The following is a 45274-nucleotide window of genomic DNA, read 5'->3' as shown; positions in this document are numbered from 1 at the left end:
CGTGTCGGTGACCTGTGCGGTCGCCGGCGTCGTGTTAGGAACGAGGTTTTCGAAGCCGCCGCCCGTTGCGCTAAGAATCTGCGCCGTCAGGGATGACGGGTCCGTATAGACGTCGTCGCCATTGCCGGCGGCGAGCGTCAAAGTGCCGGTGGTGTGGCCGTCGGCGATGGTGATGTCGCCCTGATCGGTGTGGACAATCGTGACGCCGTGCGAGGCGCTCGACAGCGTCGCGGTGAACACGTAGCTGGCAGCTGAGCCTTCAGTCACGGACGAGCCGGAAAGGTTGACCGTGGTCGCATCGCTGTCGTCCGTGACACTGAACGACACGTTCGCCGTCGAGGTATCGCCGTCGTTATCCTTTACCGTAAAGGTGAAGCTTGCCGATCCGGCGTCCTTATAGACGTCGTCGGAATGCGCGGTGAACTGATAGTTTCCGTCAGCCGTAACCCGTAGTGTTCCCTCCGCCGTCGTAACGCCCTGCGACCAACCGTCATTTCCAAATGTTAGGTTGACGCCGTTGATCTGAGAGACAGTGGCTCCATCGGTGCCCTGGGCGAAATGGAGCGTGCCTTCGGCGACCGAGCCTTCGGCAACGGACTGCGCAACCATGTTGTGCGCCACCGGGCCGTCATCCTGGAACTGGACCGTCAGATCCACCTGCGATACGGCGCTCATCCTGTCGCCGTCTGCGTCGGTCAGGGTTGCCTGAATGTGGAGGCCACCGTCGACGACAACCTTTACGACGTCGTCATAGGCCGCCTGGCTGGAGCCGGCTTCGTTGTTGTGGATCGGCTGATACTGGGCGATCCAGACATGGCCGTTGGCATCGACATAGACCTTGAAGGCCTGGTTGGCGGCCGGATTGTTGCCCGTATAGCCGATCAGCGCTCCGTCCGAGGACGTCGTCAGCTGGATCGCAGTGCCGTCCAGCGTCGTCAGACCGGAATCCACGCCGCTGAAAGCGCTGCCGTCGGCCTTGGTGATGGCGAATGACCAGGTGCCGCTCTTGTCCGCGCCGACGCTGCCGGTGAACAGAGCGTTCGCGCCGGACAGCACACTCGTCGCGGACTCGGCATAGCCGATGGCGTTGGCCATGTAGATCGCCGCCGGCGGGGTGTTGGCGGTGTCGTCGGCGGCGTTGGGACCCGACGCCGTAACTCCGGCGCTCTCATCGACGCTGACCGCCAACGTCTCATGGTGCGTAACGGTGGCGTAGACCGGCACTTGCGTCGAGTGCTGGACCTCCACAGTCACAGATGTCTCGATATTGGAAATGCCAAACTTGTCGCCGTGGTATGTCTTGTTGAAGCCGTAGCTCACGTCATCGTAATTGCTCACCTTGAGCACGTCGAAGGTGCCGTTTGCATTTGCCGCCTTTACGGTGATGACCGCGTTATCGGGGGCGCTGGCCAGCACATAGCCAGTCAGCGTGTTGCCCTGGTAAACCGCGCTGGCCGTAACCGCGTTCCCGTTGACCAAGAAGGTCAGCGCGACAAAGTTGCCGTTGTTGGTGGCATTGATGAAGACCGCGGCGGTGTTGTTGTTACCAAGAACATCAACCTTGAACTGTGCCGACGAATGCGGATCCGCTGCCTGATTACTCTTCCCAGCATTGGTTACGAAGTTCATGGACAGAACCTCGCTCGGCCCGTCGATCCATGGGTTGTGGACGCCGATATTGTTGTTGTTGGTGTTGACCGTATCGCTGTTGCCGCTGCTCTTGGCCGCCAGCAGCAGGTCATGTCCGGCTGCGCTGCCGGTACCGACAAGCGTGCGCTCTGCCTGATTGCCGCCCATGAACGTGAACGTATCAGCGACCACTTCCATCGTGGTCCAGGTGTGGGTCGTCGTACCGGTCTGCACCTGCTCGGTCGTGTCGTTCGAGGCGCGAGCCGTGAGGACCGGAATGTCGTCCAGCACGCTGACCTGAAGGCTGCCGGGTCCAAGATCGGTGGTGTCGTTGTCGCCGTCGGTCGCGGTGACGTAGTTGGAAAGGTCGAAGGTCAGCGTGTTTTCGCCGTTTCCCGTCGCGTGGTCGAGCTGCGCGATCAGCGTGAAGGTGTAGGCGCCATTCGCCCCGAGAACCAGGGTGAAGACAGGCTTGTCGTACGCCGCATTATAGCCGACGCCACCACCGGCCTCGACATAACCGGTCAACGTCGAGCCGTTCGACGACAGGTAGACCTGTTGCCCCTGCGACGTAACGCCGGATAGTTCGGACGCGCTGACCGACTTCAGGGTGAAGCCGCCGTTGGCGCTCGGACCGTCCGCGCCGAAATTCACCAGCGCCGACAGGCTTCCCGTCGCGGTCAGGTGGTTGGTCGGCGTGCTGGTGTCGGTGTCGGCGGCTTCGCCTGACCGATTGTTATCGGCATTCGCCCCGCTGAGGCCGTCTTCGTCGACCGTAGCGGTTACTGTTGCATTGGCAACGAGCTTCGGACCATCGTCGGCGAAAGTGATATTGCGACCGAGCTCGATCGTGGCGCTGCTGCTCTTCGAGTCGCCGTCATTATCGGTGATCGTCGCCGTCGCCGTCAGCTTGACGAGATTGTCGGCAAGCGAGACCACCGTGCCGTCACCGCCATGATCGATAGCGTCGTACTGGGTCAGCGTGACCTTGCCAGCGCCGTCTACCGTGACCTTGAAGATGGTGTTGCTCTGCCCAACATCCTGGAACATGAAGGCGGTCGAGCCGTAGATCACCCCATTGCTATGATAGAGATAGATGGTCTGGTTATCGCTCTTGAGCCCGGATGAGCTGCCCTGGGTAACCGAAAGCGAATAGCTCGTGGCGACATTCCCCGCGCCATCCGCGCCGTAGCTGGAGACAGCGTTGAACACGCCGGCGAAGCTCTGGCTGGCCGTATCGTAATTGGTGCCGATGGTGTCGGCGTCCTGCGTGGCCAGCACAACATTCGCCTCACCACTAGCGGTCAGCGTGATCGACGGCGTGTGGTCATCGAATCTGATATTTCCGCCGAGATCGACCGTGGCGCTGCTGCTTCTCTTGTCGCCGTCATCGTCGGTGATTGTCGCCGTCGCCGTCAGCTTGACGAGATCGTTGGCGAGCGAGATGCTCGTATTATTGCCCTCGCCGAGATGATCGATGGCGCTGTACTGCGTCAGCGTCACTGTGCCGCCGCTGCTTACCTCGATCTTGAACACCGTGTTGCCAACGTTGATGTCGTTTGTCGAACCGGCGGTAGAACCGTAGACAACGCCGTTCTTCACAAACAGGTGGATCGCTTGGTCGTCATGCGACAGGCCGCTCAATCCGCCCTGACCGGTCACCGAAAGCGCGTAGCTGGTGACGGTGTTGCCAGCGCCGTCCGCGCCGTAGCTGGAAACGGCGGTGAACACGCCGGCGAAGCTCCGGCTGGCCGTATCGAAATTGTTTCCGATGGTGTCAGCGTCTTGCGTGGTCAGCGTGATCGCGGCGTCGCTGCCCGCTGTCAGCGTGATCGACGGCGTGTCGTCGTCGAATTTGATATTGCCGCCGAGATCGATCGAAGCGCTATCAGTCGCCTTGTCGCCATCATGGTCGGTGATCGTCACCGTCGCCGCCAGCTTGACGAGGCCTTCGTCGAGCGAGATGACCGAGCCATTGCCGTTGCCGACATGATCGATGGCGTCGTACTGGGTCAGCGTGACCTTGCCAGTGCCGTCCACGGCGATCGTGAAGATGGTGTTGCTCTGCCCGACACCATGGGACGACGAGGCTGTCGAACCAACAATCTCACCGTCGATCTCATAGAGATAGATCGTACGACCGTCGCTTTCGAGGTGCGAGTCCACGCGGTCGCCGAAGCGACCATGCTCAAGGCTGAGCGCATAGGTGGTCTTTGTAGTACCCGGGCCATCCGCACCATAGGAAGAGGCGATCGTGAAGGCCTTCGAGAAATCGGCGCTCGCCGTGTCGGTGCCTACGACCCCACTCCCGATCGTGTCGTGATCCTGCGTCTCAAGGGTCGGCGCCTTCGAATCGGAGGCGGAGATCGCCGCCACCGGCACGTCGTCGATGACGCTGACGAGGAAGCTCCTGGCGTCGAGCGTTACGCTGTCGTTGTCGAAATCGGTGTACTGGACCAGGCTTGACAGGTCGAGCTTCAGCACACCCTCGCCATTGTTGCCATAGCTGTGGTCGAGATTGTCCCTGAGTTCGAATTTCCAGCTGCCGTTGTCGTAGACGGTGAGAGTGAAGACGTCATGCGCGCCTTCGTCAGTGGTCCCGGCCGTGATGGTCTGATAGTGGCCGTTGCCGTCGGCGCCTTCCGCGACCGAGGTTACCGAAACGAGGCTGCCGCCCGACTTTACGCTCGCGCCGCCGTCGGTCTTGATGGCGTTGCCGACCAGCTCCGAGCTGAATGAGAAATGCCCGCCTTCGTCGGCGCCGGTGTTGACCAGCGTGGCGAGCGAATTCGCGCCGTTGCCGCTGACGACCGCGGTGGTATTGTCGTGGAAATGGCCATAGTGGCTGATGTCGTCGTCCGTGGCCGAGCCCGAGCCGCCACTGGTATCCTCATTGCCGTTGAGCTGCTCTTCCTCGACCGTACCCGAGACATGGGCTCGACCGGCCGTGGTCGGCGCGTCGTCGGTGATAGCGATTGTCAGGCCGCCGGTCAGCGGGATGCTGTCGCCATCGCCGTCGGTCGCCTGGAGCAGGCGGCCGAAGTCGATGGACAGGCTGGTAGCACCGGTGCCATGGTCGATCTGATCGAAAAGCCTGAAGGTGTAGTCGCCGTCATTCGACAGGGTCAGCGTGAAGACGACGCGCGCCCCATCACCCTCGCCCGCCGTCGCGGTGAGGACACCGTTCGCGACCGTGTAGCTCAACGCGTCGCCATGCGAGGACAGCGCATTGAGGCTGCTTACGTCGCCGGTGAAGGAAAAACCGCCGTTGCCGTCGTTGCCGAAGTTCACGACGCTCGCGATCGAGCCGCTGATTGTCGCGGGGCCTGGCAGATTGTTAGAGGCATTGCCGGTATAGGAGCCGTCCGCGTTGCCGTCGTTCGGGCTCGTACCCTGCGAAAGCGACGTCTTGATGTCGTCTTCAGCGACCTTGGCGCTCTGAAGCGCCTGCTGGTCGATGCTCGGGCTGTCGTCATCGACATTGACGCTGATCGTGCCGGACACGTGGTCGCCGTCGCCGTCATAGATGTCGAAGCCGAAGTTCAGGACCAGATTGTCCTCAGTGCCCGTTGCGGGGTGAGCGAGGGCGGCGTTGAGCGTAACCGAGTAGGTGCCGTCGGCATTGACCGTGACGACGATCGCGTTGTCGACGTGCAGGCTGCTCCAACTCATGAAGCCGCCCTGGCCATTCTGCGTCCAGACGCCTTCGCCCAGCGCCTCTGCTGTACCCTTGCCGGTGTCGTCAATGTACATGACCGAGAGCAAAGCGTTGCCGAGGCCGGTGATCTCGATATGGCCGAGCCCATCCGAGCCCGCATCGAAATCGATCGTACCGGTCACGGTGGCCCCGTGACCGTCGTCACCAGTGCCGCCCTGGTTGCCAGCTTCGCCGACATCCTCGTCGTCAAGGATGGCACTGTTGCCGGTCACCGACACGTTGGCGAGGAACGTGCCGTAGCTGTCGGCTTTCCCGGTTTCCTTGAATTCCAGCGTGTTCGATCCCGCGTCGGCGCCGCCGACAATGGTGAAGCTATACGTCTTCATCGGCCCGGTCGGGTCGATATCGAGTACGACCTCGCCGCCGAACGTGACGAAAAGGTGCTTGCTGCCCTCCTGTGCCGCGCCGGCCTCGAAGGTAAGGGTGTAGCTTTCGCCCTCTGCCAGTTTGAGCACCTGCGAGACCGCTACATCGCCCGGCGATGCGTCGAGGTCGATCATGTATCCGTTCGTCGAGGAATGCATGCCGAGATAGCCGTCGCCAACGCGCTCAAGCTGCGGGGCGCCCTCGGAACCGTCCGCCCAGGCGATGTGCCAGTCGCCCGAGACACCGATGTTGTTGACACCGCTATTCTCGTTCCAGGCATTACCGTTAGGGGTAAAGTTGTCGAAGAAGAATGAGCCCGAATAGTCGCCGGCTGGCGCCGGGACCGAGAGCAGAATCGGGCCGTCGTCGCTGAAGCCAATTTTGTCGCCAATATCAATGGTTGCGTCGACTTTGTCGCCGTCGAAATCGCCGACCGTAACCTTGGCGCTGACCTGGCCGGACTTGATGAAGTCGATCTCGTCCTGCGAGTTGCTATCGGTGTTGTAGATCGAGACATACTGGACCATAGACAGCTGGCCAGTGACTGGATCGATCGTAAGGGCGAATGCGGCGGGATCGGCACCGGTGACCTCGCCGTTCTCGGCGTCATAACGACCGACGATAAGGCCATTTTCCTCGAAGAGGTAGATTTCGTGGCCGCCCGTGGTCTTAAGGCCGGAATCGTGATTGTTGCCGGAGCCGAGTTCGAGCGACCACTGGACCGCGTTCGTGCCGCCAGGACCATTGATGCCGAACTGTATATCGGCCTGCAAGAGGCCGGTGGTCGCGTATTGCACCCCGTTCATATGCCCATCAGAGCCTTGATTGCTAACACCTTTGAACAGGTCCGCAACATCGGAGAAGGCCGTATCGTTGTCCGGGCTGGTCTGGATGCCTGCCGATTCATCGAGCACGAGCGTCGCGGCAAGGTTGCCGAGCTTGACGACGTGCACGCTGACTGTCGGCGAACCGTCCGGGACCGCTGGCGAGGTCGGTACGCTGACCGTCGGCGAACCGTCCAGGACCGCTGGCGAGGTTGGTGGGGTTGGATTTTGGCCGTGCCTGCCGGCTCCGCCGAAGATGCGCCCGGGCTGACCATCCGGCTGGTCCGTGTTCAGCAGGAGGTCCGCTATCAGTGGCGGCAGATGGGGAGGCTGCTGGATCGTGTCGAAGTTGCCGCCCGAGCTTGGCGCGGATGCGCTTGCCGAATAGGAGCCATCGGGACCGGCCGCGACGTTGATGTTGTTCTGTTCGAGGGCGGCGATCACCGCCTGCTGCGGCAGTTCGACTTCGCCGAGCAGGAAGGTCGGGACGTGGAGCGCGCCGTTGACGATGACGATCTCGGTGCCGTCGGCCTGGACGAGCACGAGGTTGTTGCCTTCCACGTGAATGTCGTCGATCGAGGTGCCCGCCGGCAGGTGGGCGACATTGTTCTGATCCGGGACAATTTCACCGGACAGCGCGGCCACCTGTACGGCCGGCGCCTCGGCGACGCGATCGGTCTTTTCCGTCTGCTGGCCCGTCTGCTGGCTGCTATCTGCCTGCGCGACCTCTACGCCCCTTGCGGCGGAAGTCTGATGGGCTGCGTCCTCATGAATATCCGAAATGAAGTCGTGCGAAACATGTTCGCAATCAACTGCAGACGTATGCGGATCTTCGATAGACATAACAAATACCCCAATGTGAAACTGGGGCCAAATAATTATGCCGCGAATACAAAAGCAATACTGCCCACGCCCCGCGGATATAGCCGGTTATGCATCCACCCAAAAAAGTTCACAAACAGTTAACCGCGACGGCCTTGATCTGCTAACATTCTAATAAAATTAATGGAATAAGGCGTTTCTCGTGCCTTAAAACCGCGCCCCCTCGAGACGTCGATTCGACGCCGCCCAAGGCACTCCGCTCGTCAAAGGCAGAGTGCAACATGGGTTAAGGAGATGGACTACGAGGGCTTCGACGACCCCATCTGAATTCGATGGAGACCTAACGTCCCGGCGCCACGAGGCAGAAGAAGGCGCCCTGCGGGTCCAGCGCCTGAATGATCCAGCTGCCGCCGGGGACTTCCATGGGACCGTGCAGAACCTTGCCGCCGCCCGCATTGACGCGCTCGATGGCCGAATCGATGGCCGGAACGTTGAAGTAGTAGCACCACGCCGGCATCGGTACGGCCGGTGGCTTCGTCATGATGCCGCCGACGGCGGTGCCATGCTCGGCGAAGATGTGGTAGACGCCCATGTCGCCCATCTCGAAATCGCGGTCCTTCGTCCAGCCAAACATCTTCGAATAGAAGGCGAAGGCCTCTCCGCCATTGCCGGCATAGAGTTCGTGCCAGCCGACCTGGCCTGGCGAGCCCATGGGCGCTTCCGGCGGCGCGTTGTCCATCGGCGCCGGCGTCATGATGCAGATGACCGCGCCATGCGGGTCCGCGACGACGGCAAACCGACCGATGGTCGGGATGTCTTCCGGCGGACGGCGTACCGAGCCGCCTGCGGCCGCGAAGTCCTTCGCTGACTTGTCTACATCGTCGACAGCGACGTAGCCGGTCCAGTTCGGGGGAATGCCCTTGCCTTCCAGCTCTGCCGGAAACTCCATGAGACCGCAGACGCCGACGCCGTTTGCCTCGAAGATCGTATAGGGCGGCTGGCCTTCGACCGTCATGCCAGTCGTCGTCCAGCCGACGACTTTTCCGTAGAACTCGATCGCGGCCCCGGTGTCCGGGGTCATCAATTCGCACCAAATGAACTTGCCGTGGGTATCGGACATCGTGATCTCCCTTCACGTTACATTTTCTGGCTCTGCTCGATGAATGGAACGAGCAGGCGATTGCGGCCTGATGTCCGCGATCTCTTCATACGGCACCATCCTTTCCGACGGATGACGGGGCCCTAGGTCAGTGGCATCGGGCCGGCGCCTGCTGCGCCTGTTCGTATTCGTCGTGACGCTTGACGAAGCCCATCGTCGAATCCTCGTTGCGGCCCCTGGGCGCGCGATCGAGAATCATCAGCGTTCCGACCATTTCCTCCAGACCGCGAGCGTAGCTCGAATAGGTATGGAACACATTCCCCTGCTCGCCCTTGTAAAACGCACTCATGCCGGGAAGCTCGTCGTTTGCGTTTTCGGATTCGATTGCAGTGAAATTGTAGACGACCTGCCCTTTGGCAAGGTCCTGCGGGGTAAAGGAGACGTGATAGTCGAAATTGAAATCGGTGCCCGACGACGAGACCCAGGGGAAGTTCCAGCCCATCCGCGTCTTGTAGGCCTCGATGTTCCCAAGAGATGCGCGCGAGACGGCGACCCAGGTGACGTCGTGGTTGTTCAGATGCGGCAGCGTGCCATCGACGTGATCGGAGAGAAAGGAGCAGCCGGGGCAGCCGGCATCCCAGTCCGGGCCGAGCATGAAGTGGTAGACCATCAGCTGGCTGCGGCCGTCGAAGAGATCGGACAGGGTCTTTCTCCCCTGCGGCGTGTCGAAGACATAGTCCTTGTCGACCTTCACCCAGGGCAGCGCCATGCGCTCGGCATTGAGCCGGTCACGCAGACGCGTTGCTTCCTTCTCCTTCAGAAGCAGTGCGCGACGGGCTTCCAGCCATTCTTCACGGGAAACGACTTGGTTCTGCATCGTGTGCGCCCCTCCTGCGGCGCGACCGAGACGGTCCATTCTCCTTTTCCTTGACTATATATATTGATATCAATATAAAATAGGCATGTCAAACTCGATAGAGATCCCCTTTTCAACGACGCTGCTGGTGCGCGACAATTGCCTGTGCCTGCACGCCCAGCGGGCGGCGCGTGCACTTGCCCGCCTTTTCGACGACGCACTGCGGCCCGTGGGCCTTACCAACGGGCAATTCTCGCTGATGATGTCGCTCAACCGGCCCGAACCGCCGCCGATGGGGCCGGTCGCCAAGCTGCTGGCGATGGACCAGACGACCTTGACGGCGGCGCTGAAGCCGCTGCAGCGCAGGGGCTGGGTGATCGTCGTTCCAAACCCGAGGGACAGGCGCGGTCGTCTCCTGTGCCTGACGGCCGAGGGCAAGTCCGTACTGGCAGCAGCACTGCCGGTGTGGGAAAGCACCCATTCCGCGCTCGAAGGCGCCTTGCCCGAGGGCAACGCGGACAGGCTGCGGCAGGATCTCCTCACGCTCGCCTAGTAGGGTCCGATACGGGGATCGCCCGCGAAATCCTCACGCGCAAACCCGATCCTGATCTTCGGAAAATCGCAAAGCGCCTGAACGCCCATGGCCGAAAGGCGAATGCGCCAGGTCTGGCGTTCGACGGGCAAGCGGGCGGCAAAGGCGGCGGCGCTCAGCAGCGCGATGTTTCGACCATGCCCGGGATCGCGGACGGACTCGTAGAGGATCGCCTGGCAATGTGCGTCACGCGCCGCATCGGCCAGCACCTGGCAGGGCTCGTAACGCAGCAGATCGGTCCACACCGCGCGATCGCGGTCGAGCGGCGGTTGCGTGAGGTCGACGGCGGCGGCGGCCTCGACCGCCGCCGCAAAGGCGGTGTATTCGGCGGCGTTGGACGGAAACGGCGTCTCGGGCGAGTCGGCAAAGAACAGCAGGCGGTAGAAGGACATTTCGGCCAGCGCCGTCTCGACCTTCTCCGAGGCGTAGAACACGCCGAGGGTGCGCCCTGCCCTGCGAAAGCGCGAGCCGTGCGGATAGATCGCGCCGTAGCGAAAGGGTGTGGCCAGGAGATAGTCGAGCCCGGCGCATTCCGGCGGCAGCGCGGGCTTGCTTTCGTCGAGCAGTTTTTCGAGCAGCGCCTGCTCCTCCAGCGTGTCGACGATCTTCAGCGTCGAGATCTGATGCTGCGCTTCGACCAACCGCCAGAACCGCCCCGAGACGGTATGCGTCTCAGACGACAGCGCGGCGGGCGTCCAGGTATGCAAGGACATCGGTCAATCCAGAAATGCTGACGATCTTTTCGAGCGGAGCGGCGCCAAGCGCCGTATTGGCATTGCGCAGCCATTGCCGGGCAACGGCTTCGTCACCGCCGACGATCGCATCGAGCGAACGAAAGACGCGAACGAGGAGAATGGCGAGTTCGAAGGACTTGGAGCCGCGGTCGAGCAGGTAATCCTGCCGCTTCATCCGCGAGATGGTGGCCTCGGAGAGCCCGAGGACGGCAGACAAGGTACGGGCGCTGATGCCCAACCGATCGGCAGCGTTGACGGCGGCCTTGGTGATGACTGCCGCTTCCGAAGATCGCACACCTGATATCGAGTTTGCTATTGCCATGACTGCATCCTTTCCTTGGAAATATTATAGTTACTTTATTTCAGATGAAAAGAGATGGCTTGCTCTATGAGGAGAAGAAGCGCTTTTTGCCCGAAGCGGACGTCCTGCCGATACGACACCCATGCTGGATGCTTGGGCGCAACCGTCCGGCCGGACGATCGCAGATCTGGACAGGCTGATACCGTTCAGGCGTATTAGAAGCCGGACGTACCATCGCTCGTTGCCTCCTGGCATCGAGCGAGGTGGAATTCATGTCCGGTTCCCTCGTCGAGATCACGGGGGCGCAAGCAGTCACATAGGGGGCGCCAATGAAGATCGATCCGAAGCGGATGACAATGGGGTTCGTCGGGACGGGAACGATTACGGAGGCCGTCGTCACCGGGCTGGGCAAGACGGGGTTTCGGGACACCCCGATCGTGCTGTCCCCTCGCAGCGAAAGCGTCGCCGCCCGCCTTGCCGCGGCAAACGAGAACGTGTCGATCGCTTTGAGCAACCAGGATGTCCTCGATCGATCCGATCTCGTATTCGTGGCGGTGAGGCCGCAGATCGCCGAGGAGGTCGTCCGCGCGCTCCGATTTCGGCCGAACCACCATGTCATCAGCTTTGTCGCGGCCACGCCACTCGATCGGCTGCTGGCGTGGATCGACCAGCCTGTTCGGCTGAGCCAGGCAATTCCGCTTCCGTTCGTCGCCGATCTCCAGGGCGCGACCGCGATCCACCCGCCTGACGAGGTTTCAAATTCCGTCTTCTCGACACTCGGAGCGGCGGTCCAGGTCGAAAGCAAACGTGAGTTCGATCTTCTCGCGGTGGCGAGCTCCATGATGGGCACCTATTTCGGCATCCTGGACGCGACGGCGGCCTGGCTGGAGAGCCAGGGTCTCCCGCGGGCCGCTGGCGACGCCTTCCTCCGTCAGTTGTTTTCCGGCCTCGACAATGCCGCCCGTTCAAGACCCGTCATGAGCTTTGACGAACTCGTGGGCGAGCATTCGACCAAGGGCGGGTTGAACGAACAGGTCCTCGAGGACTTCCGCGACTTCGGTGGGACCGAGGCGCTGCAAAAGGCTCTTGATCGAGTTCTTACTCGCATTCGTCCTTTAGAAAGCGAACTCTCTTGAAGTCCGCATTTGGCGAATTCCGGCCGAGGCATTCGTCCGCGGTCGGCCCACTGCTGACAATCGCCTAAAAATACCCCATATGGCGGCTTATTGGGCCGAAGCGGTCCCAGGTCGGGAGATCGCGAAGCAGTTTCGCACAACCACTTTTGCTCGATAGTCAATATCAACCGGGCGGCACCTGCTCCATGATGATCTGCGTGGGCAGCATCGGCGCCTCCGCTCCGAAATAGGTTTCGAGCAGCGGCAGAAAGTCGTCCGACCGATAGAAAAAACCCGTCAAGCACGATCGGCCAGCAGGCGGAAATCGGCGTCGTCGCGGCGCAGCGCTATCGCATAGGGTTCATCGGTAAACAGGCGATCGCCGATCTCCAGCAAGGACCGATCGCCCGCGCCTGGCCAGGCTGAGGAGCAGCACCTGGTCGGCGATATAGGCATCGATCCTGCGATCCTCCAGCGCCGCAAGCCCGTCCTCGTGGGTGTCGAAATCGGCAAGCCTCGTTTCTCCGCCATTCCTCTGGTAGAGGAGGTCTTCCCAGCCGTCGCGGCTAACACCGGCGTTCACAAGGAGACACCAAAGTACAGACGCGCAAACTCGCACAAGATCTTGAAGTCTCGGCACTGTCGCTTGGCGCCATGGGATATGGAGCAGTCCGCGGCCTTCCCGACAGGGTAGACATGATTTCGCTCATCCGGACAATGGTCGACCGCGGAATGGACTTCTTCGACACGGCCGGCCCGCTGCCATCGGGAGGCAGCGCCTGCTGCCCCCTCATCCGGACCTCCGGGCGACCTTCACCCGGTAGGAGAATGTCAATCAGGCTACCGTGACCGGAACCTCGGTCGAAGTGCGCATGGCATGGCTGTAGGGGCATACGATGTGGGCGGCAGCGGCAAGCTTTTCAGCGGTCGGCCGGTCGAGACCCGGAATATGCACGCTCAGCGCCACCTCGATGCCGAAGCCGGTTCCATCCTCGCGCGGGCCGATGCCGACCGTCGCGCTGACGGTCGTGTCTTCCGGAATCTTGACCTTTTCCTTGGCAGCGACAAATTTCAGGGCACCGAGGAAGCATGCCGAATAGCCGGCTGCGAAGAGCTGTTCGGGATTGGTGCCGGTGGCGCCGTCGCCACCGAGTTCCTTCGGAACAGTCAGCGTCACATCGAGAACGCCGTTTTCGGAAACAGCGCGGCCGGCGCGGCCACCGGTGGCTGAAGCTTTGGTGGTATACAGGATAGGCATGTCAGTCTCCTTTGCGGTTGGGTTGATTTTGTATAATGCACAATTAAATTGTACGCAAGTTAATTTTGCAAATTGCATTCCGAATCCGAAAGGAGGAGAATGCACCGCTCAGGAATAACGGCAATGAAAACGCAAACGACAAAGACGATGGAAATTCCGGAAGAGGAAAAGCGGCTGGAGAAACAGCTGTGCTTTGCAGTCTATTCGACAGCGCATGCGTTCACGCGGGCCTACAAGCCGATCCTCGACAAGGTCGGCCTCACCTACCCGCAGTATCTGGTCATGCTGGTGCTCTGGGAGAAATCGAAGCTGCCGGTGAAGACGATCGGCGAGCAGCTGGATCTCGATTCCGGCACGCTGTCGCCGTTGCTCAAGCGCCTGGAGCAGAACGGGCTGATCACGCGTACCCGCGACCCCCGCGACGAACGGCAGGTGATCGTGGCCCTGACGGCCAAGGGACATGGCATGCGCAGCGAGGTCGATACCATCATGGCTTCGATCGGCCAGGCAGCCGGCTGCACGCTCGAGGAGATGGTGACGATCCGCGAAATGCTGCAGGGGCTGCGCGCCAACCTGACCACGGCCGTTTGAGGCGCGCGCGGGCGCCATAGAGGCCGCATCCGGCTATGCCGGCGCTCTGTCGCCGCGTGAGCCGGCTTCGCGAAGCGATTTCATCATTTCTCTCAGCCCCCGGCTCAGATGCTTGTCCCGGCGTACGACCATGCCGAGCCCACGGACGAGCCTCGGATTGGCGGGCGACGTCTCAAGAAACCCTGCCCGATCGCGCCTCAAAGCCAACCCCGGCAGGATCGACCAGCCAAGCCCTGCCGCCACAAGCTCCTTGATAGCCTCGACACTTCCAAACTCCATGGCCGGCCGCGCCGTCACTCCTGCTGCGCTCATCCAACCGTCTATGCTTCGGCGCGTGTTTCCGCCCTCGTAAAGCAGAAGCGTCTTCCCCACCAGAAAGGCGGCATCCGGCCCTTCGGCCGGCATCGCCGAACCGTGGGGAGCAACCACGAGAAGCTCGTCATCATAGAACGCCTCAATCTCGAAGGATCGGCCGGAGGCCGGCAAGGTGACCACTGCCAGATCGAGGGCGTTTGATTCCAGGTCGCGCAGGATATCGTCAGTGTTTCCGATGCGCAGAGTAATTTCCAGTCCCGGCATTTTCGCCTTTGCCCTTGAGATGGCCAGCGGTAGAAGGTGGATGGAGGCGGTCGCGCCGCTTCCGATGCGCACTCGCCCGCCAAGCCCGCTTTTATGCGGCGCCATCGCCTCCCCGGCCTGCGCCAGTTCCTGCAGGATACGCCGCGCGTAAGCCAGGAGATCGAGGCCGGCGACCGTCGGCTGCGCGCGCCTTCCGACGCGTTCGATAAGGCGCACGCCGAACCATTGCTCCAGCAGCTTTACCTGCAGACTGACCGCCGGCTGCGTTATGCCGGCCTTGTCAGCCGCCGCCGTAAAGCTGCCGAGTTCAGCGACATGAACAAAAGTCTGCAATTGGTCGAAGCTAAATGCCATCGAAAGTTTCTCTTATGCTTTGCATAAGATACATAAGCTTCCTTAGGGAAGACATCCAGCGCATCGTGAGGGGAAGCAACATCGGAGACTGAACAGCATGACAACGGACACGTCCCGCAACGGGCACAACGCCTTGGAAAACCGCCTCTCTCGATCTCCCTGGCTGCTCTTCAAAGCTGCCGCTCTCACATTGGCGATCGCGGCGAACCGGATGAGCGGGAAACTGATCGGTATCAGCAAGAAGCGCTGCAGCCGCCAAGCACTTTCCGAACTGACAGATCAACAGCTGGACGATATCGGGCTTACCCGCTCCGAGGTCAAAGTCGAGACCGCAAAGTCGTCGTTCTGGTTCTGATGTCGCCTATCGGGGGTCGGCCGCAGCGCGAGGCGGGCCTCTCTCCCTCGGGGAGAAAGAGGCCAACGCTGTCTTACTGCAGGACCACGACCGGCGCCTTGTTCGGCACGCGGTCGTAGAGATCTATGATGTCCTGGTTCAGCAGCCGAACGCAGCCCGACGAGACGGCCTTGCCGATCGAGCGCCAGTCCGGATTACCGTGGAGGCGATAGAGCGTGTCTTCGCCATTCGAGAAGATGTAGAGCGCGCGGGCGCCGAGCGGGTTTTTCAGGCCCGGCTCCATGCCACCGTTCTCGATCGAGTATTTGGCAAGCTCCGGCTGACGGGCGACCATCTCGTTCGGCGGCTTCCAGCGTGGCCATCTCTGACGCCACTGGATCACGCCGGAGCCCTCCCAGGCGAAGCCTTCGCGGCCGATACCGACGCCGTAGCGCATCGCCGTGCCGCCGGGCTGGACCAGATAGAGGAAGCGTGACGGCGTATCAACGACGATCGTGCCGGCAGGCTGGCCGGTCGGATCGATCACCTGCTGGCGATAGAAGCGCGGATCGATCTGCTGGAAGGGAACGGCGGGGATAAGGAACCCGCCATCCTCGATCGGACCGTACATGACGGCCAGTTCCGCGTCGGTTGGCGCCGGAACCGTCTGGAAGGCGCGAACCGGATTGGGGAAGGACATCGGTTGGCCGACGGGTGTGGCAGTGCCCGATGTGGACGCGCAACCTGCCAGCGCCGAAGCCGCCGTCATCGCCGAAAGCGAAAGAAAGCTGCGGCGGGAAATAGATTTTTCAAAGCTCATGCGCGGGTCTGTTTTCCTTTAGCACGGGAACTGCGGACGCCTTTCCCTGGACGGTTTGTTCAACGCCGGTGACAACAGGAATGAAAATATCCCGTTGCGTTAAATAAACCATAACCTCACGAACTCGTGTCCTCACTTGGACAGACGTTCTCGCATGCCCTGTTGCGCGGCTACATCACCACGATCTCGGCCTTTGCCGGAACCCGATCGTAGAGATCGACGACATCCTGGTTCAGCATGCGCACGCAGCCCGACGAAGTCTGCTTTCCAATCGACTGCCAGTCGGGCGTCCCGTGGATACGATAGAGCGTATCCTCGCCGTTCTTGAAGATATACATCGCCCGCGCACCGAGCGGATTTCCGAGCCCGGGGTTCATGCCGCCATTCTCTGCGGAGAAGGCGCGGACATCCGGCTGGCGCGACACCATTTCGGCCGGCGGCGTCCAGCGCGGCCATTTTTGCTTCCACTGGATGACGCCGCGACCGGACCAGGCATAGCCCTCGCGCCCGATGCCGACGCCATAGCGCATGGCCTTGCCACCGGGCTCGATGAAATAGAGATGCTTGGTCTTGGTGTCGACGACGATGGTGCCTGGCTTCTCGTTGGAGGGATAGGCGACTTCCTGGCGCATGTACTGCGGATCGATGCGGCTGACGGGAATGGCCGGCAGCGTAAAATCATTGTCGCGCACCTGACCATACATGGCGCTGTTAACCGGGTTTGTAGCCGGCAGGCCGTAGGTCCGACTATAATTCGCGCCTGGCAGGCCATAAGTCTGATTGTACAGCGTCGGCGGCTCGATCTCGCGCCTCTGCGGCACCGGGGTATCCACCGCCCTGACACGCAGCGGATCGACGCCCGGCGGCTTATAGAACACCGGCGACGTCTCCTGAACGAAGCGGGCCGGGTCGGTTGCGCCGGTATCGGGAACGAGGATGTTGCAAGCGCTCAACGACAGAGCCGCAACAGCAAGCCCGGCAATGGACGACAGCCGGCTGAGACCATTCATAAAACCACCCTCATCGATGACAGCGACACGTATAATCGCTGGCAAGATGGCAGGCGCGGCTGGCGCGAAGCTGGTGACATCGCTCGCGAGGGTGCAGGGCACTAGGCCGTCAACCCCATGGCGGCTATGCCGTCACCCCATGAAAGAAGCGGATGCTCTGGGCGATCTCGTCGGGCAGAGCCGAGGTGTGATTGCCGGTTACCGTATCCGTCTCGATGTGCACTCCCGCCGAACGGGCGCGGCTTGCAAGGAGGCCGGCGCGGTCGTTGAAGTGCGCCTCGTCGGTGCCATGAACCACGCGGACGGGACATTTGAAGCTCTGCGCATAGCAAAGCGCACTGCGCACCTCGAACTCGTGGTTGTTCCGGTCGTCGAAGCGAATGTCCTGCGGATAGCGGTTGAAGAACCGGAAGGCGTCCGGATTGCCCGAGATCGGTGCGGCGGCCCGGAACTTGTGACTGCTCATCGCGGCAAGCATGGTCAGCGTTCCGCCGATGCTGTGGCCGGCGATGAAGAGACGGTTCGGATCGACGCCCGGAAGATGCGCGAGACGGTCGGCCGCAGCGAGAACGTCGTCCACCTCGTCATAGAAACCGGAGAAGTTCCCCATCTGGCCGTTTTCACCCCTCATCGACGGCATCATCACGATGTGGCCCGCATCGACATAGGGGGCCATCAAGTTCCAGTGCCCGATGCCCATGGCGTTGCCGCCGTGCAGGAATAGCACCGCTGGTTTCGGCTTGCGTTCACGCTTGTACTTCGACACCCAGGCGACCAGCTCGAGTTCGCCGCCATAGCCGGAGCGATAGAACATCTTCTCCGCACCCGACGGCGCGTCGAGCGGTTCATAGTTGTCGGGCGCCGGCCCCTTCTGCAACAGCTTGGTGCGGAAGTGATTGCGAACCTTGGCGTAGTCGCGAGTGATGAGGCGCGGCTCGGCTGGAACATCGAACGCGTTTGCTATGCGCGGAAGGATCATCGCTCCAGCCATGCCGGCGAGAAGCAGGCGGCGCTGGCGAAGAAACGCATTGTTCTTTTCTGTTGTCATGGCACTCTTCCGTCATTGCATCAATCTGGCCCGGCAACTTGGAAAATTGCACCCGACATCCGCCGCCGCCAACACACATTGTGTTGAGAAGCCGCCGGCTGCGTCATTTTGCATCAGGAAAAAGCCATCATGGCGCCTTTGCATCGATCATGGCGACCAGAGTCTGGAGACGATCGGCCTCGTAGGACGGCTTTTCCGGACGCAATCTGGCGATTCGGGGGAAGCGCATGGCGACGCCCGACTTGTGACGATTCGACCGGTTTATGCCTTCGAAGGCGACCTCGACGACGAAGCCGAAGTCCCTGTCGGCCCTGACGGCACGCACAGGCCCGAAACGCTCGGTCGTGTTGTTGCGGACAAACTTGTCGAGAACCTCGAGCTCGGCATCCGTAAAGCCGAAATAGGCCTTGCCGACCGGCACGAGCTGTTCCCCATCGGGGGTTTCCGTCCATACGCCGAAGGTGAAATCCGAATAGTAGCTGGAGCGCTTGCCATGACCGCGCTGGGCATACATCAGTACTGCGTCGACGTTGAATGGATTGCGCTTCCACTTGAACCACGGCCCCTTAAGGCGACCCGCCTGGTAGATGCTGTCGCGCCGCTTGATCATGACGCCTTCGATGACGGGATCAGGCGGTGACGACCGCAACCGATCGAGCTCCTCCCATGAAGTGAAATCCACCAGCGTCGAAAGATCGAAACGCTCGTGCGGAGCCAGCTCGATGATGTCGGAAAGGCGGTGGCGGCGATCGACATAGGCGCGCGCGCGCACATCCTCCTCCCCGTCGAAGAGCAGGTCGTAAGCACGAATGAAGGCCGGGTACTCCTCAAGCATCCGGGCAGTCACCGTCTTGCGGTTGAGGCGTTGCTGCAGGTCGGAGAAGGTGCGAGTCGGGCTGTTCGAGCGCGCAGTGCCTCCCACCAGCAGTTCACCGTCCAGCACGCCATTGAAGCTGATGGCGTCGACGATATCGGGAAAGGCAGCCGAGATATCGTCGCCCGAGCGCGAATAGATCTTTCTGGTCTCGCCCGAGCGCGACAGCTGCACGCGGATACCGTCCCATTTCCACTCGGCCGCGTAGTCGGCCGGGTCCAGGCCGTCCAGGTCGCCTTCGCCCACCGGATTGGCGAGCATGACGGAGTGGAATATTGCCGGCGTCGCCAGCACCGGCTTGCCGCCCCTGTCCTCCAGCCACGCGAACAGGGTTTCGTAGGGCGGCTGCAGACCATGCCAGAGCGTTTCGATCTCTGTCACGTCCTTGCGGCCGAGATCTGCGAGCGCCTGTTTGGCCAGGCGGGCGGAGACGCCGATGCGCAATGCGCCGGTCGCAAGCTTGATAAAGGCGAAGCGGCCCGAGGCGTCGAGGTGATTCAGCAACTCGCGGACGAAGCCGCGCACCTCCGTCCGCCCCAGCGAATTCATCCGCACGACGACGTCGCCGAGCCGCGGCTGGACAAGCGCTGACCGCTCGATATCCTTCTCGTTGTCCCAGACCAGCGCGATCGTCTCGGCCAGGTCGCCGACATAGTCGTAGGAATAGCGAAAGAGCACCTCGTCCATACGTTCGAGCACGAGTTCGCGCAGCATCGCCGGTTTGACGTTTCGTACCTCCAGCGTGCCGGCGATCGCGGCAAGCCCATAGCCGCGGTCGGGATCGGGCGTATCGCGGAAATAATCGGCAAGCAGCTTCAGCTTTCCGTTGCGGCTGGGGGTGAGCACCAGGCGATCGAGAAGGTCGGCGAAGGCTTTCATGCGGGCCCTCCGACGCGGGGTGATACCCCCTCCCCAACCAACATTCGTGGGGAAGACCCCTCACCGACCCCTTCCGACAAGCGGGAGGGACCAAGCTGCTGCAGCGTCTCACTCCCACGCAAAATAGCCTCGTGTTGCATCGTCGCGGGTGAAATGCCATGGGCACGTCGAGGAAGCCCTCCCCCCGTGTGGGGAGGGGTTGGGGAGGGGTCATTTCCCAAAACTGCCGGAGAGTGGCCTTCACAAACAATCGGCATCAATCCCCCTCGTCCTCATAGCCCACGAGATGGAGCGGCTTTGCCTTGATGCCATGCAATTCGCACCACCGAACCAGCGCCTCCTCGCGGCCGTGGGTGACCCACACCTCGCGGGGGTGCAACTCCGTGATGGTCTCGGTCAGCTCCGGCCAGTCGCAGTGATCGGAAATGACCAGCGGCAGCTCCACGCCCTGCTGCTTCGCGCGCTGGCGTACCATCATCCAGCCGGAGGCAAAGGCGGGCAGCGGCTCGTTGAAGCGCCGCGCCCAGCGATCGGCGAAAGCCGAGGACGGGCCGACGACGATCGCGCCTTTGAAAACGGCCTTGTCCGTGGTTTCGACTGTTGCCGGCCGCAGTTCGCCAAGCTCGATCCCCTGCCCGACATAATAGTCGCAGAGCTTTTCCATGGCACCGTGGATGTAGATCGGCTCATCATAGCCGGTGTCACGCAGCAAACGGATTACCCTCTGCGCCTTGCCAAGCGCATAGGCGCCAATCAGGTGCGTGCGATCGGGAAACTGGCGCAATGAGGCGTAGAGTTTCGCCATTTCGCCGGCCGGGTCAGGATGATGGAATACCGGCAGGCCGAAGGTTGCCTCGGTGATGAAAACATCGCAGGCAACCGGCACATAGGCCGCGCAGGTCGGATCGGGGCGGCGCTTGTAGTCGCCGGACACGACGATGCGCGTGCCGCTCTTTTCGATGGCGATCTGTGCAGAGCCGAGCACGTGACCGGCCGGATGAAAGCTGACCGTCACGCCGTTGACCGTCAGCTCCTCGCCGAAAGCTGCCGCCTGTTCGCTGACGCAGAAGCCGTCACCATAGCGAATACGCATGATGTCGAGCGTCTGGCGCGTTGCCAGCACATGGCGGTGACCCGAGCGGGCGTGATCCGAATGGCCGTGGGTGATCAGCGCGCGTTCCACCGGCCGCACCGGATCGACATAGAATCCTCCCTCCGGGCAATAAAGCCCTTCGGGTGCGGGATAGATCAATGCATCAGGTCTCATGGGCGGGAAGATAGCGGGAAATGGCGCAAGGGCCAGAGGCACCGGCCACACACCGCAGTTTTCCCGGGAGCGTCGCCTGGTCATCTCGTCCCTGGCGCGGGGATAGGCGGCACCGGACGAACAAGAGCCGTCGCGCGTTTGGCTGAACTACCGCCTCACCAGCTCGGGGATGCGGGCGGCAGGAACCGGTCTCGAAAAGCGATAGCCCTGAGCCTCGGCACCTTGCAAGGCGGAGAAAGTCGAACTGGGCGTGCGTCTCCACCCCCTCGGCGACCACCGCAAGCTTCATCGTCTGCGCCAGCCCGGCCTCGACCAGCAGCACCGGCGCCTCCAGAACTATTTCCAGCGGCTCGTTGCGGGCGATCATCTCCAGCAGCGCCTGACCGCGACGCAGCTCCTCCTGTCGCTTGCGCTCGGTCATTTCGCGCGACACGCCGATCAGGCCGACGACGACGCCGACGCCGAGGTCATTGCGCAGGGGAAGTTTCGAGGTGAGCCGGCATGTCGCTTTTCCACCGATCGTCGAGGGGACGACCACCTTGATATCGAGGCAGGCCTCGCCCCTCGCCATGATGTCCTGCTCGAATTCGAAATAGCGTCGCGCCGTCGCGAAATCGAAAAAGATCGCGTTTGCCGGCAATGCCGTCGGGATCCTCGATCCCGACGCTGGGGGCAATCATGGCGTTGGCGAATACGAAGCGGCTGACGGCCTTCAATCCAAGGTCTTCGATACCGTCGGCGAAGCAGCGGTTGCTTGCCGCGATGAGTGCTTCCGTGGCAGCAACGATCCGATTGGTTCGATATCCGTGTGGTCGACCTCGCGGCGTCCGGCACTCGCCTCATTCATGACCACTCGCCTTTGCGGCGATGACAGAAGGCGAATCCGCGTAGGCGCGACTGAACCAGCACAGGGCGTAGCGTTCATTTCCTTCGCCTGCTCAAACGGGAGAACAATGTTTCGACCTGAATTCTACGACAGATGTTGCGTAATAACGCTCCAGAACGACACAGAATTTCCGGCACGTTTCCTGCTTGTCGGAGGCAATGAACCGACCTTTAACGATATCGTCGCGCCGTGAATTTCTTCGGCTTGCAGCGGCCTCGGCAGCGGCTCTCTCGGCGCCGCGTTCTTTTGCTTCGGCACGGCAGCCCGACCTGCGCGGCTCGATCGACGCCGTCCAATACAAGACGGTTCCCGGCGCCGGCGACCGGAAGAGCACAAGCCTGCAGCGGATGATAGACGAGGCATCGCGGGCAAACGTGCCGGTGTTCCTGCCGCCCGGCGTCTACAAGGTTTCCAACCTCACCCTGCCGGACAATACGCGCATTACCGGTGTTCCGGGCGCTTCGAGGATTGTCTACACCGGCGACGGTCACCTCTTTTCAGCCGAAAACATCAAGCGGATCGAATTTTCCAACATCGCCATCGACGGCCAGAACCGCTGGCTCGGTGACTATGCCGGCGCGCTCGTGCAGTTTACCGGCGTGGACGAGGTGCTGATCGACAACTGCGAGATCGCTGGCAGCCGAAAGCACGGGCTGCAGCTCGAGCGTTGCGGCGGGCGGATCGAACGCAACCGCATATCGGGTGCCGCGCAGTCGGGCCTCTACGCCGTCGAGTCCACCGGGCTGTCGATCACCGGCAACGAGGTCTTCGACTGCGGCAACGGCGGAATTCTGGTCCACCGTTGGACGAAGGCTGCGGACAACAGTATCGTCAGTGGCAACCGCGTCTTCCGCATCGGGGCAAACGACGGCGGAACCGGGCAGAACGGCAACGGCATCAATATCTTCCGCGCGGACAACGTCATGGTGACGAACAATCACCTCTCCGACTGCGCGTTTACCGCCATCCGCGCCAACTCCTCTTCCAACATACAGATAAGCAGCAACCAGTGCCACCGATCGGGCGAGACGGCCGTTTTTGTCGAGTTCGAGTTCCAGGGGGCTGTCGTCTCAGGAAATACGATCGACGGCGCAGCCAACGGCATTTCGATCGCCAATTTCGACCACGGCGGCAGGCTGGCGAGCGTTACCGGGAATGTGGTTCGCAACCTCACCCTGAAAGGTCCCTACCTGCATGAACTCGGTTTCGGTGTAGGGATTGCTGCGGAGGCCGACACGCTCATCTCCGGCAATATCGTTGAGGGCGCGCCGCGCTGGGGCATGCAGCTCGGCTGGGGTCCCTATCTGCGCAATCTGGTGGTCACCGGCAACGTCATCTGCAAGGCGCCCGTCGGTTGCGCGATTTCAGTTGTGGACGGTGCAGGCTCGGTCGCCATCACCGACAATGTCTTTCAGGAGATCGCCGACGGCGCAGTCCTCGGTTTCGAATGGAACAAGAAGGTATCCGGCGAACTTGCGACCGCCGGACAGGCCCGATACCCGCAGCTGACCGTCGAGCGCAACCGGATCTCCTGAGCGGCAGGCTTGCCGGCGGCGTCTGCCACGCCTGGTGGCATCAAAAGCTTTCATTGATCCATAACCGCGAGCTGCTTCCGCATCGGCACCGCCGCCTCTAGGTTCGCCTCACTTCAATCAAGGGGACATTCGCAATGCTGACAATTTATGGCGTCTATCGTTCGCGTGCTTCACGCGTCTACTGGATGGCAAACGAGCTGGAGCTGGAGTTCGTATCGGTGCCGGTGCTGCAGGCAAACCGCCTCGACAATCCTCTGGCGCCCGATGCGCCGATCAACACGCTTTCACCCGCGTTCGCTGCGGTCAATCCGATGGGGCTCATCCCAAGCATCAAGGACGGCGATCTCGTCATGCACGAATCGCTGGCCATCACGCTCTACCTCGCGCGAAAGCACGGAGGCTCGCTTGCCGGCCAAACCGTCGAAGAAGACGGTTTGCTGACGATGTGGACATTGTGGGCCGCCGCCGAAGTCGAGCTGCAGACGATCAAGGTGGTGAAAACCTATGACAACGAGCAGGAGAACACCGACGAAGGCAAGGCGGCGATTGCCGTTGCCTGCCGATCGCTGAAGAAGCCGCTCGCGGTTCTGGAGCAGCACTTTGGCAACAAAGACTATCTGGTCGGCAACCGCTTCACCGCCGCCGACCTGAACCTCGCCGAAGTGCTGCGCTACGTGCAGTCGGAACAGGCATTGTTCGACGCCCATCCGAATGTTGACGCCTGGATCAAGCGCTGCCAGTCTCGACCGGCCTATCTCGCCATGCAGGCGACGCGCTTGCAGGAGCCGATCTGATCACGGAAAGAGCTTCAGGGTTTCAGCCATTTCTTCGCGAATCCAGGCCTTGAAATCCCTGACCTTTTTGGGTTCACGCACCCCTTCGGCCGTTACGAAGTAGTGGCCGAAGCCCGTTTTCGCCCGGATCCCGAACGGGGCCGCCAGTTGTCCCTGCTGCAGTGCGTAGCCGGCAAGCGTCTGCCAGGCCAGCATGACCCCCTGCCCGGCGATCGCGGCATCGAGGCAGAGCGACGCGTCGTTGAAGACGTGGCGGGTTTCGAGCGAGGCACCTTGAAGTCCGGCTTCGCGCATCCAGACCTCCCAGGTGAACATCGCATGTCCATCGATGATGGCCGGCAGCGTCAGGATGTCGACGGGCTGTCTCAGCCTCGCGGCCATTGCCGGAGCGCAGACCGGAAAGACTTCCTGCGCCAGAATCAGCTCGGCCTTTACGTCAACCCAATCGCCGCTGCCGACGCGGATGCCGATATCGACGTCGCAGAGCGCTGGGTTGACGAGCCTTGTCGTCGCGTCCATTCGCAGATTGATGTCCGGGTGGCGCTCGGCAAAGCGGTCGAGCCGGTAGACCAGCCAGCGCGCCGCAAAGACCGGGGCCACGGAGATCGTCAGGATGCTGTCGTCCCTGCGCTGCGTCGATGCTACGGCCTGCGACAGATGGCGAAAGCCCTCCGTCAGCATGGCAAGTAGGCGGGCGCCCGGCTCCGTCGCGACCATCCCCTTGGGCGTGCGTTCGAAAACGACGAGATCGAGCTGCGCTTCAGCCTTGATAACCTGCTGGCTGACGGCCCCGATCGAGACGCCGAGCTCTTCGGCAGCCGCCTGCAGGGAGCCAAGCCGTCCCACAGCATCCACAGCGCGCAGGCCGTTCAGATGAACCGAGTTTAGATTTTTCATATAGTTTTCCTATATCGACGTGCTGCTATTCTCAATTGAAATCTTACTCAGGAGGCAGGATATTCACCAAATCAAGTAAAGTATCTCCTGCGCAGGGTTAATCAAAACCTGCGTAAGCAAAACTCGGGAAAGCGAGGCATGCCATGCAACTGCTGAAGTTTTTCTTGAACCTTGAGACCATCGAGCCCCCCTATGTCAGCGACCCTGCCCAGGATCCTCTGAACCATCCGGACCTGGAGCGAATGTCGCAGACTGAACTGGCCGACCTGCCGCTCGAGCCACAGTGGCTTCCACCATCTCCCGACCAACCAACCCTTGCCCGATGCCCATAGCCCCCGACATCTGCTAGGCTTCCGTCAGAGGTCAGAGGCAAACGATCGGGGCGGAGCATGGCCAAGAGCGCAGAGACGGCATACGATCGCCTGCGGCGGCTTGTCGCCGAGGCAGATCTTCCCTGCGTCGAGGAAAGCACGTCCTATGGGAACCCGGCTCTGAAGGTGGGAGGCAAGACGTTCGTCACCGTCAGGAACAGTGAAACAGTCGTGCTTTCGATATCGATCGACGATAAGGAACGGCTAATAGAGATGGCACCCGAGATCTACTACCAGACCGATCACTACGTCGGATGGCCGCACCTGCCGCTTCGCGTCGCTGTCATCGCGGATGCGGAGTTGAAGGAACGGCTGATCGGCGCGTGGATTTACCGCGCGCCGAAGAGACTGGCGGCAGGCTTCCGGCGATAATCAGCGGGCCGACGCTGCCTGCCAAGGCTCCCGGTTCGTCGATCAGGCCTGTTCGCGGGCCAGGGCACGCTGCACGGCGGGGCGCTCCATCATGCGGGCATAATGCGCCGTTGCCTTGGAAAAGCGCATCGGATCCACACCGTCGCCGCGCAGCCAGCCGGTCATCACGAAAAGATAGGCATCGGCCACAGAATAGCGTTCGCCCATCACCCACGGTCCGGCCAGCATATCCTCCTCGATCAGCGTGAAGCTGTCCGCCATCGTCTGCGGCACCTTTGCCTTCATCGCCTCATGTGCCGACGGATCGTCGGCCCAGCGGCCGCCGCGCCGGCCATGCGCATGGTTCACATGCACAGTCGCGCACAGGTAGCTGTTGAAGGCCTGAAGGCGGGCGAATTCAAAGGGATCGTCCAGCGGAGCAAGCCCGGCTTGCGGCGCGATCGCGGCGATATAGGCAAGGATGGCGGGCGTTTCCGTGACGACGCCGCGCTCGGTAGCGAGCGCCGGAACGCGGCCCTTGGGATTGATCTTCAGATAATCCGGCGAGCGTTGCTCGGCCTCGGCGAAATCGACCCTCTTCGTCTCGAAGGGAAGACCGGATTCCTCCAGTGCGATGAAACTTGCAAGCGAGCAACTGCCCGGCGAAAAAAACAATGTCAGCATGATCGACTCCCGTTTCGGCATCCTTATAGCGCGCCGGCCCGCTGACGAACATGCGGAAATCGAGCCCGGATCGACCGGCCTCCTGTGACGCAGCCCTCGTCACGCTGACTTTATCACGCGGCCTTTGCGCAGCCAGGGACGTCCTCGAGCCTGTACCAGACGGGGATGCCGCGTTCGCGGGCGATGCGCACGTCATTATCCGCGCCCTTGGATTCGCCTTCGAGACGCAGTACGCCTTCGCAAAGCTGCAGCAGGCGCCCCGCGACCGGATGGAATATCTGCTCGTAGAGATCGTCGCCAACCGCCCTGCCGCCGGCGGCGTGCCAGATCGGCAACGCGACCCACTCGCCGATCATCGGCACGTGGCCTGCTCGAAACAACGCATGCGACGGCTTCTCTAGGTGCTTGAGGTTGGCCGCCATCTTCATTGGGTCATCGCCCGTCCCGGACCGATAGGGGCCGGCAATCAAAATCAACATGATCGAACTCCGCTACTCCCGGCCTCATGCACGGGATATCGCGAAAATGCACGAAATTTCTTGAAAGTCGAATCATTTCGTGCATACTCATGATAATTCGTTCAACTTCGTGGAACCCATGCTGACATCGCAACGCAAATCCCTGATCTTCGACATCCTTCGACGGGACGGACAGGTGATTGCCAAGCGCGTGGCTGAGAGCTTTTCGCTGTCCGAAGACACCATCCGGCGCGATCTTCGCGAAATGGCGGCGGAGGGCTTGCTCAAGCGGGTGCACGGCGGCGCCATGCCGATCTCGCCGGAGCTGCCGGACTTTTCGACACGCAAGGAGGTGTCGCCGGAAGCCAAGCAGCGTCTGGGCGCAAAGGCTGCGAGCCTTGTCAGGCCGGGTCAGATGATCTTTCTCGATGGTGGCACGACGACTGCGGAGATCGCCCGGCATCTGCCGCGCAGCTTCAATCTGACCGTCGTGACGCATAGCCCGACCATCGCCGCCGAGCTGGAGCATCACCCGACAGCGGAGGTCGTCCTGATCGGCGGACGGCTCTACAAGCATTCGATGGTGGCGACGGGAGCGGCGGCGATGGCAGCGGTCTCGCAGCTGCGGCCGGACATCTTCTTCCTCGGGGTGACGGCCGCGCATCCCGTGCATGGCCTGTCGACCGGCGATTTCGAGGAGGCGGCCATCAAGCGGCATATCGCCGGCTGCGCGGCGGAAACCTACGCACTGCTGACAGAGGAGAAACTGGACCGTGCATCTTCCTGCCAGGTCCTGCCGATTTCCGAAGTCTCCGGACTCATCGTACCTGTGGAGGCCGCAGAGATGCGGCTTCGACCCTATCGCAGCCTCAATGCCGCGATCCTCTCAGCATGAACGGCGCCAGTAACCGGGCGCGCCACTGGTCGATATTCTGCGGCAGCAGGCTCACAATCAGTGCCGAGGCGAAGACGCCACAGGCGAGATAGGCTAGCCCATCTACGTCCATGCTGAGGGTCAGCAGATCGCGCAGCCCGGGCTGCAATGCCGCGAGCCAAACTGAAAGTGACGGCTGTCCCAGCAATCGCCCCGGCAGCGCCGCGAAGGCCGGCGCCTCGCCCACGGCGATCAAAGCCCCATAAATGGCGCAAACCCGGATGGCCACGCGCAGCGGCCGCCGCGGGCCGAGCGGTTTGCCGCCACCGTCCTCGAACGACCAGCCGATATAGGCGCAGAATGCCACCAGAAACAGGAAGGCAAGGGGCAGGCTCTCCAGCACGGTTTCCGCCTTCAGCTGGCCCGTCCAGCCGCTTGCCACCAAAAGCGGGAACGGTGCGGAGGCGACGAACCAGATGAGGGCGGACAATGCCCATGCCCAGCCCAACCCGATATAGCGGGTTCGGGCAATGGTGACGGCGAGGATGATGCCGCCAGCCAGATAGACGCCCGCCGGCTTCACCGACCCGGTCATCGTCAGGATGATCGGGCCGCAAGAGCCGGCGATCCGCGCGCATCCGGACATGGCGACCGTCGCCCAGGTTACGTAATCGAAGCATATCGCAAAGAACAGGAAGATCGCCATTGCGATCAACATCCACCAGAGATAGCGGCCTGCAAACATATCCTGCCCTCATGGCGTTCGATGTACTCGGCCGAGGGTAGCTCAAAGCTGCAAAAACGCACCCGTTCTTGCAGGCTGTAGTTTCACATACATTAGCTTTTTCTGCTTGCGCACGTGCGAATGTGCCGTTCCGAAACGGCTTAGTCGATCAGCGCAGCCGTCGCGCGAATGTCGCCGACATGGATACCGTTCCAATTGTGCATCCGCACGCTGGCCATGTCTGTCAATGCCGAGCGAACCGCTGTGTCCCTTTCGAAAAAGCGGCCGAGCGCTGCTGCAATCATAGCCTCGGCAGCGCGCGTATGGCCGTCATCGCACTTCACCGCAATTGCGACGCCCTGCTCCGGGATCGCGGCACAGAAGACGCCCTCCGCGCCGGTTTTGGCAAAGATGCGGCCGGGGGCGATCTGCATCAGCGCCGTGCAGGCGCGGCCGGTGCCGGCGACATAGAATGGCTCGGCCATGCAGGCATCGAACAGCCTTTGCGAAGCCTTGGCGCGGAGCGGATCGAGGCCGTTGCCGGTCGCCATCTTGGCAAAGCCGTGCGCGAGTCCGCGCAGCGGAACTGCGTAGGTCGGGATGGAGCAGCCGTCGGTGCCGCAATTGTCATTGCCGAGCACGGCACCTGTCAGGCTTTCCATCGTGCCGCGGATTTCCTTCTGCAGCGGGTGGTCGTAGCCGATATAGCCCTTCGGATCAATGTCCTGATGGCAGCAGGCGCAGATGAAGCCGGTATGCTTGCCGGAGCAGTTGTTGTGGAGCGCGGTCGGCTTGTGCATGGTTCGCGCCTGATGAATCAACACCTTCTGGCTCGACGACCAGTGCGCACCGCATTCCAGCGTTTCGACGCCGCGGCCGGCACGCGCGAGCATGGATGCGGCAAGCGCCACATGCTCGTCTTCACCATTGTGGGAGGAGCAGGCGAGCGCCAGCTCCCTGTTGGCGAAGCCATAGGCGTCCGCAGCGCCGCTTTCAATCAAGGGCAGTGCCTGCATGGCCTTGCAGGCAGAGCGCGGGAAGACGCCGGCATCGATGTCTCCGACCGAGAACACGACCTTTCCATCCCCATCGACCGAAACGACTGCGCCGCGATGCCGGCTTTCGACGAGCGGGCCGCGGGTGACTTCGACGGTGACGGGGTTGGTCATGGCAGGAATCCTCATCGTTTGGGACGGATCACGCATAGCGAATAGCGTTGATAAAGCAATCGGCTTTCGGCCTGCGGGGCGGCTCAATTGCGCCATGTTGCTGAGGAAATCTCCGCACACCGCACGTCAGCGGATGTCATCGGCGTTTTCCATGCGTCATCTCAAACGGCTCGTTCTCGCAATCGTCGTCGTCTATCTCCTGCCTGCGCTGGCGTCAGCGGGATGGTGGGCGTTGGCGACCATCCAATTGCTTTAGCCAAAGTGGCGCGATCACGCCACCTGACCATTCATCACACGAATTGACGGCTGACATCACAAACTCTGGTTTTTCGAAAGCATTCTGCGGGTCTAAAGCTGGAGCATCGGGAATCATACCATGCCATCTGCCTTCTCCTCGATTCTGCGCGACCATCGGATCCGCATTCCTACGCTGACGCTCATTGCGCTCGCCTTCACCTATGCCTCGACGATCCCCTACCAGTCGATCATCGGCATCAACGAACTCGGCCTGTCGGATCGCGCCTATTCGGGGCTGATCTTCGTTGCCGCACTCGTCAACGTCGCCACCAGCCTGACGCTCGGCATATGGTCGGACAGGCTCAGCGACCGCCGGCCGCTGGTGCTGGCGCTCTCGGTGAGCGGCATGCTTGGCTTCGGGCTGATCTACGAGTTTCGCACCGCCACCGTCTTCATGCTTGGCGTATTGGTGCTGATTCCGATTAGCAACTCGACCTATTCGATCCTGTTTGCCAGTATTCGCGCGACCACGAACACGATGGATCGCGCAAGGGTGGCGGCAATCACCTCGACGGTTCGCGCACTCTATTCGGGATCCTGGGCGTTGGCGCCCGGCCTCATCGGCCTTTATCTCATCAACTCGCAATCGATGACGCCGGCCTATGGGATTGCCGGACTGGCAAGCTTCACCTGTTTCTGCCTCTATCTATTCCTTGCCAAGCCCACACCGAAACAGGAGGGGCCGCTTTCCCAGCAGTTCAGCTTTTTCTCCTCACTCGGCAGGATCTTTTCGCCGTATGTGCTGATGCGCATCGGCATCATGTCGCTGCTGCTCGGACTGCAGCGGCTGAGCGGCGTGATATCGCCATTGATCATCACGCATGCCGCGGGCGGCACCGTCGTCGACGTGGGCTTCATGGCCGGTCTCGTGGCGTTCCTCGAAATGCCCTTCATGATGATGTGGGGTACATTGCAACGGCGTTTCCGCGGCGTTCACATCCTCGCCGTCGGGACGCTCATCTACTGCGTCTATCTGGCACTGCTGAGCTTTGCCACGGCGCCGTGGCAGATCTACGCCCTGGTGCTCATCAACGCCTGCGGTGCTGCGGCGATCCTCAGCATTCCCATCACCTACCTGCAGGACCTGATTGCCGATCGTCCCGGGCTCGGCAGTTCCCTGATCTCGGTCAACGTGTTCGTCAGCAACGGCGTCAGCGCGTCCATCTTCGCGACCGGCACCGCCTTTACCGACTATTCCGGCACGGCAATGCTTGCCGCCGCCGTCGGTCTCGTCTCGGTCGGCCTGCTGCTCTGCCTCGAAAGCGACAGGAGGCGGGTTCAGCAGCCGGCCTAAACCCCGGAAATGCGGTAGGCGCAGCGACGGGCGCCGAGCAGGGTATGCTCCTCGCGCTCCACACAAGCGCCAAGAACGGCGCGAAACGTTTCCAGTTCGGAGCGGCAGAAGCCCGCGCAGACCGTCGCCGCAGCACAGATCGGGCAATGGTTTTCGACGAGAAGCAGCGATCCGTCGGCCTCTTCCCAGCTATCGGCCATATAGCCCTCTCCCGTGCGGATGGCGGCCAGCTGGCGCACGCGCGCAGGCAGGTCGGGCCCCGTGATCTCGCTCAGGTAGCGCTTCAGGGTTTCCTCCTCGCGCCCCGCGATGACGGCATCCAGCGCAGGCTTACCTAGCTGGGCGACCAGCGTCTTCAGTAGGTTTTCCGTGAGTTCTGCATGACGATCCGGAAACTGGCCGTTGCCGATAGCGGTGAGGTGCCAAAGCTGGCGCGGCCGTCCTCTGCCGGCTGCGACCTCGGTCACAGCTTCGACAAGCCGCTCCTCCGCCATCTTCGTCAATTGCTGGCGCACGGCCTCGGACGAGATGCCGAGCGCAGCCCCGAGGTCAGACGCGAGTTGGGGACCCTCGGTCTTGATCATCAACAGAATTCGGTTCGCAGGCGATTGGCGCACTTATTTTTCCAAGTTATTTCTTGTTTTAATAGCATGCCCGTGCAATTTTCCAATCCATAACTTGTAAAAAATAATGCAGGGAAGTAACCAAGGCATACGAAATGACCAGCATCCAACAGGTATCCGAGAAGCCCTCGGTCTTTGATCTTTTCTCGACCCCATTTCTGCCCGCGACGCTAATGCTCGGCGGCGGTGTCACACTCTACGCCGTCGAGACCTATATCACCGCGACCATCGCGCCTTCCATCGTGCGCGATATCGGGGGACTCGAGCTGTTTTCTTGGATGACGACGCTTTATGTGGCGGCGGCCGTGCTGGGTTCGATCTTCGTTGCGATGCGCCCGCGCGGTACCGGCCTCAGGACCGTCTACGTTGCAGGCGCCATCGTCTTTGCGGCCGGTAGCCTGGTCTGCGCGGTTGCCCCTGTTATGCCTGTGGTGATTGCCGGGCGCGCCGTCCAGGGCTTCGGCGCGGGTGTGCTTTCCGGTCTCGCCTATGCCTTCATCCGCTTTGCCTACCCGGAACCGCTCTGGCGCAAGGCATCGACGCTCTATGCAGCGATCTGGGGTATATCGACGCTGCTCGGCCCCAGCCTTGGCGGCATCTTCACCGAGGGCAACGCCTGGCGCCACGCGTTCATGTTGCTGGTGCCGCTCTGCCTACTGATGGCTGCACTGGCACCGCGATTGCTGCCGCGTGCCGACGACGACCGGGCAGCCGGTGGGACACCTATGCTGCAGATCGCGCTGCTGCTTTCAGCCGTGCTCTTCGTCAGCCTTGCCGGAACAGTCGAGGAAACCCGAACCAAGGCAATGCTGGTCGCCGCATCGATTGCGACAATCGCTGCAATGCTGGTGGTCGAACGGCGGAGCGAAAACCGGCTACTGCCAACCGGCGCGGTCACGCTCAGCAAGCCGGTTGCCCGCGTCTACCTGACGATGTTCGTGTTGATCATGGTCCTGACGAGTGACATCTACATCGCCTATTTCCTGCAGGTGCTGCATGGCGTGACGCCACTGATCTCGGGTTATCTGACGGCGCTGGTTGCGCTGGGCTGGACCCTTGCGGCCTTCTTCAGCGGAACTTTGTCCGGGAAGCGCGCCAGCGCCGCAATCGCTATCGGCTGCGTGATCGAGACTATCGCCGTCGCCTCGCTGACGATCTTCCTTGCCAGGGACAATCCGGCCAGCAGCCTCGCGCTGCTCGGGCCAGCAGTCGTCGGCATGTTCCTGATGGGATTCGGCGTCGGCCTCGGATGGGCGCATCTGGTGACCAAGATCCTGCGCCTCGTGGGCAATTCGGAGCAGGACAAGGCATCGGCCGCGATCTCGACGGTGCAATCCCTCGGCAGCGCGTTCGGTGCCTCGGTGGTGGGCGTGATCACCAACAGCACCGGCCTGGTCGACCCCGGCGGCATCGCTGGCACCGTTTCGGCCGCACATTGGCTCTACATCGTCATGGCGCTGCCGGGACTGATCGCCATCGCGGTATCGCTGACACTCAGAGACGCAGCATGATCTTGCCGATGTGGCTGCTGGTTTCCATCAGGCGATGGGCCGCGGCCACGTCCTCGAAGGAAAAGGTCTTGTGGATGACGGGTGCAACCTTGCCCTCGTCGAGCAACGGCCAGACCTGGGAGAAAAGGTCGTCGCGAATGGCACGCTTTTCCTCGGCCGTGCGCGGACGCAACGTGGAGCCGGTGACCGTCAACCGCTTGACCATTATCGGCGCCAGGTTGACCTTGTCCGCCACCGCTCCACCGAGGAAGGCAATGATGGAGAGGCAGCCGTCCCTGGCGAGCGAGGCGAGATTCTTTTCCAGATAGGCGGCGCCGATCATGTCGAGAATGATATCGACGCCGCGGCCGGTCTCGGCCTTAATCACCTCCGCAAAATCCTCGGTCTTGTAGTTGATCGCGCGCTTGGCGCCGAGCCTCACGCAGGCATCACATTTTTCTCCGGAACCCGCTGTCGCATAGACCTCCGCGCCGAAAGCCCGCGCGAGCTGGATCGCCGTCGTGCCAATGCCGCTGGAGCCGCCGTGGATCAGGACCGTCTCGCCGTCGGTCAGGCCGGCCATCTGAAACATGTTTGCCCAGACTGTGAAATAGTTCTCCGGAAGTGCAGCAGCCTTCACTGGATCGTAGCCTTTTGGAAAAGGCAATGCCTGACCGGCCGGCAGCACGCAATATTCGGCATAGGCGCCCCCGTTCGCAAGTCCGCAGACCTTGTCGCCGATAGCATAGCCGCTGACACCGGGTCCGATCGCGACAACTTCGCCGGCAAGCTCCAGGCCGAGGATCGGACTTGCATCCTTCGGCGGCGGATAGGCGCCCTGCCGCTGGGCGACGTCGGGACGGTTGACGCCGACAGCCTCGGTGCGAACGAGAAGCTGGCCCTCGCCAAGGACAGGCAGAGGCCGTGTCGCGATCGTCATCACCTCCGGTGCGCCGAAGCTCGGCAGATCAACGAAACGCATGTGGACAGGCAAGGACATGACCCGGTCTCCAATTTCCGAAAGCAACTGAAATAGTTCAGCCGTTCAGGCTTGAGAAGAGCGGAAGCAAGAAAGGCGTCAATTCGTCTCGTCCAGCAGGTGGAAGACGAGACCTTCTTCGCTTTCCTTCGCTTTCGCCTTGATGTGGGCGATAGCGGCACTCACGCGGTTGGTATCGTCGATGACGAGCCCTTCCGGCAGCTCAAGCACGCCGATCGAGCAGCGCATAAGCGGGAAGAAGGCGTCGGCACCGGCGCGGTCATGGCCACGAATGCGGCCGGCCGCACGGTCGGCAGCAGAATAGAAATCGAGCACATCGTCATGGAAATCGCTGATCAGGCGGTCGAGGATTTCGGTCAGTTCCTCCTGCGTCCAGCCGCAGACGCCGATGAAAAAGTCGTCGCCGCCGACGTGACCGAGGAAGTGGCGCTCGGCGAAGAAATAGCGCCGCATCAGGGCTGCAAATAGCGAAATGGCATGGTCGCCGAGATGAAAGCCGTAGGCGTCGTTGAACGGCTTGAAGTTATCGAAATCGCAATAGCAGAAGTGGCGGGTCTCGTCGTCGTCGCGGGTGGCTTCACGCATGAAGTCGCGGATCGCATGGTTGCCGGGCAGCCCGGTCAACGGGTTCTGGTCCTGCGCCGTCTTGAGCTTCTTCTCGTTCATGACCTTGATGAGCGATGCTGCGGAAACGACGCCCGCATACCGCATGTTCTCTGTCAGCAGCAGGCAGTTGCTGGCTTCCATGTTGGCGAAGATCGCCATCAGCTGCTCAGCGTCCGAATCAAGGCCGACGATGGGCGCCATCTCGACGAAATGGGAAATGGTGCGCTCATAAACCTTGTTCTTGAGCAGGTCGCGGCCGAACGGCTGGTAGATGTATTCCTTGAGGTGGCGCTCATGAAGAATGCCGCGCGGCTCGCCGTTGGCGTTCAGCACCGGGAAATAGGCCTGATGCGGGTTCCGGCGGAAAAGCTCGAAGACGCTGTCGATCGCGTCGTTCTCATAGACGGTCGGCAAACGCTCGATCTGCTTGCGGATCAGGATTTCGTCGAGAGACTGGGTGTTGCGCTTGGTCTTGCCGAGATCCTGCAGATGCGGGAAGGACGGCTGCAGCTCGCTTAGATGCGTCGTCGGGCGTGAAATGAACCAGCCCTGGACGAGATCGACGCCGTATTCGCGGCAGGCCACGAATTCCGCCTCCGTCTCGATGCCCTCCGCGATCACGCGTGTTCCGAGCACGTGGGCAATATGGACGATGTTCTTCAGCAGATGGCGCTTGCGCGGATTGCTGTCGATATCGGCAATGAAGAAGCGGTCGATCTTCAGGTAGTCCACCGGATGGTCGCAGAGCAGCTTCATCTCGCCATGGCCGACGCCGAAATCGTCGATCGCCAGCTTGAAGCCGCGCTTGCGTAACAGCGAGACGAGCGACGCGAACTCGGGAACGCTGGTGTTATCGAAGCGCTCGGAAAATTCGAAGCAGATCGAGGATGGGGGGATGTTGGCAAGCTTCAGATGCTGAAGCAGGCTCTCGACCAGCCGCTCTCCGTGCGGAATGAGGCGGACGTCGAGATTGAGAAACAGCGTCGCATTGGCGAAATTCGGAAGCGTCGCGAACTTCGCAAGCGCCCGGCTCGCCACCATCTGCTCGAGCTGCAGCAAATGGTCGTTCTTGTGGGCCTCGTCCAGAATTTCCACCGGCGAATTGAAGCCGAGCCGCTCCTGGCCGCGCATTAGCGATTCATAGCCGAAAGCAACCCCCGTCCCGGCCTCGACAATGGGCTGGAAGGCATTTTCGATAACGAGCTTGGCGAGCGCTACGATCTGATCGCTGGCATAGCGACGGACGAGCGCCGGTTCAACGGTGGCTGCCAAAGACATGCCGATCTCCACTGCGACTTGTTTGTTTTGCGCAGGGAAGATGGTGGAGAAGGGTCAATGAAGCCTTTCCCCAATGTGAAAGTTATGAAAGCAGCATCGCCGGCCATTCGCACAATCCGGAGAGGTTCCGCGACCGGCCGGTTGTCTCGCTCAGGCAGAGCGCCGATGTTCGGCTTCGTGATCAGCGAACATCTCTGCCACGCATTTGCTGTCACAAGTGTCGCTATCGCGTCCACGCGCGGATCCGTCGATCTTGCGGGCAGCATCCCACATGCGCAGGGCCTCGCGCACAACTTCGCTGCTTGAAACATAGCTGCCATTCTCAATCGCAGCTCGGATATCTGCCGCCTGCAACGGAGAGATGGAAACGGTTACCATGGGCATAACATTCCTCCCTTTACCTCGCGGGACAGAAATCTGCCCAGTCGGGGGACGGATGAGCGTTTCAGGCAAAAGCCGTCGGTTACCGCCGTTTCCGCGGCTGCCCTTATGTGAGGAATTTTAGCCCTTGCTCACAAGCTTGTCAAAAAAGAAACAATCCGTGATGACCGACCTGTGGATTGCGGGCAAAACTAGCGACGGATCGCAAAGGCGAAGGCAAGCATCGACCAGCCCTGGATGAGCAGGTCGCACGCCAGGAAAAGACCGAGGATCCACAGGCTGTTGACGGGCCAGCCGAGGACGATGACGAAACCCGCCAGCGCCGTGATGACGCCGCTTGCGACAACCCAGCCCCAGCCCTTCAGCGGCCGCATTCGCCAGCCGACCCAGACGCGGAAAACGCCTGCGATCAACAGCGCGATCGAGAGAAACAGGGTGAGCGCCGCCGAAGCGAGGATCGGGTTCATGAAGGCAAAGACCCCGGCGAGCACGTAGAGGACGCCGCTCAGCGCCCAGAACAGCAGCTGATCCCACCCGCGCACCTGGAACGCGTGGATGAGATAGACGACGCCGCCGACCAGCATCAGCATGCCGACATAGTAGACCGACACCACCGTCGCCATGATCACATTGCCGGCTGCGATGACCCCACAGGCGATCAGCAATGCGCCGAGGATCGCAAACCAGACCCATTTCGACCGAAGGGACGAAAAAGACATGCCATTGGAAATATCAGCCATGATGCACCTCCCGGTTGGTAGGAAGAATATGTCGCGACAACGAAGGATGCAAAGAGAGACGCTTCGGAAAAACCGAAAGAGTTTTTATTGATTGATCAGTCAATCAATAATAGAATGCGGTCTTTGCTGGAGCAGTGCGATGCCGAAAGTTGGAATGGAGCCTGTGCGCCGCAAGGCGCTGGTCGATGCAGCGCTGCGCGTGATCGGGGACCACGGCTCACTCAGCGTCACCATGTCCGAGATCGCGCGGCAGGCCGGCGTCTCCCCTGCGCTTGCGCACCACTATTTCGGCAGCAAGGAACAACTGCTGATCGAGACCGTTCGCTCGCTTCTACGCCACTTGCGCGGCGACGCAGTGGCGGCGCTGCGGATGGCCGCGACGCCACGCCAAAAGCTCTCCGCGATCATCCGCACCAGTTTCCACGCCGACCAGTTCGCGGCCGAGACCATCGCCGCTTGGCTCGCATTTTATGCGGAGGCGCAGCGCTCGGAAGAAACGCGTCGCTTCCTCGTTATCTACGCCCGGCGGCTGCGCTCGAACCTGCTTGCCAATCTGAAAGCGCTTTGCCCGCCCGATGCCGCAGAACGCATCGCTGAGGGCGCGGCTGCGATGATCGACGGTCTCTATATCCGGCAAAGTCTGAAATCGGCGCCAATCGGCATTGAAGCCTCGATCGCGCTGACGGAGGATTACGTGAATGCCTTGTTGAGGGAAGTCGCGCGATGATGGCACATATGCTCCCTCGTTCCTGTGCTTGTCACAGGAATCCAGTGCGCCCAAGGACTTGGGCGCGAAAGATCAGTTTCATAGCAGGTCAGTCTCTTACGGCGCAGACGCACCGTGGCTGGATTCCTGTGACAAGCACAGGAATGAGGACATCTCGTTTCTGCCGCACCGAACCACACGAAGGACAGACCCTATGACCCTCAGAGCCCAACCCAACGCGTCGCACTTCATCGACGGCGAATATGTGGAAGACGACGGCGGCAGTGTCATCGAAAGCCTCTATCCGGCCACCGGCGAGGTCATTGCCCGGCTGCATGCGGCAACGCCTGCCATCGTCGAAAAGGCGATCGCTGCTGCTAAGCGCGCGCAGCCGGAATGGGCGGCAATGAGCCCGACGGCGCGCGGCCGCATCCTGAAGCGCGCCGCCGACATCATGCGCGAGCGCAACCGCGCGCTTTCCGAGCTCGAGACGCTCGACACCGGCAAGCCGATCCAGGAAACGCTCGTCGCCGACGCGACCTCGGGCGCCGACAGTTTCGAGTTCTTCGGCGGGGTCGTGGCCGCCGGTCTCAACGGCTCCTACATCCCGCTCGGCGGCGATTTCGCCTATACCAAGCGCGTCCCGCTCGGCGTCTGCGTCGGTATTGGCGCGTGGAACTACCCTCAGCAGATCGCCTGCTGGAAAGGAGCACCTGCGCTCGCCGCCGGCAATGCCATGATCTTCAAGCCTTCGGAAAACACACCGCTCGGCGCGCTTGCCATCGCCGAAATCCTGCACGAGGCCGGCCTGCCGAAGGGCCTCTACAACGTCATCCAGGGCGACCGCACCACCGGCCCGCTGCTCGTCAATCACCCCGATGTCGCGAAGGTATCGCTGACCGGCTCGGTGCCGACCGGGCGCAAGGTGGCGGCAGCGGCCGCCGGAAACCTCAAGCATGTCACCATGGAGCTCGGCGGCAAGTCGCCGTTGATAGTCTTCGACGATGCCGATATCGACAGCGCCATCGGCGGCGCCATGCTCGGCAATTTCTATTCGACCGGCCAGGTCTGCTCGAACGGAACGCGCGTCTTCGTGCAGAAGAAGATCAAGAGCGAATTCCTGAAGCGCCTGAAGGCTCGCACAGAGGCGATCGTTATCGACGATCCGATGGACGAGGCGACGCAGCTCGGGCCGATGGTCTCCTGGGCGCAGCGCGACAAGGTTCTCGATTATATCGAAAAGGGCAAGGTCGAAGGCGCGACGCTCGTCACCGGCGGTGGCATTCCCAACAACGTCTCCGGCGAAGGCTACTACGTGCAACCGACGGTCTTTGCCGACGTGACGGATGGCATGACGATCGCCCGCGAAGAGATCTTCGGCCCGGTCATGTGCGTGCTCGACTTCGATGACGAGGCAGACGTGATCGGCCGCGCGAATGCCACCGAATTCGGCCTCTCCGGCGGCGTCTTCACCTCCGACATCACCCGCGCCCACCGCGTCGTCGATCAGCTGGAAGCCGGCACGCTTTGGATCAATACCTATAATCTCTGCCCGGTGGAAATTCCGTTCGGCGGATCGAAGCAATCCGGCTTCGGGCGGGAGAACTCGCTTGCGGCACTGGAGCACTATTCGGAGCTTAAGACTGTTTATGTCGGCATGGGGCCGGTGCAGTCGCCTTATTGAGCGTTGATGTGAAGGCCCCTCCCCAACCTCCCCCGTCTAGGGAGGGGTTGGGCACGGCGTCTTAACCACCATACTGAGAGCTTTACAGGATCGATCATGCAGGCAGATTTCGTCATCATCGGCTCCGGTTCCGCCGGCTCGGCCCTCGCCTACCGCCTCTCGGAAGACGGCAGGAACAGCGTGATCGTCATCGAGGCCGGCGGCAGCGATTTCGGGCCGTTCATCCAGATGCCGGCGGCCCTTGCCTGGCCGATGAGCATGAAGCGCTACAACTGGGGCTATCTCTCCGAGCCCGAGCCGAACCTGAACAACCGGCGCATCACCGCGCCGCGCGGCAAGGTGATCGGCGGCTCCTCGTCGATCAACGGCATGGTCTATGTGCGTGGCCACGCGGAAGACTACGACCGCTGGGAGGGTCTCGGCGCCAACGGCTGGGCCTATGCCGACGTGCTGCCCTATTTCAAGCGGATGGAGCACAGCCATGGTGGTGAAGAGGGGTGGCGCGGCACGAACGGGCCGCTCCACGTGCAACGCGGCGGCGTGACGAACCCCCTCTTCCACGCCTTCATCGAGGCCGGAAAGCAGGCTGGGTTCGAGGCGACGGACGACTATAATGGCTCGAAGCAGGAAGGCTTCGGGCTGATGGAACAGACAATCTTCCAGGGGCGTCGCTGGTCCGCTGCGAACGCCTACCTGAAGCCGGCGCTGAAACGGCCGAATGTCGAACTCGTCTACGGCTTTGCCCGCAAGGTCGTGATCGAAAACGGGCGGGCGACCGGCGTCGAGATCGAGCGCGGCGGCAAGGTGGAGGTGGTGAAGGCGAACCGCGAGGTGATCGTTTCAGCCTCCTCGTTCAACTCGCCGAAGCTGCTGATGCTGTCGGGCATCGGCCCGGGCGGGCACCTGCAGGACATGGGCATCGAGGTGAAGGCCGACCGGCCGGGTGTCGGCGCCAATCTTCAGGACCACATGGAATTCTATTTCCAGCAGGTAAGCACCAAACCGGTGTCGCTCTACTCATGGCTCCCCTGGTTCTGGCAGGGCGTGGCGGGCGCGCAGTGGCTCCTGACACGCTCTGGTCTTGGCACTTCCAACCAGTTCGAGGCCTGCGCCTTCCTGCGCTCGGCGCCCGGCGTCAAGCAACCCGACATCCAGTATCACTTCCTCCCGGTCGCCATCAGCTACGACGGCAAGGCGGCGGCCAAGAGCCACGGCTTCCAGGTGCATGTCGGCTACAATCTGTCAAAGTCGCGCGGCAACGTCACTCTGCGATCGTCGGACCCCAAGGCCGATCCCGTCATCCGCTTCAACTACATGAGCCATGCCGAAGACTGGGAAAAATTCCGCCACTGCGTGCGGCTGACCCGCGAGATCTTTGGGCAGCAAGCGTTCGACCAGTATCGCGGGCCGGAAATCCAGCCGGGCGAAGGCGTGCACACGGACGATCAGATCGATGCTTTCCTGCGCGAACATCTGGAAAGCGCCTATCACCCCTGCGGCACTTGCAAGATGGGCGCCAAGGATGATCCGATGGCGGTTGTCGATCCCGAAACCCGGGTGATCGGCGTCGACGGATTGCGCGTGGCCGATAGCTCCATCTTCCCGCACGTCACCTACGGCAACCTCAATGGGCCGTCGATCATGACCGGAGAGAGGGCCGCAGATCATATCCTCGGCAAGCAGCCGCTGCCGCGCTCAAACCAGGAGCCGTGGATTAATCCGCGCTGGGCGGTGAGCGATCGCTGAAACGTAGTGCTTAGTGGTAATCTTCTTCACGGTGGTGCCGGACGGCAACGACCGTCACTGAACGACTGTCTTCTGTTCCGAACAGAGCCACACGACCGGCAAAACCGGAGGACACGACCATTTCGCGACGAAACGAACTCTGCCCACGGGCTTTGCGGCAGCTGGAGGGGAAGTCTTCAAGAAACTTGATGGCTTTCTGCAGTGCCCCACAGGAACGCTCGGCGGCATCGACATCCCATTCGATCAGATAATCGTAGAGCCGGTCGAAATTCGCCAAGGCCTCATCCGTACAACGGACCTGATATTTCATTCGTCTCTTGCGGCCCGCGCGGCATCGAGCTTGGACTTCAGCATTTTGAGAACGTCTTCACAACGATGGTAGTTGCCAGTGCGCTTGGCTTCCTCAAGCGACGCAAGACCGCGGGCCACGAATTCGTCCTGCGTGCGACGGTATTCGATTTGGGCGCGCACCGAATTCTCGAGGAAGACGGACAGCGTTTCTCCGTCTTCAGAACGCTCTCGGCAGAGGCGCGCAACTCGGGATCGACGCGGAGGGAAGGAAGCGTTGCCGACTTTATGGCGAACCTCATGCGTTGCAATTGCGATGCAGCTTTCAGGACAATTGCAGAACTGTCGCGCTACTGTGATCCCCTGCATGGCAGGCTTAGTTTGCTGGTGTCGTGCAAGCGAGGAACTGCCCGTCACGCCAGCAGGCGCGCGACCTGCGCAACCTTGGCGGGCGCGATGGCATCGGCGATAGTCGTGGAGAAAAGCACCTTGCGAGTGGCATCCGCAACTTTTGCGAAGACGTGGCGGATTTCGCAGTTCTGTTCGCCGTCGCAGTCATCGCATTTGCGATAGGCCGTAATCGACAAGCACGGCAGCGGAGCGATCGGGCCATCGATGATGCGTAGCACCTCGCCGAAGGTGATCATATCGGCCGGCTTCAGCAACAGATAGCCGCCCTGCTTGCCGCGGCGGCTGGAGACGATACCCTGATGCTTCAGGTCGAGCAGGATCTGTTCCAAGAACTTCTTCGGTATCTTCTGCTGCGCCGCAATATCGGAGATCATCACAGGTTCGCCGTTATCGGCCTCGGCCAGAACTGCGAGCGCCCTCAGCGCATATTTGGCTTTCTGCGTAATCATATTGCCCGTCGACACACACATGGCAGAGCGATTCTCAGCCCACCGAAATCATCATCGTATCTCTATCGCACTTCCCGCATGAACGGAATTTGAACGAAGAAGCGAAACCCCTGCGACATAAGGTTTTTAGCCTTGTTTTTTGCCCTCGGCCAATGAACATGAATCTACGCTAAAATTCAGCCTCGGCGCTATCAATTCAGATTTCCGATTGACAGGCAACGTGTAACTCTACTATTTCAATAGAGATTAGGGCTCGCGGGCGATTTTCGTCACTCGCGCGGCGGCTTTTCTGCATTGCAGTGGCCGGGGAGAGATATTTGCTCCTTTCAAGCCTGCTTTCGAAATGCCTTTTTCTGTCCGATCCATTCCTGACCTGCGATACTCCGGCCAGCATCTAGGACAGGACTCCCATGACTGTTGCCCATACAATCGAAGAGGCGGAAACGCTGAACGCGAAACTTGCTAGCCTCAACTTGGCCGAACGCCTGTCGTTTGTGGCCGGACTTGGCGGACGCGTCGTCTTCACGACCTCGCTCGGTGTCGAGGATCAGGTGATCACGGCGGAAATCGGCAATCACCGCCTGCCGATCGACGTCGTGACGCTGCAGACCGGCAGGCTCTTTGCCGAAACGCTAGCACTGATCGACGAGACCGAAAAACAGTACGATATCCACATCAGCCGCTACGAGCCGGAGCAGGCCGATATCGACGCCTATGCCGCCCAATACGGCATGAACGGCTTTTACGAGAGCGTCGAAGCCCGGCATGCCTGTTGTGGCGTGCGCAAGCTAAAGCCCCTTGCGCGCGCGCTTGCAGGAGCAACGATCTGGATCACCGGCCTTCGCCGCGGCCAGTCCGCCAACCGCGCCGAGACGCCCTTTGCCGAGTATGACGCCGAGCGGCATCTCTTGAAGGTCAATCCGCTAGCCGACTGGGATATCGACGTCATCAAGGCCTATGTCGCCGACAACGGCGTGCCGGTCAATCCGATGCATGCGCGCGGTTACCCGTCGATCGGCTGTGAGCCATGCACGCGTGCCATCAAGCCCGGCGAGCCCGAGCGCGCCGGCCGCTGGTGGTGGGAGCAGGATCAGACGCGCGAATGCGGCCTGCATGTTGCCGAAGAAACCTCGGCGATCGCCGCCCAACAGTAGCCCGTCGATCTCGGGACCGGGGCATGGCAACTGCATGCGCTCCCCGAAGTCTGAAATGTACTCCATTCCGGATGCCTCCCGCCCGCGAATGATCGAAGTCTGGAGTTAGTAATGCCTGATAGCCGTCCGGATACGGAACTCAACAATCCGCAAAGCAGCAAGTCGCCGCTCGACCCGCATCTGAAAGCCCTAGAAAACGAATCCATCCACATCTTCCGTGAAGTGGCTGCCGAATTCGAACGTCCCGTAATGCTCTATTCGATCGGCAAGGACTCGTCGGTGCTGCTGCATCTGGCGCGCAAGGCCTTCTACCCCGGTCGCGTCCCCTTCCCGCTGCTGCATGTCAACACCGGCTGGAAGTTCCGCGAGATGATCGCGTTTCGCGACGAGACCGCGAAGAAGTACGACCTCGATCTGATCGAGCACATCAATCCACGCGGCGCGGCTGAGAACGTAACGCCGTTCACCCACGGCTCGGCAACCTTTACCGACATCATGAAGACGGAAGGGCTGCGTCAGGCGCTCGACGCCGGCCAGTTCGATGCTGCCTTCGGCGGTGCACGACGCGACGAGGAGGCAAGCCGCGCCAAGGAGCGCATCTATTCGTTCCGCACACCCGATCATCGCTGGGACCCGCGCAACCAGCGCCCAGAGCTCTGGAACGTGTACAACGGCCAGATCCGCAAGGGCGAAAGCGTGCGCGCCTTCCCGCTGTCGAACTGGACCGAGGTCGACATCTGGCGCTACATCCAGGCCGAAGATATTCCGCTGGTGCCGCTCTACTATGCAAAGAAGCGGCCATACGTCGAGCGCGACGGCATGTTGATCCTTGCCGAAGATCCGCGCCTGAAACTGCTACCGGGCGAAGTTCGCCAGGAGGGCATGATCCGGTTCCGCACGCTCGGCGACTTCCCGCTGACCGGCGCCATTCCCTCCCAGGCAACCACTCTCGAAGAGGTGATTGCCGAACTTGAGATCGCAACGGTCTCCGAACGCCAGGGCCGCGCGATCGATCGCGACCAATCCGGCTCCATGGAAAAAAAGAAGCGTGAAGGATATTTCTGAGATGACTGCAGCTCAAACAGCAGCCTCGGCCGCAACCGTCGTCCCTCTGCCCGCTGCCGAGCCTGTCAAGGCCGTGCGCGACACGCGACCGCTCCGCCTCATCACCTGCGGCAGCGTCGATGACGGGAAGTCGACGCTGATCGGCCGCCTGCTCTGGGACACCAAGGCGGTGAAGGAAGATCAGGCCGCGACGCTTCAGCGCGATTCCACCGGCAAGCAGAACGATCTCGGCCTGCCCGACTTCGCGCT

At 61.5% G+C, this 45274-nt stretch carries 41 protein-coding genes and 3 pseudogenes (1 of these 44 running past the window's edge); 17 read left to right on the top strand and 27 right to left on the bottom strand.

Annotation, left to right across the window (positions count from 1 at the left end; translation table 11 throughout):
* The 3 genes from AC1D2R_RS08710 to AC1D2R_RS08700 all read right to left on the bottom strand — a co-directional run.
* Positions 1–7380 (bottom strand): DUF5801 repeats-in-toxin domain-containing protein (locus AC1D2R_RS08710; RefSeq protein ID WP_477966751.1); only part of this gene is annotated, 7380 nt, incomplete at its 3' end.
* A 319-nt stretch (positions 7381–7699) separates the two neighbouring features.
* A complete protein-coding gene (locus AC1D2R_RS08705; RefSeq protein WP_477966749.1) occupies positions 7700–8479 on the bottom strand; it encodes a VOC family protein in 780 nt (259 codons plus the stop codon).
* 127 nt (positions 8480–8606) lie between these two features.
* A complete protein-coding gene (locus AC1D2R_RS08700; RefSeq protein ID WP_477966787.1) occupies positions 8607–9335 on the bottom strand; it encodes a DUF899 domain-containing protein in 729 nt (242 codons plus the stop codon).
* A gap of 85 nt (positions 9336–9420) precedes the next feature.
* On the opposite strand from AC1D2R_RS08700, the gene AC1D2R_RS08695 reads away from it, so the two are divergent.
* The gene (locus AC1D2R_RS08695) at positions 9421–9867 is read left to right on the top strand and encodes a MarR family winged helix-turn-helix transcriptional regulator (RefSeq protein WP_477966747.1); all 447 of its coding nucleotides are present in this window, start codon (positions 9421–9423) and stop codon (positions 9865–9867) included.
* Here AC1D2R_RS08695 and AC1D2R_RS08690 read toward each other — a convergent pair.
* Both AC1D2R_RS08690 and AC1D2R_RS08685 read right to left on the bottom strand, forming a co-directional pair.
* On the bottom strand, positions 9864–10619 hold the full coding sequence (locus AC1D2R_RS08690) for an RES family NAD+ phosphorylase (RefSeq protein ID WP_477966745.1): 756 nt from the start codon (positions 10617–10619) through the stop codon (positions 9864–9866). The two genes, AC1D2R_RS08695 and AC1D2R_RS08690, sit on opposite strands and share 4 nt — an antisense overlap.
* Positions 10579–10962 carry an antitoxin Xre/MbcA/ParS toxin-binding domain-containing protein gene (locus tag AC1D2R_RS08685; RefSeq protein ID WP_477966743.1) on the bottom strand — a complete coding sequence of 128 codons (384 nt, stop codon included), beginning with the start codon at positions 10960–10962 and terminating at the stop codon, positions 10579–10581. Before AC1D2R_RS08685 ends, AC1D2R_RS08690 begins: the two co-directional genes overlap by 41 nt.
* Before the next feature lie 308 nt (positions 10963–11270).
* On the opposite strand from AC1D2R_RS08685, the gene AC1D2R_RS08680 reads away from it, so the two are divergent.
* Positions 11271–12077, top strand: coding sequence for a pyrroline-5-carboxylate reductase (locus tag AC1D2R_RS08680; RefSeq protein WP_477966741.1), 807 nt, complete (start codon positions 11271–11273; stop codon positions 12075–12077).
* A gap of 340 nt (positions 12078–12417) precedes the next feature.
* Here the strand turns inward: AC1D2R_RS08680 and AC1D2R_RS08675 are convergent, their stop codons facing one another.
* Positions 12418–12639 (bottom strand): hypothetical protein, encoded by a 222-nt coding sequence (locus AC1D2R_RS08675; RefSeq protein ID WP_477966739.1) that lies wholly within the window; start codon positions 12637–12639, stop codon positions 12418–12420.
* A 56-nt stretch (positions 12640–12695) separates the two neighbouring features.
* Between AC1D2R_RS08675 and AC1D2R_RS08670 the strand changes: the two are divergent.
* A pseudogene (locus AC1D2R_RS08670) lies at positions 12696–12809 on the top strand (aldo/keto reductase); the annotation flags it as partial.
* An 82-nt stretch (positions 12810–12891) separates the two neighbouring features.
* Here AC1D2R_RS08670 and AC1D2R_RS08665 read toward each other — a convergent pair.
* Complete coding sequence (locus AC1D2R_RS08665; protein WP_477966737.1) at positions 12892–13314, bottom strand: organic hydroperoxide resistance protein; 423 nt, start codon at positions 13312–13314, stop codon at positions 12892–12894.
* Between the two features lie 123 nt (positions 13315–13437).
* Between AC1D2R_RS08665 and AC1D2R_RS08660 the strand changes: the two genes are divergently transcribed.
* A complete protein-coding gene (locus tag AC1D2R_RS08660; RefSeq protein ID WP_477966735.1) occupies positions 13438–13905 on the top strand; it encodes a MarR family winged helix-turn-helix transcriptional regulator in 468 nt (155 codons plus the stop codon).
* Between the two features lie 33 nt (positions 13906–13938).
* On the opposite strand, the gene AC1D2R_RS08655 is transcribed toward AC1D2R_RS08660, so the two are convergent.
* Positions 13939–14838: a LysR family transcriptional regulator gene (locus AC1D2R_RS08655; RefSeq protein WP_477966733.1), complete on the bottom strand. Its 900-nt coding sequence runs from the start codon at positions 14836–14838 to the stop codon at positions 13939–13941.
* 97 nt (positions 14839–14935) lie between these two features.
* Between AC1D2R_RS08655 and AC1D2R_RS08650 the strand changes: the two genes are divergently transcribed.
* Positions 14936–15193: a DUF1127 domain-containing protein gene (locus AC1D2R_RS08650; protein ID WP_477966731.1), complete on the top strand. Its 258-nt coding sequence runs from the start codon at positions 14936–14938 to the stop codon at positions 15191–15193.
* Between the two features lie 73 nt (positions 15194–15266).
* Here AC1D2R_RS08650 and AC1D2R_RS08645 read toward each other — a convergent pair whose 3' ends face one another.
* The 6 genes and pseudogenes from AC1D2R_RS08645 to AC1D2R_RS08620 all read right to left on the bottom strand — a co-directional run.
* The gene (locus AC1D2R_RS08645; RefSeq protein WP_477966729.1) at positions 15267–15992 is read right to left on the bottom strand and encodes a L,D-transpeptidase family protein; all 726 of its coding nucleotides are present in this window, start codon (positions 15990–15992) and stop codon (positions 15267–15269) included.
* A gap of 170 nt (positions 15993–16162) precedes the next feature.
* Positions 16163–17002, bottom strand: a complete 840-nt coding sequence (locus AC1D2R_RS08640; RefSeq protein ID WP_477966727.1) for a L,D-transpeptidase — start codon at positions 17000–17002, stop codon at positions 16163–16165.
* 124 nt (positions 17003–17126) lie between these two features.
* The gene (locus AC1D2R_RS08635; protein ID WP_477966725.1) at positions 17127–18050 is read right to left on the bottom strand and encodes an alpha/beta hydrolase family protein; all 924 of its coding nucleotides are present in this window, start codon (positions 18048–18050) and stop codon (positions 17127–17129) included.
* A gap of 127 nt (positions 18051–18177) precedes the next feature.
* A complete protein-coding gene (locus tag AC1D2R_RS08630) occupies positions 18178–19803 on the bottom strand; it encodes a cisplatin damage response ATP-dependent DNA ligase (RefSeq protein WP_477966723.1) in 1626 nt (541 codons plus the stop codon).
* 256 nt (positions 19804–20059) lie between these two features.
* Positions 20060–21070, bottom strand: coding sequence for a ligase-associated DNA damage response exonuclease (locus AC1D2R_RS08625; protein ID WP_477966721.1), 1011 nt, complete (start codon positions 21068–21070; stop codon positions 20060–20062).
* Between the two features lie 298 nt (positions 21071–21368).
* A pseudogene (locus tag AC1D2R_RS08620) lies at positions 21369–21834 on the bottom strand (histidine kinase); the annotation flags it as partial.
* 298 nt (positions 21835–22132) lie between these two features.
* On the opposite strand from AC1D2R_RS08620, the gene AC1D2R_RS08615 reads away from it, so the two are divergent.
* A complete protein-coding gene (locus tag AC1D2R_RS08615; RefSeq protein ID WP_477966785.1) occupies positions 22133–23491 on the top strand; it encodes a TIGR03808 family TAT-translocated repetitive protein in 1359 nt (452 codons plus the stop codon).
* Between the two features lie 134 nt (positions 23492–23625).
* Complete coding sequence (locus AC1D2R_RS08610) at positions 23626–24285, top strand: glutathione S-transferase family protein (RefSeq protein WP_477966719.1); 660 nt, start codon at positions 23626–23628, stop codon at positions 24283–24285.
* Here the strand turns inward: AC1D2R_RS08610 and AC1D2R_RS08605 are convergent, their stop codons facing one another.
* On the bottom strand, positions 24286–25182 hold the full coding sequence (locus AC1D2R_RS08605) for a LysR substrate-binding domain-containing protein (protein ID WP_477966717.1): 897 nt from the start codon (positions 25180–25182) through the stop codon (positions 24286–24288). It abuts the gene before it with no gap.
* Positions 25183–25571: 389 nt separating this feature from the next.
* Here AC1D2R_RS08605 and AC1D2R_RS08600 point away from each other — a divergent pair, with 389 nt between their 5' ends.
* Complete coding sequence (locus tag AC1D2R_RS08600) at positions 25572–25925, top strand: MmcQ/YjbR family DNA-binding protein (RefSeq protein ID WP_477966715.1); 354 nt, start codon at positions 25572–25574, stop codon at positions 25923–25925.
* Positions 25926–25967: 42 nt separating this feature from the next.
* On the opposite strand, the gene AC1D2R_RS08595 is transcribed toward AC1D2R_RS08600, so the two are convergent.
* Together AC1D2R_RS08595 and AC1D2R_RS08590 are read right to left on the bottom strand one after the other, a co-directional pair.
* Positions 25968–26588, bottom strand: coding sequence for a glutathione S-transferase family protein (locus AC1D2R_RS08595; RefSeq protein WP_477966713.1), 621 nt, complete (start codon positions 26586–26588; stop codon positions 25968–25970).
* A 113-nt stretch (positions 26589–26701) separates the two neighbouring features.
* Positions 26702–27067 (bottom strand): DUF4406 domain-containing protein, encoded by a 366-nt coding sequence (locus AC1D2R_RS08590; RefSeq protein WP_477966711.1) that lies wholly within the window; start codon positions 27065–27067, stop codon positions 26702–26704.
* A 118-nt stretch (positions 27068–27185) separates the two neighbouring features.
* Here AC1D2R_RS08590 and AC1D2R_RS08585 point away from each other — a divergent pair, with 118 nt between their 5' ends.
* Complete coding sequence (locus AC1D2R_RS08585) at positions 27186–27941, top strand: DeoR/GlpR family DNA-binding transcription regulator (protein ID WP_477966709.1); 756 nt, start codon at positions 27186–27188, stop codon at positions 27939–27941.
* Here the strand turns inward: AC1D2R_RS08585 and AC1D2R_RS08580 are convergent.
* Both AC1D2R_RS08580 and AC1D2R_RS08575 read right to left on the bottom strand, forming a co-directional pair.
* Positions 27916–28626 (bottom strand): hypothetical protein, encoded by a 711-nt coding sequence (locus tag AC1D2R_RS08580; RefSeq protein ID WP_477966707.1) that lies wholly within the window; start codon positions 28624–28626, stop codon positions 27916–27918. The two genes, AC1D2R_RS08585 and AC1D2R_RS08580, sit on opposite strands and share 26 nt — an antisense overlap.
* A gap of 179 nt (positions 28627–28805) precedes the next feature.
* Positions 28806–29813, bottom strand: a complete 1008-nt coding sequence (locus AC1D2R_RS08575; protein ID WP_477966705.1) for an asparaginase — start codon at positions 29811–29813, stop codon at positions 28806–28808.
* Positions 29814–30189: 376 nt separating this feature from the next.
* Between AC1D2R_RS08575 and AC1D2R_RS08570 the strand changes: the two genes are divergently transcribed.
* Positions 30190–31404, top strand: coding sequence for an MFS transporter (locus tag AC1D2R_RS08570; protein ID WP_477966703.1), 1215 nt, complete (start codon positions 30190–30192; stop codon positions 31402–31404).
* Here AC1D2R_RS08570 and AC1D2R_RS08565 read toward each other — a convergent pair.
* Positions 31401–31988: a helix-turn-helix transcriptional regulator gene (locus AC1D2R_RS08565; protein WP_477966701.1), complete on the bottom strand. Its 588-nt coding sequence runs from the start codon at positions 31986–31988 to the stop codon at positions 31401–31403. The genes AC1D2R_RS08570 and AC1D2R_RS08565 overlap by 4 nt on opposite strands.
* Before the next feature lie 134 nt (positions 31989–32122).
* Here AC1D2R_RS08565 and AC1D2R_RS08560 point away from each other — a divergent pair, with 134 nt between their 5' ends.
* Positions 32123–33538: an MFS transporter gene (locus AC1D2R_RS08560; protein ID WP_477966699.1), complete on the top strand. Its 1416-nt coding sequence runs from the start codon at positions 32123–32125 to the stop codon at positions 33536–33538.
* Here the strand turns inward: AC1D2R_RS08560 and AC1D2R_RS08555 are convergent.
* From AC1D2R_RS08555 to AC1D2R_RS08540, 4 genes are all read right to left on the bottom strand, one after another.
* On the bottom strand, positions 33522–34517 hold the full coding sequence (locus AC1D2R_RS08555) for an NAD(P)H-quinone oxidoreductase (protein ID WP_477966697.1): 996 nt from the start codon (positions 34515–34517) through the stop codon (positions 33522–33524). The two genes, AC1D2R_RS08560 and AC1D2R_RS08555, sit on opposite strands and share 17 nt — an antisense overlap.
* Before the next feature lie 78 nt (positions 34518–34595).
* Entirely contained in the window at positions 34596–36401 is a 1806-nt protein-coding gene (locus AC1D2R_RS08550; RefSeq protein ID WP_477966695.1) for a GGDEF domain-containing protein, read from the bottom strand.
* A gap of 150 nt (positions 36402–36551) precedes the next feature.
* Positions 36552–36785: a ribbon-helix-helix domain-containing protein gene (locus AC1D2R_RS08545; protein WP_477966693.1), complete on the bottom strand. Its 234-nt coding sequence runs from the start codon at positions 36783–36785 to the stop codon at positions 36552–36554.
* 188 nt (positions 36786–36973) lie between these two features.
* Positions 36974–37522, bottom strand: coding sequence for an HdeD family acid-resistance protein (locus tag AC1D2R_RS08540; protein WP_477966691.1), 549 nt, complete (start codon positions 37520–37522; stop codon positions 36974–36976).
* Between the two features lie 139 nt (positions 37523–37661).
* Between AC1D2R_RS08540 and betI the strand changes: the two genes are divergently transcribed.
* The 3 genes from betI (at position 37662) to betA (ending at position 41658) form a co-directional block, all read left to right on the top strand.
* Positions 37662–38249 carry a transcriptional regulator BetI gene (gene betI / locus AC1D2R_RS08535; protein WP_477966689.1) on the top strand — a complete coding sequence of 196 codons (588 nt, stop codon included), beginning with the start codon at positions 37662–37664 and terminating at the stop codon, positions 38247–38249.
* 193 nt (positions 38250–38442) lie between these two features.
* Positions 38443–39912, top strand: a complete 1470-nt coding sequence (gene betB / locus AC1D2R_RS08530; RefSeq protein ID WP_477966687.1) for a betaine-aldehyde dehydrogenase — start codon at positions 38443–38445, stop codon at positions 39910–39912.
* Positions 39913–40008: 96 nt separating this feature from the next.
* Positions 40009–41658: a choline dehydrogenase gene (gene betA, locus AC1D2R_RS08525; protein ID WP_477966685.1), complete on the top strand. Its 1650-nt coding sequence runs from the start codon at positions 40009–40011 to the stop codon at positions 41656–41658.
* A gap of 10 nt (positions 41659–41668) precedes the next feature.
* Here betA and AC1D2R_RS08520 read toward each other — a convergent pair whose 3' ends face one another.
* From AC1D2R_RS08520 to AC1D2R_RS08510, 3 genes and pseudogenes are all read right to left on the bottom strand, one after another.
* Complete coding sequence (locus tag AC1D2R_RS08520) at positions 41669–41968, bottom strand: type II toxin-antitoxin system RelE/ParE family toxin (RefSeq protein WP_477966683.1); 300 nt, start codon at positions 41966–41968, stop codon at positions 41669–41671.
* Positions 41965–42236 (bottom strand): annotated as a pseudogene (locus tag AC1D2R_RS08515) (YlcI/YnfO family protein). The gene AC1D2R_RS08520 and the pseudogene AC1D2R_RS08515 overlap by 4 nt, the downstream one beginning before the upstream one ends.
* Positions 42237–42359: 123 nt before the next feature.
* Complete coding sequence (locus AC1D2R_RS08510) at positions 42360–42806, bottom strand: RrF2 family transcriptional regulator (RefSeq protein WP_477966681.1); 447 nt, start codon at positions 42804–42806, stop codon at positions 42360–42362.
* 410 nt (positions 42807–43216) lie between these two features.
* On the opposite strand from AC1D2R_RS08510, the gene AC1D2R_RS08505 reads away from it, so the two are divergent.
* From AC1D2R_RS08505 to cysN, 3 genes are all read left to right on the top strand, one after another.
* On the top strand, positions 43217–43960 hold the full coding sequence (locus AC1D2R_RS08505; RefSeq protein ID WP_477966679.1) for a phosphoadenylyl-sulfate reductase: 744 nt from the start codon (positions 43217–43219) through the stop codon (positions 43958–43960).
* A gap of 111 nt (positions 43961–44071) precedes the next feature.
* Positions 44072–45025 (top strand): sulfate adenylyltransferase subunit CysD, encoded by a 954-nt coding sequence (gene cysD / locus AC1D2R_RS08500; RefSeq protein WP_477966677.1) that lies wholly within the window; start codon positions 44072–44074, stop codon positions 45023–45025.
* Between the two features lies 1 nt (position 45026).
* Positions 45027–45274: the start of a sulfate adenylyltransferase subunit CysN gene (gene cysN, locus AC1D2R_RS08495; protein WP_477966675.1), read on the top strand. The gene runs 1249 nt beyond the window's last position; 248 of the gene's 1497 nt are visible here — the first part of the coding sequence; it begins with the start codon at positions 45027–45029; its stop codon lies beyond the right edge, outside the window.

It is taken from the genome of Rhizobium sp. P1_C7, from assembly GCF_056406295.1.
This window is presented reverse-complemented; position numbering and strand designations above follow the sequence as displayed.

What these genes read in the sequence shown, in the direction of transcription:
- AC1D2R_RS08555 (WP_477966697.1), bottom strand. Translation starts at nt 34,517, where the DNA reads ATGTCCTTGCCTGTCCACATGCGTTTCGTTGATCTGCCGAGCTTCGGC.
- AC1D2R_RS08685 (WP_477966743.1), bottom strand. Translation starts at nt 10,962, where the DNA reads ATGGCAATAGCAAACTCGATATCAGGTGTGCGATCTTCGGAAGCGGCA.
- AC1D2R_RS08610 (WP_477966719.1), top strand. Translation starts at nt 23,626, where the DNA reads ATGCTGACAATTTATGGCGTCTATCGTTCGCGTGCTTCACGCGTCTAC.
- AC1D2R_RS08565 (WP_477966701.1), bottom strand. Translation starts at nt 31,988, where the DNA reads ATGATCAAGACCGAGGGTCCCCAACTCGCGTCTGACCTCGGGGCTGCG.
- AC1D2R_RS08660 (WP_477966735.1), top strand. Translation starts at nt 13,438, where the DNA reads ATGAAAACGCAAACGACAAAGACGATGGAAATTCCGGAAGAGGAAAAG.
- AC1D2R_RS08625 (WP_477966721.1), bottom strand. Translation starts at nt 21,070, where the DNA reads ATGAGACCTGATGCATTGATCTATCCCGCACCCGAAGGGCTTTATTGC.
- AC1D2R_RS08665 (WP_477966737.1), bottom strand. Translation starts at nt 13,314, where the DNA reads ATGCCTATCCTGTATACCACCAAAGCTTCAGCCACCGGTGGCCGCGCC.
- AC1D2R_RS08505 (WP_477966679.1), top strand. Translation starts at nt 43,217, where the DNA reads ATGACTGTTGCCCATACAATCGAAGAGGCGGAAACGCTGAACGCGAAA.
- AC1D2R_RS08595 (WP_477966713.1), bottom strand. Translation starts at nt 26,588, where the DNA reads ATGCTGACATTGTTTTTTTCGCCGGGCAGTTGCTCGCTTGCAAGTTTC.
- AC1D2R_RS08545 (WP_477966693.1), bottom strand. Translation starts at nt 36,785, where the DNA reads ATGCCCATGGTAACCGTTTCCATCTCTCCGTTGCAGGCGGCAGATATC.
- AC1D2R_RS08690 (WP_477966745.1), bottom strand. Translation starts at nt 10,619, where the DNA reads ATGTCCTTGCATACCTGGACGCCCGCCGCGCTGTCGTCTGAGACGCAT.
- AC1D2R_RS08585 (WP_477966709.1), top strand. Translation starts at nt 27,186, where the DNA reads ATGCTGACATCGCAACGCAAATCCCTGATCTTCGACATCCTTCGACGG.
- AC1D2R_RS08640 (WP_477966727.1), bottom strand. Translation starts at nt 17,002, where the DNA reads ATGAATGGTCTCAGCCGGCTGTCGTCCATTGCCGGGCTTGCTGTTGCG.
- AC1D2R_RS08600 (WP_477966715.1), top strand. Translation starts at nt 25,572, where the DNA reads ATGGCCAAGAGCGCAGAGACGGCATACGATCGCCTGCGGCGGCTTGTC.
- cysD (WP_477966677.1), top strand. Translation starts at nt 44,072, where the DNA reads ATGCCTGATAGCCGTCCGGATACGGAACTCAACAATCCGCAAAGCAGC.
- AC1D2R_RS08700 (WP_477966787.1), bottom strand. Translation starts at nt 9,335, where the DNA reads ATGCAGAACCAAGTCGTTTCCCGTGAAGAATGGCTGGAAGCCCGTCGC.
- AC1D2R_RS08580 (WP_477966707.1), bottom strand. Translation starts at nt 28,626, where the DNA reads ATGGCGATCTTCCTGTTCTTTGCGATATGCTTCGATTACGTAACCTGG.
- betI (WP_477966689.1), top strand. Translation starts at nt 37,662, where the DNA reads ATGCCGAAAGTTGGAATGGAGCCTGTGCGCCGCAAGGCGCTGGTCGAT.
- AC1D2R_RS08655 (WP_477966733.1), bottom strand. Translation starts at nt 14,838, where the DNA reads ATGGCATTTAGCTTCGACCAATTGCAGACTTTTGTTCATGTCGCTGAA.
- AC1D2R_RS08695 (WP_477966747.1), top strand. Translation starts at nt 9,421, where the DNA reads ATGTCAAACTCGATAGAGATCCCCTTTTCAACGACGCTGCTGGTGCGC.
- AC1D2R_RS08680 (WP_477966741.1), top strand. Translation starts at nt 11,271, where the DNA reads ATGAAGATCGATCCGAAGCGGATGACAATGGGGTTCGTCGGGACGGGA.
- AC1D2R_RS08510 (WP_477966681.1), bottom strand. Translation starts at nt 42,806, where the DNA reads ATGATTACGCAGAAAGCCAAATATGCGCTGAGGGCGCTCGCAGTTCTG.
- betA (WP_477966685.1), top strand. Translation starts at nt 40,009, where the DNA reads ATGCAGGCAGATTTCGTCATCATCGGCTCCGGTTCCGCCGGCTCGGCC.
- AC1D2R_RS08570 (WP_477966703.1), top strand. Translation starts at nt 30,190, where the DNA reads ATGCCATCTGCCTTCTCCTCGATTCTGCGCGACCATCGGATCCGCATT.
- AC1D2R_RS08560 (WP_477966699.1), top strand. Translation starts at nt 32,123, where the DNA reads ATGACCAGCATCCAACAGGTATCCGAGAAGCCCTCGGTCTTTGATCTT.
- AC1D2R_RS08645 (WP_477966729.1), bottom strand. Translation starts at nt 15,992, where the DNA reads ATGAGCTTTGAAAAATCTATTTCCCGCCGCAGCTTTCTTTCGCTTTCG.
- AC1D2R_RS08605 (WP_477966717.1), bottom strand. Translation starts at nt 25,182, where the DNA reads ATGAAAAATCTAAACTCGGTTCATCTGAACGGCCTGCGCGCTGTGGAT.
- AC1D2R_RS08575 (WP_477966705.1), bottom strand. Translation starts at nt 29,813, where the DNA reads ATGACCAACCCCGTCACCGTCGAAGTCACCCGCGGCCCGCTCGTCGAA.
- AC1D2R_RS08630 (WP_477966723.1), bottom strand. Translation starts at nt 19,803, where the DNA reads ATGAAAGCCTTCGCCGACCTTCTCGATCGCCTGGTGCTCACCCCCAGC.
- AC1D2R_RS08705 (WP_477966749.1), bottom strand. Translation starts at nt 8,479, where the DNA reads ATGTCCGATACCCACGGCAAGTTCATTTGGTGCGAATTGATGACCCCG.
- betB (WP_477966687.1), top strand. Translation starts at nt 38,443, where the DNA reads ATGACCCTCAGAGCCCAACCCAACGCGTCGCACTTCATCGACGGCGAA.
- AC1D2R_RS08520 (WP_477966683.1), bottom strand. Translation starts at nt 41,968, where the DNA reads ATGAAATATCAGGTCCGTTGTACGGATGAGGCCTTGGCGAATTTCGAC.
- AC1D2R_RS08590 (WP_477966711.1), bottom strand. Translation starts at nt 27,067, where the DNA reads ATGTTGATTTTGATTGCCGGCCCCTATCGGTCCGGGACGGGCGATGAC.
- AC1D2R_RS08540 (WP_477966691.1), bottom strand. Translation starts at nt 37,522, where the DNA reads ATGGCTGATATTTCCAATGGCATGTCTTTTTCGTCCCTTCGGTCGAAA.
- AC1D2R_RS08635 (WP_477966725.1), bottom strand. Translation starts at nt 18,050, where the DNA reads ATGACAACAGAAAAGAACAATGCGTTTCTTCGCCAGCGCCGCCTGCTT.
- AC1D2R_RS08650 (WP_477966731.1), top strand. Translation starts at nt 14,936, where the DNA reads ATGACAACGGACACGTCCCGCAACGGGCACAACGCCTTGGAAAACCGC.
- AC1D2R_RS08550 (WP_477966695.1), bottom strand. Translation starts at nt 36,401, where the DNA reads ATGTCTTTGGCAGCCACCGTTGAACCGGCGCTCGTCCGTCGCTATGCC.